Genomic DNA, 56,319 nt, shown 5'->3' on the forward strand with positions numbered 1-56,319 from the left:
CGTCGGGCACTGGATAGACGGAGATGTGGTGCTTCCACGCCGCGAAGTACACAACGTAGTGGCCGGCGAGCGTGATGGTGGGGATGCCGTAGCTGATCCGGTCCCCGCCTCCGGGCACAGCTGCCAGGGCCCGCCGTCGGATCTCCTGAAGGATCGTTTGCACCTCGCCGGGCCGCGACGCGATGTACTCGTCCACCGTTTCGAAATGCTCAGCCATGCGCTTCGCTCCTCAGTACCCGCCGCTCCGCCGCTTTTGGACCAAGCTTGCCTTAGCGCGCGCGCCTTGCCAGAGGGCGTCGAACGGGGCATTGGAGGAAACCCGGGCCGTAATCCCGGCCGTGACAAAAGCCTTCGCCGTCCTGGCCGCCCCAAGCGGCGAGGCGCCCTTGGCGAGCTCGGCCGTGATCGCCGCAGCCAAAGAACAACCCGCACCGGAGACTGCCACTTCGCCCACTTTGGGGGCTGCGAGCACTTCGAGAGTCTCGCCGTCGTAATAGACGTCGACGGCGTCCAGGCCTTCCAGCCGCACCCCGCCCTTGGCGAGCACAGCGGCGCCGCTCAGTTCATGGATGCGGATGGCGGCGGCTTTGAGGCCTTCGACGTCGGCGATCTCCAGTCCGGACAGCGACTCTGCTTCGAAATGGTTCGGCGTGACGAACGTGGCCAGGGGAAGAATCTGGGCCTTGAGTGCTTGGTCGGTGTCCAGTGCGTGGCCGGGCTCCTGGCCCTTGCAGATCAGCACCGGGTCGAGCACGACGTTGGTGAATTGGCCACCCTTGAGTGCCGACTCCACTGTGGAAATCGTGGCCGGGCTGCCCAGCATGCCGATCTTCACCGTGTCCAGGGCCTCGGCGCCATAGGCCGACGTCGTTGCCTCCAACTGCTCGGCGATTACCTTCTGGTCCACGGGCATGAAGCGGTGTTTCCAGTTGTCCTGAGGATCGAAAGAGACGATGCACGTGAGATTCGCAATGCCGAAGACGCCGAGTTCTTGGAAAGTCTTTAGGTCAGCTTGGGCCCCCGCGCCACCGGTGGCTTCGGATCCTGCGATGGTCAGGGCGATGGCTGGGGCCACGGGCTGGGCGGCGAGGGAAGTCATGCGACCATCCTGCCACCGCGTCCGGGGTGTCCGCTTTGTACGAATGACCAATATGACCAAAACCTTCTTGGAGGAAGTTACCCAGCGGTAGGGTGGCGGCGGTGCGGCCGGTGGCTGCGTTATCTCCAGGAAGGTTCGATGATGAGCACCCAGCAAGCAGTGCCCCAGAGTGAGGCCGCCGAGACGCGCAAGGCCGTGGGCAATATCCTCAAAGGCTCCGCAGGCAACCTTGTGGAGTGGTACGACGTGTACATCTACACGGCGTTCTCCGCCTATTTCGCATCCCATTTCTTCAGTTCCAAGGACCCGCTACAGAGCAATTTGGAGGCCACGGCCGTTTTCGCCGTGACGTTCCTGATGCGCCCCATCGGCAGTTGGTTCTTCGGCCGCTATGCCGATCGCAAAGGCCGCAAAGCCGCCCTGACCCTGAGCGTGACCATGATGTCCGCGGGGTCGTTCGCCATTGCCATCCTGCCCACCAAGGACGTGATCGGAGTGTGGGCCCTGGTGCTCCTGATCCTGATCCGGTTGATCCAAGGGTTCTCCGTGGGCGGCGAATACGGCACCAGTGCCACGTATATGTCCGAGGCCGCAACGTCCAAGCGTCGCGGCTTCTTCTCCTCCTTCCAGTACGTCACATTGATCGGTGGGCAGATGCTGGCCCTGCTGGTCCTCGTGGTCTTGGAACAGGCCCTCGGCAAGGAAGCCTTGGGTGGATGGGGTTGGCGTATTCCGTTCGTCATTGGAGGAGTTGCCGCGCTGGTGGTTCTTTGGCTCCGACGCTCCATGGAGGAGACCATTTCCGCCGAGCAGGCGGCCGCTGCCACAGCTCCGGTGGCCGGAGAGGCCCAGCCGGGCACCCTGAAACTGCTGCTCACCAAGCATTGGCGCGCACTGCTGATCTGCATCGGAGTGACCCTCGGTGGCACGGTGGCCTTCTACACCTACACCAACTTCATCCTGTCCTTCATGCAGAACACCAGCGGCATACCCAAGGAAACCAGCAGCCAGATCAACTTCTGGGCCCTCTTGATTTTCATGTGCCTACAGCCCGTCTATGGCATGATCTCGGACAGGGTGGGCCGCAAGCCGCTCCTCCTCTGGTTCGGCATCCTTGGTGCTCTGTGCACGTGGCCGCTGTTGTCTGCGCTGAGCGGAACCAAGGACCCGTTCGTGGCCTTCCTGCTCATGATGGGTGGCCTGTTGATCGTGGGAGGTTACACCTCCATCAACGCCTTGGTGAAGGCCGAGCTCTTCCCATCGTCCATCCGCGCTCTCGGAGTGGGCCTTGGGTATGCGATCGCCAACTCGCTGTTCGGCGGGACGGTTCCGCTGGTTGGCGCGGCCTTCCAAAAGGCCGGCCAAGTGGAGGTCTTCTTCACCTATGTCACCGTGGCCGTCGGCGTCTCTCTGCTGGTCTATATCTTCGCCCTAAAGAACAAGAAGCCAACGCATCTGGACAAGGAGCAAGGGAGTGCCTTCGGCTCGCCCCGCGCCGACAACTCCCCGGTCGACGATCAGGACCCGGTCAACGCCTAATCCCTGGGCTTCGGGCCGACTTCCGCTCCTCCCGACGCTCGCTCACTCTTGTGGGGTTTTGGTGCGACGCTCGCTCACGGTCCCATCGCCGTCGACCGCGACGGGCGGGATGCTCTCATCGATACCGCCGCCGAACACCCAGGGAACACCATGGCCGCACTCGGAAACGAGATCGGATACTTGGTCATCTCTTCCGCTTCTTCTTCGTAGCGCGGGGGATCGCACACATCCTCGCCGATGCCGCCGTGCGCTACTTCGGGTTGAAGGCCAGCGAGTCAGTTCCGCTGGTCCATGTCAGAGAGCCGTTGTTGTATCCCATATCGACGGGCTTCTTAAGGAAGGCCATGACCCACAGCTGCTGGGAGGCGGCGAGTTCCGCGCAGGCGGCGGCACCCACGGCGATGTCTCCGACCGTGAGAACTGTTCCCGTCCTTGTTGCGGGCCCGCTTAAAGGACCACACGTGGTAGTGACGGTCAAATGGAGGGATCCGTCCACGGTTTGCAGTTTCGCGGTAACAGCTCCGGAGGATGCCCACGGAAGATCCTTGCCGTCCGCTTGGCCCGAAACACTTGCGTAGGTGCCGCAGGGAGCGGCCGGTAGGAACGACGCGCAGGTTTCGCTCGGTGCGCCGGAGGTCACGGGAAGGGTGGGCACGGGGACACCATTGGGGTTCGGGGCAGCGGTGCCCGGGCCGGGTACTGTAGCTCCCCCACACGCCGCTAACGCAAGGGAAGCTATCAGAACGGTTAATGCCTTCGGCCACCAGCGAATGTTCGTTGCAGTCACTGGTCAACGTGGATTTGACGAGCGGAAACAGCAATCACCGCCGCAGCCGCACCGTAAACTAGCTGCTTCCTCATGGAATGGGCGCACAAGCCAACCGCCTGGCCAAGCACCGCGGTGGTGTCCGTCCTCGACTTCAGTATTTCCGCCCGGTTCCGGGAGGTGTAGCGGCAGTTCACGGAGCGTCCGGCGAGGTTCACCAGCAGCTCGGCACCGTTATGCGCTTTGGCGATGCCGCCGTCGTCGTCCCAACGCGCGTCATGACCGGTGGCGCGGCCAATGGTCCTGACGGCCCAGCCCTCCGCCTCGAAGCGACGCTTGAAGTGGCTACCGATGAAGCCCGATGCTCCCGCGATCACCACGGATTTGCCTGTCATGTTTCCCCTTTTTGTTGCGTTGTCCGTTCGCTCAGCCGCGGATGCTGTGGGCGAGGCCGAGGACGTCGTCCAGCACTTTACTGACGCCCGGGATCTTGGCCAGGGACAGGCCTCTCGCGATGAGCAGCACGGCCCCGTCAACGAGCCGCCGGGTGCGCATTTGTCCGTCCGATTTGTCGTAGACCCAGAAAAGCGCGATCCCCATGTATCCGAGCCAGAGGAGTTCTGGCAGTTCGGCGCGCAGTTTTTTGGGCGCGGGGGGCGTTGAGCCGTCGACGGCGGCGCGGAAGATCGCGAGCGAGGCCTCGCGGGCGGCGGTGGAGTCCTCGCCGAAAGGGTTGACGGGCGACGTCGGCCGGATCGCCGTCGCGATGAAATCGGCACCGAACTGGTGGTACGGGGCCATGACGTCGAGGCCTGCGTGCAGCACTGCCTTCAGGCGGCCCGACAGGTCGTGAACGCCATCCGTGGCTTGCYGGGCGCGGACCGCATGCTCAGCTTGGACCTGCAAATAGAGCTCCTGGACCAGTTCGTCCTTCGAGGCGAAGTAGTAGTAGGCGTTGCCCACCGAAACCCCTGCTCCTTCGGCGATAGCGCGCATGGTGGTCTTCTCGAAGCCGAGCTCCCGGAACATCTTGAGAGCGACATCGGTCACTAGTTGACGGGTCTGTTCACTCTTGGTGGCCACGTTTGGCTCCCTCTCCCACACATTTTGAACGTGTTCAAGAATCAGCATGCCACCTTTTTGAACACGTTCAAATTGTTTGCGTGCGGAGCGGAATCCTCGATGCGAGAATGGGGGAGGTTCCGCGGTTTGCAGGCGGGTCCATCACCAGTGCTAATACAGCGGGGCGCCGTGCTCACTCCGGCCGCCTGCGCGAACCACTACGAACGGACAAACGATGACGTCAGCTTCAGAATCCCAGACCCTGAGTAAACCCACGCCGCGTTTCGCGTCGATAGGCTCCCCATACTTTGGCATCATGCTGGCATGCATGGCCGTGGTGCTGATCCTCTCCAATATCGGCGCTGCCAAAGGCGTGATCTTCGGCCCGATCATCACTGACGGCGGATTCTTCCTCTTCCCGCTCGCCTACATTCTTGGCGATGTCATGAGCGAAATTTACGGGTTTAAGGTGGCCCGGAAAGCGATCATCACCTCGTTCGCCTTGTCAGCGTTCGCCTCTCTCTGCTACTGGATCATCATCGCGCTGCCCGGCTTCAATGACGACTACGGTACTGCCAAACAGGCTGCCATCGAGGGCGCACTGGGGCCGGTTCCTCAGATCGTCCTGGCTTCGCTCCTCGCGTTCCTTGCTGGCCAGACCATCAACTCCTTGATCCTTGTCAAGATGAAGGCCCGTTCGGGTGAGAGAACCCTGTGGGCTCGGCTCATGGGTTCATCCGGGGTGGGGGAATTCGTGGACACACTGATCTTCTGCAGCATCGCGGCTTCGGTCATCGGTATTACGGACTTCGGAAGCTTCGTCAATTACGTGCTGGTTGGTTTCGTCTACAAGGTCGCCGTCCAATACATCCTCGTGCCTGTGACGTCTTTGGTCATTGGCTGGATCAAGAAGCGCGAGCCTAGCTACTGGGCGTGAGCACAGCGAGCGCCACAGGTGAGCGAGCGTTGGGCCGGAAGGCGGCATAGGTGAGCGAGCGTTGGCTCAGGGGAACCGCAGGGAAGTCCGGTAGTTTCAGAGCATGAAGCTGGGAAACGCCGTGCTGACGGCCGAGAATCTTATCGCGGGCTACGGCGAGCATGCAGTGTGCGGGCCGCTCGACGTCGAGGTCTTCTCCGGGCAGGTGCTCGGGATGGTCGGCGAGAACGGCGCTGGCAAGTCCACCTTGTTGCGCACCATGATTGGCGCGCAGGCGGCTATTGAAGGCGATGCCCACGTGCTTGGCTTGATGCCGGACGACCGCTCGGCCCTCTTTCGCAGCAAGGTCTCGGTGCTGCTGGATGAGGATGCCTACTTCGATTCCCTCACCGTCCGTGAGCACCTGTCCCTGGTGGCCCGCGGGCATGGTCTCGCCAATCCTGATGCTGCCGTGGAGAGCGAGATTGAATTCTTCGAACTCCAAACGGTCGCGGATGCCTTTCCTGATGAGCTTTCCTCGGGACAGCGCCGCAAGTTGCTCCTTGCCTCGGCGTTCATTCGGCCCTTCGAGTTGCTTGTCCTGGACGAACCGGAGCAGCGGCTCGATACCCGCATGCGCGGCCTGCTCGCACAGCGGATTGCCCGGACTGCCAAGAAGAATGCGGCCGTCGTCATGGTCACGCACGATGCGGACGTCGCCCAGGCGGCGTGTACCCGGGCCGTAATAGTTGACGACGGCGGTGCGCGCGTGGTCAGTACGGACGAGGCTGTGGCGAGGATCCGCAGGTGAGCATGTCCACTGCTGCCATAGCGCAGCCGGAGTTCGTGGAGTTCGACCCGGAGCGTGCAACCCGCAGGGTCATTCGCCCGCGCGGCCAGTCCCTGCTTTCGAGGCTCAATGAGCTGTACGTCCAGTTCCTGACGTTCGGCGTCGGCCTGATCTACGCAACGGGCTTGCTCAGCGGGCTCACGGCCGCGGCGGAGCATGGCTTTGGCGGACATCTGCTTTCGGGAAGCTACGGAGTGGTGCCTGTTGAGTATGGCTTGGTCATTGCTTTTGGGCTCTTGGGTCTCGCGGCCTATTGGGTGTCCGGCCGGCTCGGGCCGCTGGCGATCACGGCCAATCAGCGGCACTGGTGGTACTCGCTGGCTATCGACCGCGAACCCCTTTTGGCTCGAGGCTTGCGCCGCGCAGTCTGGGCTGCCGCCGTCGTCGGGGGTCTCACTACCATTCCCGTAGCGATCATCAGGGGCTCGAATGCGGCGGTCTTTGCCGGCCGAATCCTGGCGGGGGCGCTGACGGGTGCGGCGATCCTCGCGCTGGCCGCCTTCGCTCAGACGCGCTCGGCAGCGTCGGCCGGGACACCGGCCCAGCGTCCAGCTCGACAGCAGGGCCAGGCGACCAGATGGATCTTGGCGACTGTCTCGGCAGTACTCGGTGCGATGCTGTTCGGGACACTGCAAGGCAACTGGATCTTCGCCGTCGCCCCTGCCGCGGCTTTGGTGGCTTCGGCTCTTGGCCTGCGAAACAAGCTCTCGAGCGTCCGCACGACCTCGCTGCTCAAGGCCGGGTCCGCGAGGGGACATGTCCAGGCTGCGCTGACATTGATGGACACTGGGGAGCTCAGTGCCTCGCTTTCCAGCGGCGGCAAACGGAGCAGGGTCAAGATCCCGGGTACCCCTCAGACCGCAGCCGGCGCGCTCTTCCACGCGGAGGCAACGGTACTCGCCCGGCAACCCGGCCGGCTGTGGCGCTGGGGCCTGGGCCTCGCCGTCGTTCCCTTGACGGGGCTGATCCGGACGTTCGATTCACCCATCATTCTGCTTCCCGTGCTGCTTGCCGCGGCGATCTTCTCGTCCACTGCGGCGGCCGGGCCGCTCTGGCAGTTGCGCATGGCCCCGAGCCTAGACGCCCTCCTCCCGATTTCCAGAACGGCCTCGCGCTGGGTCCACGTCGCGCTGCCGGTAATGCTGATGTCATTGTGGACGACGGCGGCTGCCGGATTCTTCGTGCTGGCCGGCGGCTTCCGGGTGGAGCTTCTGGTCCTGGGTGCGGCGGCGGGCGGTGGTTTGGGCGCGGGGATGCTGCGACGCGCATTCCGCCAGCAGGAAGACCTGACCAAGCTGGTGTACCTGATGCAGCTTGGACGCAGCGGACCGGCCATGTTGGGAACCCGGATCCGGGGCTACGTGCTGTGCCTCTTCGCCCTGGTGCCCCTGGCTTTGGGCGTGCTGTTCAACGCTCCCGAGGTCCTGGTGACGCCCGCCGTCGTGCTCAATGTGGTGCTCCTGGTGATCGGCGTGACGATGGCGGACCGCCCCTGAAGGGAGGCCTGCGCCCGAGTTCGCCGGAACGGTGCCGGCTCGCCGGAGCTTTTCGGCGACCGGGGCGCGTTCCGGCGAGCTCGACGGCGGCAGGCTGCTAGCGGAGGGCGGTTAGTATCCGGTTCTTGAATTCCTGCTCGCGAAAGAGGTGCTTCCACTCCACACGGACGAAGCGCCAACCGTCCTCGCTCAGGGCCTTCTCCCGGCGCCTCTCCTGGAAAATCACCTCGGCTGTCGGCTTGAAATCGAAGTACTTGATCTCGCCATCGAATTCCAAAGCGACCTTTGCCTCCCGCCAGGCAAAGTCGAGCCGATGCCGACCTGCCCGGCTGTGCACCTCAACCTGCGGTTCAGGCATCGGCAGCTTCAGCCGCGAGATGAGTTCGCGGCATAAGGTTTCGCCGGCCGATTCGGATCGTGGATCGGCGTTGACCAGGGCCTTTCGAAGGTTCCTGACGCCGCGTCGGCCATCCAGTGCGTCGGCCATGGCCTGTAAGAGCGCACGATCCGCGCCAAGCCTGAGTCCGTGGTCCATGAGCACCAGCGCCTGCTTGTAGCTGAGCAGCATGGCGCAATCCACCACGGTCCGCTCCAAGGACGTGACCCTCAAGTTCCCGATCGTCACAATGTCCGTCTCGTCGAAAGGCCTGGTGTGACCGCGGACATCCTTGCCAAGGCGCTCCCTGGAGGGTCGGACCCGCAGCAGGATGTGGATGAGGTCGTCAACATTCCAGAGGAAGAGGTGGTGCAGCCGCGCCGCCGAGGTATGGCTATATACGAAGTCTCCCGCCGACGTCGTGAGCGTTCCATGCGCATGCGCGTAGATCAGTTGCGTGCTTCGGAGCCAAGCGGACTGCTTCTGCCAGAGGGCAGCCCGAATGTAGCAGCCGTACCGTAGCCGGACAAGCTTGCCCCGACGCACCAAGAGTTGGATTGCACGGGAATTGAGCCCATGTGCGTGGAGTTGATCGGTGCGCCAAAGGTTGCCCTTTTCCGGGAGCGAAGGTGGTTGGGAAGGCGTCATTGGTCCAGCCTCGCGGGCCGCCGGGGCCCGCGGAAGCCGCTCGGTCGGCTATGTGGAAAACGTGGGGTCGCCGGAACGGTGCCGGCTCGCCCGTACGCTCCGGCGAACCGGCACCGTTCCGGCGAGCTCGGCGGCGAGCTCGGCGAATTCGACGGAAAAGCTACGAGTAGTACTGCCCCAAGGTCTCCGCCTTGAACTCGAAGAAGTCCCCGGATTCGATGGCCAAGCGGGCGTCGTCCACCATCTTCACCACGAAGCGCTCGTTGTGGATGGAAATGAGCGTGGCCGAGACCATCTCGTGGGCCTTGTACAGGTGATGGATGTACGCCCGCGAATAGTTGGCACAGGCGTAGCAATCGCAGCCGTCCTGCAAAGGTCCGAAATCCGATTTGTAGCGTGCGCCGGACAGGTTGAACCGACCGGACGGAGTGTAGAACGCCGAGTTGCGGGCCACCCGGGTGGGGGAGACGCAATCGAAGGTGTCGGCGCCGTTTTCGATGGCCGTGAAGATGTCGTCCGGCTCGGAGATGCCCAGGAGGTGCCGGGGCTTGTTTTCGGGAAGTTCCTCGTTGCACCAACGCACGATGGTGCCGAGGTTCTCCTTCTCCAACGCCCCGCCGATGCCGAAACCGTCAAAGGGCATGCCGCCAAGGTCCCGGCAGGCCTTGCGGCGGAGGTCCTCGTACTGCGCCCCCTGGATGACGCCGAAAAGGGCTTGATACGGCTTCCCTACCCGGGAGGCAGTCAGCCGCTCATGCTCCACCACGCAGCGCTCGGCCCAGCGACGCGTCCGCTCCAGGGATTCCTCCTGGTAGCCGCGGGAGTTCTGCAGTGTGGTCAGTTCGTCGAAGGCGAACATGATGTCGGCGCCGATCTGGTGCTGCACCCGCATGGAGATCTCCGGCGAGAAGCGGTGCCGGTCCCCGTTCAAGTGCGACTTGAACCAGACCCCGTCCTCGTCCACATGCGCCAGCCGCTCCTTGCCCGGGGCCACGGCGTCGTCAGGCCCGGACGTATCCACGGAGGTCATGTCGATGACCTTCTTGAACCCCGAGCCGAGGCTCATCACCTGGAATCCACCCGAGTCCGTGAAAGTGGGCCCGTCCCAGTTCATGAACGCGCCGAGCCCTCCGGCCGCGTCCAGGATCTCCGGTCCCGGCTGCAGATACAGGTGGTAAGCATTAGCCAGCAACGCCTGGGCCCCGAGCTCCTTCATGGATTCGGGCAGCACGGCTTTGACCGTGGCTTTGGTCCCGACGGCGATGAATGCGGGCGTCTGGATCTGGCCGTGCGGCGTGGTGATGGTTCCGGTGCGGCCTAGGAAGTCTCCGCGCTTGCTGCCACCGTTGCGGCTATCGCCGTTGGCGTTCAAAAGGCCCGACGACGGCGGGCACGTTTCGCTGAGCCGCGCCCCCACCTCGAAGGAGAACGCGGACTGCTGGGCAGCGGCGGGTGCTGAAGGATCGGACCCGGAGCTAGACCCGGAGCTAGACCCGGAATGAGGCAAGGAAGAATCGGCTGGCACCGTTACAGTCTGCCAGCCCTGGAGCGTGGACCGTCAGTGCGAGTGCACCTCTGTGGGGTAGTTCTCAGCCTTCCAGCTGTCCCAGTGGGAGCGGATCGAGTCCAGGTTGGCGGCGCCCAAGTCGTAGGTCGAAGCGATCACGATCGTGCCGCCGTCGGGCCTTTTCTCCGGAATCACCGGTTGGTCAGCCACAATCAGCAGCCCGTCACCGTGCTCCGCATAGCTGTGCACGGTGAGGCCCACCTGGTGGTTGCTCCGGAACCAGACCTTGCCGGAGAGGGCTTCGCCCGTGGGCAAGGTCAGCGAGTATTCCTCCCCAGGAGCTGGAACGCCGGCGAGCCCCAGTTTCTGGATGCCTGATCCGCTACCGCCGGGCAGGGAGACAAAATGCGTGCGCCGGTGTCCGTGCGGATGGCGTTCCAGAGCGAATCGGAGCTGGTGCAGGAACGTCAGCCAGCCCTGGGTGATGTCCTCGTCCCAGGCCGCCCATTCCGAATCGTGGTCTAAGGCGGCCCGCGTTACGCGGACCTCGGTGCCTCCGCTGACCGGAGTGAGTTCGAAGACGTCCCCGCCGTTCACGGTGAGGCTTGTGTGGTCGGGACCCTCGACTACGGCGGTGCTGAAGTAGATTTGGTTGATTTCGTCGCCAAGCTCATCGGCCTCCCAGCCGTGCCATTGAGCGACGAGCGACGGTTCGCGCAGCGAAGTCCAAACTTGCTGCGCGTCGGCATTTACCACAACGCTCAGATTGTTCGTCATGGCCCGAATCTACCGCCGTTGGCGCGAACGCGACAGGTCTTGCGGATTCTTCCGATAGCGCCTACCCGCGCACGGCCTCGAGTTCGTTCGCGATCCGGTGATCGAGCTCGCCTAGGCCGAGAGTGTTCGAGCCGCCGTGCGAACGGAGGAACAGCAGGGTTTCGAGCCGGAGTAGCCGCCATTCGCGTTCGGCATCGCGGTTGCCGTTGTCGATGGAGCGGAAGATTTCCTTGTCGTACAGATTCGGTTCGTTGAGCCCGCGCTGCCGGACTTTGGCGGCGATCCGGGCCTTGAACGGGTCTGTCTCGAGGGTGTCCGGAGCCTGCAGGAGTTGATCGTAAACCTCCGCGCGTTTCGTTTGGCCGAGCTCACGGCAAATGAAGCTTGAGAGGGCGAGGGCGCGCTCCACGGACATCCACCGGTCCCGGTTTCCGTCGTAGGGGAGCACATTGAGGATGTCCGCCACCGCGAGCGCGTGGTCCGGATCTCGTAGTTCGATGAAGAGATCGTGGGCGAGGTCGCTCAGATCCCGCAGGCAGCTTCCCGACTTCGTGTTGATGCCTTTCACGAGCCGTTCGCTCAGCACCGCGACGCCGTTCCTGCCGGGGTGTGCTTCAGCAGCTGCGGCCACCAGGTCCTCGGGGGAGTCCGTCGGTTCCGGGATCAGGGCGAGCTCGGCGGCACTCGGTCCGCTGACGGTCGGTGCCACCGCAGGCAAAGGAGGTACGACGACCGCGGGAACTGCCTCCGCGGGCGCGTCGCCGCCGGCGGAGCTAACGCCGTCGTCGGAGGTACCGCCGTCGGGCGCGTCGCCGGGAACCAGCTCGGCCGACGCACCGCCGTCGTCGAGAGTGCCAGCTGCCCCGCCCACCGGCACGTTGGATCCGATGGCGATCCGCACGCTTCCGCCGTTGAGGGTGGTCACCAGGACGAGGGCGGGCACGCCAAAATCGTCGTGTTCGAACTCGATGTGCGTGATTTCCTCCGCGGGACCATCCCCCGGGAGGAACAGGTAGTCCCCGATTTGGAGGACCCCAGCCTGCTTTTCACGGTACTGCTGGTCGGCTGGGCTGTGAGTCATCGGAAGTCCTTTGGTTCTCTTGGGGTCCGCCCAACAGTCTATAAAACCCCACCGAGCAAATCGGGGAGGTGGCTCCTACCCGCCGTTGCCGCTACTGTCCGACGCCGGCAAAGGCCAAAGCCTGGCGCACCAGATTGCCGCGACCGCCGCTGAATTCCTGCTGGACGTCGTCGCTAAGGATTTCCTGCGGGGTCATCCAGGTCAGCTCGAGGGCGTCCTGGCGCGGTTCGCACTCGCCCGTGACGGGGATGACGTAGACGAGGGACACGGCGTGTTGGCGATCGTCCGTGAAACCGGTTTGCGACGGCGCCGGGAAGTACTCGGCCACCGTAAACGGCACCGGACTGACCGGCAACTGGGGGAACGCCAGCGGGCCAAGGTCCTTTTCCATGTGCCGTAACAGCGCGGCACGGATGGTTTCGCGATAGAGCACACGGCCGGAAACGAAGGAACGGACCATGGTGCCGTCGGCATCGCCCTGAAGGAGGGTGCCTACCTCGTTGACGAAGCCGAGGGGATCCAGACGCACGGGAACCGCCTCCACATAAACCATGGGGAGGCGGCCGCGGGCTTCGAAGAGGTCTTCGTCGGAAAGCCAGCCGGAGTAGGGATCAGGGGTACGAACACTCATGGTTAAGTTCTACCCCATCCCATGCCGTTCCGGGCTTTAGGAATCAGAGAGCCAGGATTGCGTCGAGCGACTCGCCGGAGGCGATGCGTGTCAGGATTGCGGGCTCGGCAGCATCTGAGGCCTCGGCCTGCCCCACGACGGAATTGGCGACCTCCGGGCTGAGCACTAATACGCCGTTGCTGTCCGCGAGCACCACGTCGCCCGGATTGACCGTGATGCTGCCACACCGGACCGGCACATTCACAGCCGAACCCATGCCGTGCACGCGCTTTGTGGTGAGGGGCGACGTGCCGCGAGCGAATACGGGGAGCGCGGTCTGCCGCAGTTCCAGCAAGTCGGTCGCCACCCCATCGACGACGACGCCGGCAGCGCCTTGCGCTTTCGCCGCGGCGGCCGTGACCGCCCCCACCGGAGCGTGACGGTGGTCGCCGGACATGTCCACCACCAGCACGCTTCCCGGGGTTAGGGCGAGCAGCGCGCGGTTCATGGCGATGGCGTCGTTGTCGACGATGCGGACGGTGACGGCGTGCCCGACGATCTTGACGGCGTCGAACCCGTCCTCCGTCAGCGAGCACTCCAGCAACGATTGGATGGCCGGATCGACAAAACCGTCCTCCAGGAAATGCCCGATAGTGGGGTAGCTGACCTCGGCGAGCCGGGCCAGCAGCTCTGGCGAGGACAGAAGCTGCGCCGGCGATGCGCCGGACGCGAGCAGTCCGTGGCTCATGCGAGCACCGCCACGCATTCGATCTCCAGCGAGACGCCCCAGAGGCTCACGCAAACCGAGGTGCGCGCGGGCTTCGCCGGGCCGAAGTACTCCGTGTAGACGCGGTTGTACTCCTCGAGTTGGTCCTGGCTGGTCAAGTACGTGTTGACCTTTACCACGTGCGCCAGGCTGGAACCGGCTGCGTCCAGTACCGTCCGCAGGTTTTCGATGGTCTGCCGGACTTGTCCTTCGAAGGTCTTCGGTTGATCGTCCAGGCCCGTGATGGCCGGGATCTGGCCGGACGTGAACACGAACCCGTTGGCGATGACCGCGTGGGAGAAAGGCCCGACGGTGGCTGCCTGGCCGGGGATCTCGGCGAGCCGGGTGATGGTGGTTGGGTTCGTGGTGATCTCGGCCGGGTTCGTCGGTAGGGATTCGCTCATTTCGCGGCCGACGCTTCCGCCGAATCCACCGGGGCGACGTCGACGGCGTCGATGTTGCCGTGACGGGTTTCCGTCAGGACAAACAGCGCCGCCAAGGAGATCAAGGCCGCGGCTGTGATGTACCAGGCAATAGAGGAGCTCTGGTGCGTCAGGCCCAGGAGCCAGGTGGTGATGAACGGGGTAGCGGCGCTGCCGAGGAGGCCGGAGAGCATGTAGGCCACGGACAATCCGGAGTAGCGCACCTTGGAACCGAAGAGTTCGGCCAGGAACGTGGCGATGGGACCGTAGTTGGCCGCGAAGGCCGTCATCATTCCGAGATACGCGACGAAGAGCAGCGCTACGGACTTGGTGTCCATGAGCCAGAACATCGGGAAGGCGAAGAGTGCCTCGGCGGCTACACCAGCGTAGATGATCGGCTTGCGGCCGTATTTGTCCGAGAGCTTCCCGAAGAAGGGGATGAGCACAAAGCATAGTGCGCAAGAAGCGAGGACAACCCAGAGCATGAGGCTCTCCGAGTGTCCGAGGTCCTTCTTGCCGTAGGAAACCCCGGAGGCAACCAGCAGCGTGAAGGTGCTGCCGGTAGAGAGGGTGGCGATACCGCCGAGTACAACTTGCTTCCAGTACTTGGCCATGAGGGCGGCAAAGGGCATTTTCGCCTTGGCGCCGGCGGTCTTGACGGCCTGGAACGACGGGGTTTCCTCGATGTGGAGGCGGATGTAAATGCCGACAGCCACCAGCAGGCAGGAGGCCAGGAACGGGATGCGCCAACCCCAGCTGAGCAGTGCGTCCGAGCTGACGGTGGAAGCGACAATCAGGAACGCAACATTGGCGATCAAGGTGCCCGCGGGAACGCCCACCTGGACGAGGGAGCCGTAGAAGCCGCGGCGGGACGAAGGAGCATGCTCAACGGTCATGAGTACCGCGCCGCCCCATTCGCCGCCCAAGGCCAAGCCTTGGATGACGCGTAGCAAGAGCAGCAGCAGCGGCGCCATGATGCCGATGCTGTTGTAGTCGGGAAGCAGGCCGATGGCGAAGGTTGCGGCTCCCATGGTGAGCAGGGAGATCAGGAGCATGGATTTGCGGCCGAGCCGGTCACCGAAGTGGCCGAAGATGATGGCGCCCACCATGCGGGCAATGTAGGCGGAAGCGAAGGTGCCGAAGGCCAGCATGGTTCCGACGATCGGATCGAAGCTGGGGAAGAAGATCTTGTTGAACACCAAGGCGGACGCTGTTCCGAACACGAACAGGTCGTACCATTCCACAGTGGTGCCGATGACGCTGGCGAGGGCAATTTTGCGCATCTTGGCCAGGTCAAGCCTGGCTGCGGACGCGGAAGCGGTATCTACCGTTTGGGCCATGAGAAGCTCCAGATGAGTGTGGGGGCGAGTGCCCGGGTGAGGATGCAGATAACTATCCTGTGTTGCGTACCACACTTCAATGGCTGAATTTCCAGCAAAAAACGGCAGAAAATGTGTGTTCACACAACGGCTGCTCTTTCTGTTGCAGCCTCCGGCTTAGGCCCAGGCCACCACCAGCCGGGCCGCCTGCGCCGGCACGGCCAGATCGATGCCCGTCAACTCCTGGAAACGGTTGAGACGGTTGAGGATGGTGTTCCGGTGGCAAAACAATTCCTGGGCTGTGGTGGTGATGTTGCCCGTGTGCAGGAAATGCCGCACCGTCTCGGTCAATCGCTCGCGCTCGCCGTCGCGGCATTCCGCGAGGGCGGACTCAAGGTCGGCCCAAAGGTCCAAGCCCGCGTCCTGAAGTTGCTGCTTGGCGAGCCGGGCCCACGCCGCCGCGGCGGTTAGTGGGCCGCGGTCTGCTGGATGAAGCAGCAACGCGAGGCGTTCTGCCGTCCGTGCTGCGGAGGGCAGGGCTCGCAGGCCGGAAAATCCCTCCACATAACCGCAAGGTATTCCGGTGATGGCCGCGGGAATGTAGGCAGGTCCTTCGTCTTGCCGTGCGGTGCCGCCGGAGCCGGCGCCATGGGCCCGTGCGTTGCCACCGGGCACGGCGCCATGAGTCCGTGGCAACGCCCAGAAGATGTACGTGCTGCCGCCGAATTCGTGGACGTAGAGCCGTTGGGACGGTTGGAGCCAGCCGCCCTGAGTGGCAATAGTCCGCAGTTTGGAAGCCGCGTCCCCACTCGCCGCCACGATGGAGAACTTTGCTTCCGGGTCCGTGACCAAGGCCGCAGCTGCCTGGCTGATGGTGTCTGCCGATAGCTCGGACTTGCTGAACAGTCGTGCGATGAACTCCCGGCGAATGTTCGATTCTTCCTGGGCCATGCGGACCCGCTCGCTCGAATAGCTGGAGTGGGTCTGCGTGGCGAACTCGTCCACCACACGCCACACCTGGTCCACATGGGACGTTAGGAGCACCGCGTCCTCCGCATCGGCGATTTGCAAGAGATCTGCCCAGAGGATGCTGAAATCGAGGCGCACCGCTGAAATCAAGGCCTCGGGCGAAATGCCGGCACGGGCCCGTTTGGCACCCAGTTCCGAAGAGAAGCGCGCCAGGGAATCCTGGCTGCCATGGGAGTTCGAATGGCGGAACCTCTCGTCCCGCAGTCCGTCTATAAGGCGCCGGAAAGTTTCGCGTGCCGTGCTCCGCAACTCCGGCAGGCTCACCCTGTCGTCGGCATATTCGGGGATCTCCTGGACGCGTGCCACGAACAGTTCAACCAATTCTTCAAGCCGCCCGTGCAGCCCTTCCACCAGTTCTCCCCAGCGCGCGGCGTCGCCGGCGTTCTCTCCATTGTGCATTCACACATTATACGGTCAATATTCCGTGGCGCAGAGCTAGTTTTTTTGGGCGGATCTACTGGCACTATGGGAGTAGTCACTGCCGAGTGAGGCCAATCACAACCGGCAGTTCCCCGGTTTTTCACGGCACCGTTCGCATCTTTTGGAGTAATCATGGCCACTAGCGCAGGCAGGGCCCCCACGGATCTGACTCCGGGGACGCCCCGCACAATTGATGAGAGGGTTACCAAGAAGGTCGCCCTTGCCGCCCTCGTAGGCACTGCCTTGGAGTGGTACGACTTCTTCCTCTTCACCACCGCGGCGGCCTTGGTGTTCAACGCCCAGTTCTTCGTCTCGCAGGATCCGTTTGTGGCGGCGATGGGCTCCTTCGCCACCCTCGCCGTCGGGTTCGTCGCCCGCCCCATCGGTGGATTCATCTTCGGCGCCCTCGGCGACAAGGTAGGCCGGAAGAAGATCCTCATGGTCACCATCGTCGGAATCGGCGTCGTCACCGGCCTGATCGGCATGTTGCCCAACTACATGACCATCGGCCTGGCCGCCCCCATCCTCCTGGTGGCCCTGCGGATCGTCCAAGGCCTCGCCGTCGGCGGCGAATGGAGCGGCGCGGTGATCATCGCCGTCGAAAACGCCCCGGTGGCCAAGCGGGCCCGCTACGCGGCGCTGCCGCAGATCGGCTCTCCGATCGGGACCATCCTGTCCTCGGGAGGCTTCTTCGGCATGCTCTTCCTGGTCGGCCAGAACAACTTCGACGCCTGGGGCTGGCGCATCCCGTTCATCGCGGCCATTCCGCTCTTGGCCATTTCCATGTGGATCCGCAGCAGGCTCAGCGAGTCGCCCGAATTCGAGGCACTCATGGAATCCGGCGAGACCGAGCACGCTCCCATCCGTGGCGTGCTGAAGAACAGCTGGCGCCAAATCCTGGTGGGCATGTGCTCGGCACTGCTCGGCATCGGCGGCTTTTACCTCATCACCAGCTTCGTGGTTTTCTACGGCACCAAGGTCTTGAAGCTGCCGTCCGAACTGCTTCTCCTGGGCACCCTCCTCGCCGCCGCACTCGAAATCGGGGCCCTGGTCTGGGCCGGCAGAATGGGCGAAAAGTTCGGTGCCAGCAAGGTCATCTTGTGGGGCGGCGTGGCCTCGGCCATCATTGCGGTCCCTGTTTTCCTAGCCATCGATAGCCGCAACCCCGTCCTGGTGGTCGTCGGCATGATGATCGGCGTCGCCGTCCTGTCCATCCCGTACGCCGTCTCGGGTACGGCGCTGACGGCACTGTTCGCCACCAAAGTCCGGTACACCGGCGTCGCCATCACCTCAAACACGGCAGGCGTCATCTCCGGCTTCGTGCCGCTCATAGCCACGGCCCTGGTGGCTGCCAACGGCAACTCATATTGGCCCGGCGCCATCATCCTCCTGATTGTTTCCGTACTGACCGCACTGTCCGGCATCTTCCTGCCCGGCCTGAGCATCAAAGAAGAAGGAATGAAGCATTGAGCACCACTACAGCAGGCCACCTCATCGTCGAGCAGCTTGAACGCGCAGGCATCAAACGGGTCTACGGCGTCCCCGGCGAGAGCTACTTGGACGTCCTGGACGGACTCCACGACTCGTCGATCGAGACCATCGTGACCCGCCACGAAGGCGGTGCAGGCTTCATGGCGCTGGCCGAGGGCCGCCTCACGGAACTCCCCGGCGTCGCCATGGTGACGCGCGGCCCAGGCGCCGCCAACGCCTTCATCGCCATCCACACTGCGCACCAGGACGCGACACCCATGATCCTGTTCGTTGGCCTCATCCCCGTGGCGGACCGCGGCCGGGAATCCTTCCAGGAATTCGACATCAACGCCTGGTTCGGCAGCACCGCGAAGAAAGTTGTCACGCTCGACGACGCCGCGTCCGCCGCCCGCGTAGTGGATGATGCCATCTTCACGGCACTCAGCGGACGCCCGGGCCCTGTGGTCATCGGGCTGCCGGAAGATGTGCTGGTGCACACTATTGACGAAGGCACGGTGGAACCGCGCAGGGTTTCCCGTCCCGGGCCGACTGGCGCGGACCTGGCCGAGCTGGAAACGCGTCTCGCCGGAGCCGCCAAGCCGCTCGTTGTGGTGGGTGGCGAGGGTTGGACGCAGGAATCCGGGGACGCGCTGGCCGCCTGGGCGGCACGCCACAGCGTCCCGGTCGTGGCCGATTTCCGCGCCTACGACGCCGTGCCGCACAGCAGCGAGTCCTACGCCGGTTTCCTGGGCTACGGTCGCAGCGACGCCACCGCGGCCCTCATGGACGACGCGGATCTCCTCATTTTCCTCGGTTGTGTCCGCGGCGACGTCCTCTCCGATGGCTACACCCGCGGCCTCAAGGCCACCACGGTGGTGATCAACCCGGACCCGGATCTCCTCGGCCACTTCGGCCAAGTTGATCAGCACATGACCGCCGACGTCTCGGCCTTCTCGATTGCCATCGCGGACACGGATTCGGCTGTGCGGCCCGCCGCCGGCTGGTTCCAGGATGCCCGGGCAAATTACCTCAAGTTCTCCTCGGCCCAAGCTGACGGGGTCCGCGGAGTGGACACAAACACAGTGGATCTCGGCGTCGTGATGGAGATCCTCAAACAAGAGATGGACGACGACGCCGTCCTCACCTTCGGCGCGGGCAACCACGCCCTGTGGCCGGCCCGCTACCTGAAGCACAACAGCGCCAACTCTCTGGCCGCTCCCCGCAACGGAGCCATGGGCATGGGAATCCCGGCCGCCGTTGCTGCGTCCCTGGCCTACCCTGGCCGACAGGTCATCTCGGTGGCCGGCGACGGCTGCTTCATGATGAACGGCCAGGAAATCGCGACGGCGATGGGCCACGGCGCGCAGTTCGTCGTACTGGTGGTGGACAACGGCATCTTCGCCACCATCCGCGAGCACCAGGAAGCCCACTACCCGGGCCGCCCGTCCGGCACGCACATGACCAATCCGGACTTCGCGGCCCTGGCCCGCTCCTACGGCGGCTACGGCGAGCGCGTGGACAGGGCGGAGGACTTCGCTGCAGCGTTCCGCCGCGCGGTCGACTCCGGCCTCCCGGCCGTGCTGCACCTCCCGCAGGACCCCACTACCCGTTCACCCAAGAGCAACTGACTGGAGCCCCTCGTGATCACGCTCAAGAACATCATTAACGGCCAAGCGGTGGACGCCCCCGCGAGCCTGCCGTTCTTCGACCCCCGGACGGGAACGCAGATCGGCACGGCCCCGGATAGTGACGCGGCCGCCGTCGACCTCGCCTTCCAGTCCGCTGCCGCCGCTTTCAAGAGCTACAAACGCACGACGCCGGGCGAGCGCCAGGCGCTGCTGTTGCAGCTCGCGGACCTCATCGAAGCCAACGTGGACAGGCTCCTGGACGCCGAAGTGGCGTGCACGGGCAAGCCGCGGGCCGTGACCCGCGAACTGGAGATCCTGCGCGGCGCCGACCAATTGCGCTTCTTCGCCGGAGCTTGCCGCGTCGTGTCGGGCACCGCGTCCACAGAGTACGTGCAGGGCTTCACGTCCACCATCCGACGCGAACCGCTGGGTGTGGTCGCGCAGATTACCCCGTGGAACTACCCGTTCATGATGGCCATCTGGAAGATCGGGCCGGCGCTGGCGGCGGGAAACACCCTGGTTTTGAAGCCCGCGGACACCACCCCGTGGTCCACCGTGATCCTGGGCGAGTTGGCCCAGCAGGTGTACCCGGCCGGCGTCGTGAACATCGTCTGCGGAGGCCGTGAGGCCGGTGCCGCGATGGTGGACCACGAGATCCCGGAGATGGTGTCCATCACTGGTTCCACCCGGGCAGGCGCACAGGTCATGTCCGCCGCGGCCAAGACGTTGAAGGACGTCCACCTTGAGCTGGGCGGCAAGGCGCCCGCGATCGTTTTCGCCGACGTCGATATCCAGCAGACCGCCCGCGAACTCGCCCTGAGCGCGTTCTTCAACGCGGGCCAGGACTGCACCGCCGTGACCCGGGTGCTGGTTCACGCGGATATTCACGCCGAGTTCGCCAAGGCCCTCGGCGCTGCGGCCGCCGCGCTGACCCTCGGGGATGACGCCTCGGACCTTGGGCCGCTGAACAGTGCAGCGCAGCTTGAGCGCGTGGAAGGCTTCATGACCCGGCTTCCGGCCAACGCCACCGTCCTGTCGGGCGGCAAGCGCACCGGCGCGGGATACTACTTCGAACCGACGGTGATCGACGGCGTCTTCCAGACTGACGAGGTGGTGTGCGACGAGATCTTCGGTCCCGTGGTCACAGTGCAGCCTTTCACCACCGAGGACGAGGCCGTGGAGCTCGCTAACGGGACGAAGTACGCGCTCGCCTCGAGTGTCTGGTCCAACAACCACGGGGTCGTCACGCGGGTATCCAACGAGCTTGACTTCGGCGCCGTGTGGATCAATTGCCATCAGGTCATTCCGGCCGAGGCGCCACATGGCGGTTTCAAGCACTCCGGCACGGGCAAGGACCTCTCCGTCTTCGGGCTGGAGGACTACACCCGGATCAAGTCCGTCACCACCTCGCACCGCTAGGTAACCAATGGAACTCGATCTGCTCCTGCGCAACGCGCACATCATCACGATGGACCCGGACCGTCCACGTGCCCACTCGCTGGGCGTCTGGCAGGGACTCGTGGTGGGACTTGATGAGGACCTGGACGGCCTCGCCGCCGCAGAGATCCTCGATCTCGGAGGCGCCACCGTCACGCCCGGCTTCATCGATGCCCACTGCCACACCACGTGGTTCGGGCTGGGCCTGGCCGAACTCGATGTGTCCAAGGCGCGGGGGCTGGAGGAGTTGTACGCGCTGCTGGAGGGTGCCGGCCCGGCTTCCGGCACCGGCACCGACGCCGGCGTTGGCGTTGATGCGGAGGCCTGGCTCATGGTCACGGGCTTCAGCCAGCAGCAGCACGGCGGTCAGTTCCCGGACATCCGGGAACTCGACCGCATCACGGGGGAGCGGCCGCTGTTCATGCGGCACAAATCCGGGCACATGGCCGTGGTCAACACAGCCGCGCTGCGGCTGGCAGGTGCCGCATCGCCGTCGTACGCAGATCCCGACGGCGGCGTGATCGTCCGTGACTCAGCGGGGAGGCCCACTGGACTCGTGCAAGAAACGGCGCAGGAACTGATCCAGCAACTGATCCTGCCGTATTCGATCAGCCAGATCGAAGAAGCGCTGGAGCGGGCGACGCGGCGTTACGCCTCCGAAGGCATCACGAGCTTCACCGAGGCGGGCGTGGGCGGCGGATGGATCGGGCACAGCCCGGTGGAACTCGCGGCCTACCAGCGGGCCGCGGCCAACGGCAGGCTCCATGCCCGCGCCCAGGTGATGCCCGTGTTGGACGTTTTGCACCAGCTTGACGGCCATGGCGACGACGGTCACGGCGACGGTCCCGCCGCGGCAGGCCTGGACTTGGGCATCACGAGCGGCTTCGGCAACGAGTACCTCTCCCTTGGCCCGGCCAAGGTCTTCCTGGACGGCTCGCTCCTGGGCGAAACTGCCGCGGTCAGCCGTCAGTACTGCAGCCACGGGCAGAAGGACAACACAGGCAACGTGGGCTACTTCCAGGCTGAACCTGCCCTCCTGCGGGAACGGATCGAGGCCGCCTACGCTGCCGGATGGTCGATTGCGGCGCACGCTATCGGAGACCGGGCTGTTGACCTCGCGATCGACATTCTTGCGGATTGCGACGCCAAGTACGGCCCGCGCAGCATGCCGAACCGGATCGAACACGCCTCCATGACCAGGCCGGAACAGCTCGGGCGTTTGGCGAAGGCCGGGATCGCCGTGACTCCTCAGGCCAGCTTCTTCCACGACGGCGGCGACGGCATGTCGGCGTCGCTCGGTCCTGAACGGCTGCCCTGGGCCTACCGCGCGTCGTCGTTCCGGTCCGCAGGAGTGACGCTAGCTGGAAGCTCCGATCGTCCCGTTGCGGACGGCAATGTGCTGCGGGGCATGCAGGCCTTCGTAGACCGGAAGACCTCCTCCGGCGCGGTGTTCGGCAACCCGTCAGAGCGGCTCACTCCCTACGAGGCACTAGCCGCCTACACCACCGGAGCGGCCGCGGCCACGGGAATGTCGGCCGTGAAGGGCTCTTTGGCTCCGGGCAAACTTGCCGACTTCACCGTCCTGTCCGGCTCGCCGCTGGACTCGGGAAACTTCACGGAGGTGGACGTCCTGGCCACCGCCGTCGGCGGACGCCTCACCTACAACACTTTGACCGCACTTCAACACAGTTCACAAATTCAGCCCTCTTCTTAGATCCAACACAGTTCATAGGGGAACCAATGACTTCCACCACCAGCTTCACCGCCCAGGACACGGCCTTCGTCCAGGACTTCCTCACCATGAGCGCGTTCGGCGCCACCGCAAACGGCGGCGTGGACCGGCAGGCCGCCAGCCAGCCCGACGGCGAACAGCGGCACTGGCTCGCCACCTTGCTGGAAGCCCGGGGCTTCACTGTCCGCTTCGACCAGGTCGGCAACCAGTGGGGACTCTACGAGGCCGTGCCGGGAGCTCCCTACGTTGTGGTTGGTTCGCACATGGACTCGCAGCCGACGGCGGGACGTTATGACGGCGCCTATGGTGTCCTGGCCGCCGCGCATGCGGCCTTCCGGCTGGTTGACCAGTGGAACGCGCCCGGAGCTGAGGCACCCAAGTTCAACATCGCCGTCGTGAACTGGTTCAACGAAGAGGGTTCACGCTTCAAGCCGTCCATGATGGGTTCCTCCGTTTACACCGGCAAGCTCCCGCTGGACACGGCGCTGGCCACCACTGATGCTGCCGGGATTTCAGTGCAGGACGCCCTCGACGCCATCGCGTGCCGTGGTTCCTATGAAGGACCCGAGGCGGCGTACTGCGCCGAGATCCATATCGAACAAGGCCGCAGCATGGAACGGGAAGGCATCACGATTGGCCTGGTGTCCTCCAACTGGGCAGCCAACAAGTACGAATTCGTGGTCCACGGCGAGCAGGCACACACGGGTTCCACAGTGATCGCGGACCGCAAGGACGCTCTCCTGGGAGCTTCGATGCTGGTGGTTGCCGCGCGGGACATCGCCAACCTCTTCCCCGGAGTGCTCCACACCTCGGTGGGGCAGTTGAACGTCTACCCGAACTCGCCCGTTGTAGTGCCGTCCCGGGTCAGCTTGTTGCTGGACCTGCGCAGTGCCGACGAATCCATACTCGCCCAGGCCGATGCGCTCCTGCACGAGCGCATCGCGGAAATCGAGGTGTTGGCCAACGTTTCCGTGGAACAACACCATTCGCACTCATGGCCGGTCACTCCTTACCAGCCCGAGGGGGTGGAACTCGCCGCCAAGGTGGCCGCGGACCTGGGGCTGTCCAACAAGGAAGTCATGACCTTGGCCGGGCACGATTCCACCAACATGAAGGACATCGTTCCCACGGTGATGCTCTTTGTTCCCAGCGTGGACGGAATCTCCCACAATGAGCACGAATACACCAAGGACGAGGACATCGTAGCCGGCCTGGCGATGCTCACCGAAGTGGTCAACCGCCTCTGCAACGGAGCGCTGGAGGACTAGCCAGACGCACACTCACCTATGGTGCCAAATCGCTCGACGCTCCTTCACCTTTGATGCCTGATCGGGCGACGATGCTCCTTCACCTTTGATGCCTAATCGGGCGACGCTCGCTCACGTTTGTGGCCAACAGAGGGATCCCTCGTACAGATGAGGTGAAGGAGCGTTGGGGGAAAGGCCCGTATAGGTGAAGGAGCGTTGGGGGAAAGGCCCGTATAGGTGAAGGAGCGTTGGGGGAAAGGCCCGTATAGGTGAAGGAGCGTTGGGGGAAAGGCCCGTATCGCCGCGCGGGGTGGCGATGGTGAGCACCTGGCCAGCCAAGGCTGAACCGAGTCCTGCGGCGGCGAGCCGGGCCTCCAGAGCTGAGAGGTCGCCGTCGTACTCGAAAGCGAGGTCTCCAGCGGCAGTCTCGGCAGACGACCGGACCACAAGGATGCCGCCGTTCTTCGTGCTGAAAACCGCGAGGTCTGCGGACCGATGCCGCGGCCGCGCGCCGATATTGCCCAACTCTTGGGCAGCCAGCGGCACCTCCGGGGTGAGCCAGGTCCCGACGACGGCGAGCGCCGGATCCGCTTGAGGGCTGGTCGTGCGGCTAGCGGCTTCGTCCGCCAAGAATGTGAACCCGTCGCGAGCGGTGATGCGGACGGCCTGGCCGTGATCGGCATCGACGAGTTCGGCTCGGGTTCCGTCCGCCAGGGTGCGTCGGGCGAACTCGGCGAGGTCCCCGACCTCGACGCGGAATGCGGTAGTTCCGTCGTCGGGCGAGCCAGGGGAAACACGGTGCAAGGCCACCCGGCCCGAGCCGGCGTCGAACTCCACCCAATCGCCGTGGTCCTCGACACACACGAGTCCTAGCGTCACAAGAAGGTGCTTCCAAGCGGAGACGTCGGACGTGAATTGGATGGGGCGGACGCGCAGCATGGAACCTCCGGGACATGAATCAGGGCAACTCGTGGGCTTTCGCCACAGCCTAACGGGCACCAGAATGGGGCCATGGCTGTTGAACTCGAAGAACTGATCGTCAAAGACGCTGCCGAATGGCGTTCCTGGCTCGAAAAGAACGGCGCCGATAGCCCTGGCGTGTGGCTCGTGCTGCACAAGAAGGGCGGCAACGTCACGGAACTCGATTACGCCGCTGCCTTGGATGAGGCCCTTTGTTTCGGTTGGATCGATGGCCAAGGCAGAAGGCGCGACGACGAAAGCGTCTTTCAGCGCATGACCCGTCGCGGCCCCAAGAGCCCATGGTCCAAACGGAACGTGGGCCACATTGCTCGTCTCGATGCCGAGGGCAAGATGACCGTCGCCGGATGGGCCGCCGTCGACAGCGCCAAGGCGGACGGGCGTTGGGAATCTGCCTACGTGGGCCAAGCGGATGCGGAAGTTCCGGAGGACCTCGCTGCCGCCATCGCCGCCGTTCCCGAAGCGCAGGCGATGTTCGATGTGCTGACGTCGGTCAACCGTTATTCCCTGATCTACCGGACCAACTCCGTGAAGAAGGCGGAGACACGAGCCAGGAAGATCGCTGGCTTCGTCGAGATGCTGGCGCGGCAGGAGACCCCGTATCCGCAGAAGAAAAAGCCTGCACGGGTGGGGGAGTAGCCTTATCCGGGCTTCTCCTGAGACAGTGCGACGATCCAGCCCGGAGTGTCCTCACCGAGCCGCTGGTCGAGCGCGACCCTGGCTTTCGCGGCGGCCATCTGGACCTTACGGTCCTCTGAGCTCACCGAGGCGGGACCTTGCGAAGGGGCGAGGGCGCGGGTTTCAGATGCCTTGGCAGCTGCCAGGAGTGCGTCCTCAGTGCCCACCTTGAGGAGCGCGAGTTCCTCCCGTGACGCAAGTTCGCTTTGGCCTAGCAGGTTGATAGCTTTTTGGCCCATTTCGGCTTCGGAGCGACTGCGGGACCGGGATGCGTCCAGAGCCCATTGAGCGCGGCGCCACCATTCGGACCTATCGTCCGCCCGCGCTTTCTGCCTCAGGGACAGGAGGCCGACCAGCGCGGCGACGATCGCCGCCGCAAGGACAGCGAGCGGGCTGAGCGCACTGAGAATCTGCCACCATTCCGGCGGCGCGGCGACCACGGTGACAGGTATCGGACTCGGGGACGGGTTCACAGCTCCAGACTAGGCCTCGGCACTGACATTTACCGGATGCGGGAGGCGGCTTCCAGCACCATCCACGCCTGCAGTTGGGTGGAGAGTTCGACGGCGGTGTCCGCCGGGTACGTCTCGGCGGCCGGACGCTGTGGTTCCGTCGAGAAGATGAGCCAGCCGTCGTCGTCGTACTTTGCGGAAGTCCCATTGGCAGCGTCGGTTCGGGTAGTCCGACCCGCCCACAGCGCCTCCGCGGTACCGAGCACCAATTGGCCGGCGGTGGCCCGGGTGGCGGCAGGCAAACGTACGTCCTCGGAAGCGAGGGCCAAGTAGCGGGCGAGGATCCCGGTGAAGAGTCCGCCGTCGCCGGTTCCCTCGCTGCGAACAACGAGTTTTCCGCGAGCGTCGGTCCAGCGGACGGTCAGGTGGGCCGCCACGGAATCGACCAAGGCGGCCGCGCGCGCCAGGTTTGCGTCGCCACCCAACTCCAGCAAGGCACCGAGCACAGGGCCCTGGTTGTAGGTGTAGACCTCCTCCGCCAGGACCAACCTGCCTTCTTGGATCCGGGCGCCGTCGAGGTACAGGCCTCTGTTGGGTTCGTAGAGGGTGGCGTCGAGCCAGTCCAGCAGCCGCTGGGCCCGCTCCGGCTTGCCGGTCCGGGCGAAGTGCAGGGCGACCGGCGCCGTGGCGGGTGTGTTCTTGAAATCGCGTTTGGTGCTCCAGAAGGTGCCACCGCCCATGTGTTCTGTGGAGGCCGACTCGAACTGCGGCGACAGGGTTTCCTGCAACTGGGCATTCCGGCGGCGGCCCGGCTTGTGGGCTCTCTCTGCCAAGCTGTCCAAGCGCAGGGTGGCGAGGGCCAGCCATGCCATGTCGTCGTAGTAGCTGTTCGCGTAGCGCAGGCCGTTGCGCAAGCGGATGGTGGTGACCAGGCGTGAAGCGAGGCGGCCCGCGCTTGGCCGGTCTCCGCCGTCGAACCTTGATCCCGTGGCCAGTTCGCGCCGCCCGGTATCCACGAGGCAATCGACGTAGTGCGCCTGCCACCAGTAGTTCCACGGCTGACCCGGGAAACCGTCGGAKGGCCGGATCGACGCCGCGAGGTGGGTTCCGGGAAGGAAGAGGAAGCGCCGTCCGAAGTGCCGGGTGACCGAACGCGCAGCGCGGTCGGCTCGCACGGCCCAATGCGGCGTGCCGGACGTGCCGGACGGGGCATCGGGGGCGGACATGGGGACAGCCTAACGCGACGGCTCGGCTGCGAATCCCTCCGCAGTGCACAATCAACGTGATTCAGTTAACATTCATTAACGGATTTTGGTTCTGCATCGAGGAGGATGGATGGACATCAAGGGCGCAGTTGCGTTGATAACCGGCGGGGCATCGGGACTGGGAGCCGCAACCGCCAGGCGATTGCTCGACGCCGGAGCATCAGTGGTGCTGCTTGATCTCCGCTCTTCTCCCGGTGAGGCTTTCGCCGCCGAACTCAATGCCCTGGGAGCCGAGGGCAAGGCCGTGTTCGTCCCCGCCGACGTCACCAATGAAGCGCAAGTGCAGGCCGCCGTCGACGCCGCCGTCGCACTGGGCCCGCTCCGGATCCTGGTCAATTGCGCTGGCGTCGCGACCCCGGGCAAGGTGCTTGGTAAAGACGGTGTACTGCCGCTGGAGAACTTCAACAGGGTCATCCAGATCAACCTCGTGGGCACCTTCAACGTGATCCGCCTGGCCGCCGCCGCGATGGCCCAGAATGAGCCTGCGTCCAGCGAGCTCGGCGGTGAGGAACGCGGCGTCATCATCAACACGGCCTCCGTGGCAGCGTTCGATGGTCAGATCGGGCAGCCTGCGTATGCCGCGTCCAAGGGTGCTGTGGCCGCGATGACGTTGCCCCTGGCCCGTGAATTTGCGCGCTCGCTGGTACGGGTCATGGCCATTGCGCCGGGCATCTTCGAAACCCCCATGCTGGCCGGACTGCCACAGGACGCGCAGCTTTCCCTGGGCCAGCAGGTACCGCACCCCGCACGTCTCGGCCGTCCCGCCGAGTACGCCAACCTCGTGGCGCACATCGTGGAAAACGCCATGCTCAACGGGGAAACCATCCGACTCGACGGCGCTATCCGGATGGCACCGAAGTGACCCAGACGCCCAAGCTGGCTGCCGCAATCGGGCCCTCAGTTGGTTCCCTCCCTGATTCTTTGCCTGCGGCGGATTTTTTCGATTTCGAATCGCTCCTCAGTGTCCAGGAACAGCGCAAGCTCAACGAGCTCCGGGAATTCCTGGCCACGGAAATCGCACCCTATGCCAAGGATTGGTGGGACAAAGCTGAGTTCCCGGCGCACATCCTGCCAAAACTCGCCGCGCTCCGGCTCAGCACCCCCACGCATCGCGGCTACAGCAACCTGTTCGCCGGGCTCGTGATCGCGGAAATGACCCGCGTGGACACCTCCATCGCCACGTTCTTCATGGTCCACCACGATCTCTTCATCGAGGCGCTCTACGAGTTCGGCTCCAAGGACCAACAGGACCGCTACCTCGACGACGCCTCCAATCTGCGGACCACCGGAGCCTTCGCGCTCACGGAACCGGACCATGGATCCGATGTTGCCGGCGGCATGCAGACGGTGGCCCGGCGGGTCACCGGGGGAGCCGACGACGGCGGCGACTACTGGGTGTTGAACGGTGCCAAGCGCTGGATCGGCAACGGGACGTTCTGCGATCACATGCTCGTGTGGGCCCGGGACGAGGCCGACGGCGCGGTCCGGGGTTTCATTGTGGACGCCGGCCTGCCCGGGGTTACGCGCAGCAAGATCGAGAACAAGATCGCCCTACGCACCGTGCAAAACGCCGACATTATCCTGAAAGACGTCCGGATTGCCGAGGCGGACCGTTTCGCGGGGATCAACAGCTTCGCCGACACCAACCACCTGCTGCGCGGGTCCAGGCTCATGGTGGCCTGGCAGGCCGTGGGACAACAGTTGGCGGCGTTCGACGTCGCCCGGAAGTACGCGCTTGAACGCCAGCAGTTCGGCCGCCCGCTGGCGAAGTTCCAGCTCATCCAGCAGCAACTGGTGGACATGCTCGGAAATGCCGTGGCCAGCATGGGCATGATGGTCAGGATTGCCCAGCTGCAGGAGGATATCTACACGGACAGCAAGGGAGTGCGGCACGGCGGCGCCCAGATGGCCCAGGTGGCATTGGCTAAGTCGTACTGCAGCGCCCGCATGCGCGAAACCGTGGCGATGGGGCGGTCCATCCTCGGCGGGAACGGCATTGTGACCGATTACCGGATGGCCAAGATCTTTGCCGACGCGGAAGCGATCTACACCTACGAAGGCTCGTTCGAGATCAACTCGCTCATTGTGGGCCGGGCCGTGACAGGGGTTTCCGCGATCGTTTGAGTGGTTCGGTTTCCGGCCGTTGGCTTCCGTTTTGGTCCGGGGCTTCTGGGCTCGCCATTCCGGGGCTTGTTTCCCAGGCCGGAGCTTGAAGCGCGGCGATGGGAAACAGCCCCGGTCTGAGTCCGGGGACTCAGACCGGGTTGCTCCTTTTCTCGCTGAATCGTTTCATTCAAAGGGCAAATAAAATAGTTCGCCTCTCGGGTTACCGGGAGCCGCTCCGGAGCCGGCGGTACTCCTCGCGAGCAACCGGCGTCGCGTTCTGGGTGCCCAACTGGTTGAGGGGGATGCGGTACGTTTCCCTGGCCGACCAGGCGGCAACGGCGCCGATGATACAGATTCCGAAGCAGATGGACCCGATGATGAGCGGGACATTCGCCGATCCCGGCGGGGCGATTGCCGTGAAGATGCTCGGAAGGAACGCGGTGATGACCAGGCCGATGTTCTGCGAGATGGCGAATCCCGTGACGCGGGTGCGGGCGGGGAAGAGCTCCTGGAAGAAGCTGGCGAATGTCGCATTCCAGACCTGGTAAAGCGTGCCCCACATGACGATCGAGAGAACGATGGTGAGCAGTACATTGTTCTGGCTGACCGCGTACAGGTAGGCGTAGGCCAGCACACCCGAGCTTAGCGAGCCGAAGATCATCAGCGGCCGGCGGCCGAACCGGTCCGAGAGGTCTCCGAACAAGGGGATGAGAGCCAGTGCGACGACGTTGGCCAGGACCGGGATCCAGAGGTAGACGGTAGTGCTCATGCCGACGCCGTAGCCCGGCTGGGTGGCGTACGCCGCACCGAAGACTGCTACGGTGACGCCTACGACGTTGACCAGGGTCATGCAGACAGCCCGCACCACGTCGAGGCCGCTTTCCCGCAGTACGCGGACGATCGGCATCTTGGGGATCTCCTGGTGAGCCTTTTCTTCAGTGAAGATGGGGGTTTCTTCGACCCGGCGGCGGATCATGTATCCGGCGAACACTACGAGGGCGCTGAGGAGGAACGGAATGCGCCAGCCCCAGGATTTGAATGCTTCGTTGGAGAGCACGGCCGAGAGTGGGAGGAAGACCGCGGCAGCAATGATTTGTCCCGCCTGGGTGCCCTGGAGGGCGAAGCTTGCGTAGAAGCCGCGGCGACCGAAGGGCGCGTGTTCCACGATCATGGCGCTGGCACCGCTTAGTTCGCCGGCCACCGCAAAGCCCTGGATAAGTCGGACGGCAACCAGCAGGATAGGCGCCAGGAGGCCGACTTGGCCGTAGGTGGGCAGCAGGGCGACGGCGAAGGTCGAAACGCCCATCATCAACATGGCGAGGACTAGAACGTTCTTCCGGCCGTGCTTGTCGCCCCATTGCCCGAGGACGAAGGCGCCAATCGGGCGGGCCACGTAACCCACGGCGTAGGTACCCAAGGAAGCGATCAGCGCAACGGTCGGATTTCCCGCGGGGAAGAAGACGCCGGGGAAGACGAGCGCAGCGGCCTGCGCATAGATGAACCAGTCGTAGTACTCAAGGGCACTGCCGATCCAGCCGCTGGCTGCGGCCTTCTTCGTGGTGCTGGACTGCCGAGGTCCGGTTGAACTTCGCTGTGTACTCGCGTCGATCTTCATATTGTCCTCCTTTGGACAAGTCGTGTGGGCCACTGGAGGGCCTTCCCGTCTTTGGGTCTGGTTTCCAGTAGGAGGGCGGCGCCATCGCAAGAATCGGACTCAACTGCCGCTTGGTATGCGCTTTCCCATCTGGTAAGCGCTTTCCATGAGACACCCGCGCGGCCCCGCTGTCAAGGTTAAATTGTTGCGCCGGTCACAACGGTGGGAACTCCGGGGATTATCCTGGGGCCGATGCTGTTTCGGTGCTTCGTCGCAGCACAACTGTGCCCGTGACGGAGGAATGGGCGCTGGCATCCTCGCTTCCGTCTCGATCGTTGGAGCTTCCAAGTGCGGCGAGCCGGCCGATCTCTTCAAGCGGCAGATTCACGGTGGTCAGGGGCGGCCGGAAGTCGCGCAGGGTTTCAATGTCATCGAATCCTGCAATGAGAGCATCCCGGGGAATCCGAAGGCCTTCGGAGCGAAGCGCCGCCACTGCGCCGATTGCCATGACGTCGTTCGCCGCGAAGATGCACAGCCTGGTACCCCCTGATTGTCCGGCTTTGATCCGGGCTGCAAGCTGGAGTCCGGCTTCATAGCCACCCTCGCGGTTGAACCGGCTACGGATCACCTCGGCCTCCGGCAGCCCGGCGTCGCTCAGCCCCCGCTGGAAGCCGCGGATACGGTCATCTGATGTCAGACGTCCTTCGGGGCCGCCGATGATCACGAAGTCCCCTTGCGTGCCGGCGGAAAGTTCGACGGCGAGCTTCGCGGCCAATTCTTCGTTCGGAACGTCAACCACGTGGTACCCATCCGGATGGGAGGCCCCCACGATGGAGTGCCCCACGACGCCGACCTTGCCGCCATTGCGGCAATACCGGTCAAGTTCAGCCGCGAGCTCGGTATTGCTGTCCTTATCGCCCGGCTGGGTAGACCGCGATCCCGCTATGACGATTGAGTCCGCCCTGCGTGCGGCGAAGGCGGCGACGGCGGCCCGTTCGTCGGCAGGAGTGCCCTCGGTGGTGGCCAGCAAGACCATCTTGCCTTGCTCCCGTGCTGCGGCCTGGACTCCGCGGGCTATGGCGGAGAAGTAGGGATCGGTGATGTCGTGCACAATCAGCCCGATCAACCCGGAGCGCGCTTTTGCGAGGCCCTGGGCCTGGGCGTTCGCGATGTAGCCGAGGGTGTCTGCCGCCTGCCGGACGCGCTCGGCGATCTCCGGTGCCGGCGTCCTGGCGGAGCCATTGAGCACCCGGGAGGCGGTGGCCGGGGAGACGCCGGCCAGTTTGGCCACTTCGGACAGCGTGCTTGCAGTCACGGACAACTCCTCTTCAAAACCTTGGTCTTGGGCACCTTCAGCAACATCCGATTATTGCAGTCGGAACTCGCTCCGGGAAAGCGATTGCCAGCCACGCGCTCGCGTGTCATCATGGATGCATTGGGAATGCGCTTTCCCACTTCATTTACTTACCATTGAAGAGGACTCATGGGCACCAATTCTGTTACAGCAACAAAGTCCGTAAGAATCGCCATGAACGGCATCACCGGCCGGATGGGCTACCGCCAGCACTTGCTGCGTTCCATCCTTCCCATCCGGGACGCCGGGGGCTTCACCCTGGCGGACGGCACCCGCATCCAGGTTGAACCGGTCCTGGTGGGCCGCAACGAGGGCAAGATCCGCGAACTCGCCGAAAAGCACAAGGTATCCGAGTGGTCCACGGACCTTGACGCGGTCATCAATGACCCCACGGTGGACGTCGTCTTCGACGCATCGATGACCAGCCTCCGCGCAGCGACGCTGAAGAAGGCCATGCGCGCCGGGAAGCACATTTTTACCGAAAAGCCGACGGCGGAGACGCTGGAGGAAGCCATTGAGCTGGCCCGCATCGGCAAGGAAGCCGGCGTTACGGCAGGCGTGGTGCACGACAAGCTCTACCTGCCGGGCCTGGTCAAGCTGCGCCGCCTGGTGGACGAAGGCTTCTTTGGCCGCATCTTGTCCATCCGCGGCGAATTCGGCTACTGGGTCTTCGAAGGCGATATCCAGGCGGCACAGCGCCCGTCCTGGAACTACCGCAAGGAAGACGGCGGTGGAATGACAACGGACATGTTCTGCCACTGGAACTACGTCCTGGAAGGCATCATCGGCAAGGTCAAGAGCGTTAATGCCAAGACCGCCACCCACATCCCGACCCGCTGGGACGAACAGGGCAAGGAATACAAGGCCACGGCGGATGACGCTTCCTACGGCATCTTCGAGCTAGAGACCCCGGGCGGGGACGACGTCGTCGGCCAGATCAACTCCTCCTGGGCCGTCCGCGTCTACCGGGACGAACTGGTCGAGTTCCAGATCGACGGCACGCACGGCTCGGCCGTCGCGGGCTTGAACAAGTGCGTCGCGCAGCAGCGCGCCCACACTCCCAAGCCCGTCTGGAACCCGGACCTGCCCGTCACCGAATCCTTCCGCAGCCAATGGCTGGAAGTGCCCGCCAACGACGATCTGGACAACGGCTTCAAGCTGCAATGGGAAGAATTCCTACGCGACGTCGTCGCCGGCCGCGAGCATCGCTTCGGCCTGCTTTCCGCTGCCCGCGGCGTGCAGCTCGCCGAGCTCGGCCTGCAGTCCAACGACGAGCGCCGCACCATCGATATCCCGGAGACCGTGCTCTGATGACCTCCCTTCTCCTTCCCACGAACGACGGCGGCACTCGCCCCTACACGCTGCAGCCAGCCACGTCGTGGCCCAAGCCGACGGCCCCGCTGACGTCCCGGCGGGCCTACGCGGCGGCACACGTGATTCCCGAAGCGACAGCCGACAACACTCCGGGCGCCCCGGCCCGGCTAGACTGGGACGCCACCATGGCGTACCGGCACGAGCTGTGGTCCTACGGCCTGGGTGTTGCCGATGCCATGGATACTGCCCAGCGCGGCATGGGCCTGGACTGGGCCGCGACGCAGCAGCTCATCAAGCGCACCGGCGTCGAAGCTGCTTCCGTGGTGGCGTCCGGCAACGCCGCCACCGCCGGCAAGACCGTCCAGGACCTCGTGTCCTGCGGCGCCGGAACCGACCAGCTGGACCTCGCAGCGCTGCCCGAGGGTCCCGCCGGAGTCAAGGCCGTGCTGGACGCGTACCGCGAGCAGATCGCCGTCGTGAGCGAAGCCGGACCAAAAGTCATCATCATGGCGTCCCGGGCACTGGCCAAAGTGGCTGCCAGCCGCGAGGACTACCTGCACGTCTACTCCACGCTCCTAGGGGAAGTGGACCAGCCCGTCATCCTGCACTGGCTCGGAACTATGTTCGATCCGGCACTCGCCGGCTATTGGGGCTCGGACAAAGTCACCGAAGCGACAGAAACCTTCCTTGGCCTGATACGCGATCACGCGGACAGGGTGGACGGCGTGAAGGTCTCGCTGCTCGACGCCAGCCATGAGATTGCGCTGCGGGCCGCGCTTCCCGACGGCGTGCGCCTCTATACCGGGGACGATTTCAACTACCCGGAGTTGATCGACGGCGACGGGATCCACCACTCGGACGCGCTGCTGGGCATCTTCGCCGCGATCTACCCTGCCGCCTCACTCGCGTTGCAGAAGTACGACGCCGGCGACGCTGCGGACGGGCGCGCCATCCTGGACTCCACCCGCGAACTGGGCAAACACATCTTCAGCTCCCCCACGTTCTACTACAAGACCGGGATCGCCTTCATGTCCTGGCTCAACGGAAAGCAGCCCGGATTCCAGATGGTCGGCGGCCTGCATTCCGGCCGTTCGGTGGTCCACCTGGCACGGACCTTCGAACTCGCGGACCAAGCCGGGCTCCTGCGCGATCCCGCGCTGGCCGCGTTCCGGATGTCCGACTTCCTGAGGATCAACGGAGTGGGCGCATGAGCGACTTTTCAAGGTTGTCGGACTTTTCGCGGTTGTCACTGAACAGCGCCACCACGAAGAAATGGACGCTGGCCCAGGCTGTGGACGGTTGTGTCCGGGCCGGAATTCCGGCGATCGGGCCGTGGCGGGACATCGTCGCCGACGCCGGCTTGGACAAGGCCGCCAAGCTGATCAAGGACGGTGGACTCCGGGTTTCGTCCCTTTGCCGCGGCGGCTTCCTCACGGCGGCCGACGCCGAAGGGCAGGCGGCTGCGCTGGCCGACAATCGGGCGGCGGTCCTGGAAGCGGTGGCGCTGGACACGCAGGAGCTGTTCCTGGTGGTCGGCGGCCTGGCGCCGGGGGAGAAGGACGTCGTCGCGGCCCGCCAGCGCGTGGCCGATCGGCTCGAGGACCTGGTTCCTTTCGCCGTCGAGCACGGGGTCCGTTTGGTCCTTGAGCCGCTGCACCCGATGTACGCAGCGGACCGTGCGCTTATTTCCACACTCGGACAGGCACTCGACCTCGCCGCACCCTACGACGCAAAGGCGGTCGGCGTCGCCGTCGACACTTTCCACGTCTGGTGGGATCCGGAACTGAAGCAGCAGATCCAGCGGGCTGGCCGGGAAAGCCGGATCGCCTCGTACCAAGTGTGCGACTTCAACCTCCCCATCGCCGCCGACGCCCTGCTCTCCCGCGGCATGATGGGCGACGGCGTGATCGACTTCGCGACGATCGGTACCTGGGTGCGCGACGCCGGCTACACCGGCGACATCGAGGTGGAGATCTTCAACCAGGACATCTGGGACGCCGACGGCGATTCGGTCCTGGAAACCATGAAGCAGCGGTACGCGGAGCTTGTGCTGCCCTTCGCATAAACACCCCAGCGCAAACAGGCGGGGGCACCATGTGGTGCCCCCGCCTTTCTGCGTACCTATCCTGCGGCGGAGTCCCGGCCGGCCGCCAGCTTGGCAACCTCAGCCGGAGACAACTTGGCGTCGACGATCCACACCGTGAAGGAGCGGACCAAGGATTCGCCTGCCGCAAGCTCAACCGGCCGGTCCCACGCAAGGGCCGAACCCACTGCGGGATAATCCGCCATCCGGACGAACCAGGGATCCTGCGCCTCAGCCGGGGCAGCGAACACCAGGGTGGCGGGGCCTTCAGTAAAGTCCGCCGTCCAGGCCAGCCACGGCGATGCGGAGCCGTGGGCTTCGGGTTCGCCGTGCCTTTCCGCTGTGAAGACTTCCGCGCCGGAGCAGGCGGGCAAACGCCAGAAGAAGCCGCCGTAGCCGCTTCCGAGGGCACCGTTCGAGCCAGGGCTGCCCAAGGAGGAGTCGACGACGGCGGTCAGCTCTGTTGTCAGGTCCAGTTGCCATGTGCGGCGGTCAAGCAGCCTGGAGCGGGTGGTGCGGCGTTCCCGGAGCAGTTCGGTGCCATCTGGTGCTTGCCAGCTCAATTCCTGCTCCAGCAGGCCTGGACGGGACGTTGCGGACACCTCGATGATGCAGCCGTGGTCTTGCCGTTCTTCGTAGCGCCCGGCAGCACGGGTGTACGTTTTGCCGCCCCAGAAATTGCTGCCATTCACGTCCTGCAACGCGAATCCCGCGCCAAGGTGCCAAGAGTGGTCGGCCGGCAGGTGATCGGTGACCTTGACACCGGCGAGTGTTCGGACCGGGTGCAAATAGGGCCTCGGGGAGAGCCTCGTGGCAAGGCCGGCACCGCTCTGCAGGGTTGCCAACACAGCAGCGCCGCGCTGCCCGGCTTCAACAACAGTGGGGCTCGGCAGACCGCCGTCGGGCAGGCTCAAAACAGGCCTTCCGGCGTCGACGGCTGGCCGCGCCCAAGGCAAGCCAAGTCCGCTGAACGTGGCGTGGGCCGCCGTCGCGCGTTCCAATGCATCTTCGATTCCGACGATCACGGCACGGGCAGCGTCACCCTCGCCCTCCCAAGTGACGTACCGCTCCGGGATCAGCGCCGGAGATTCCGCGGTGCGGATCGCCTCCAGCACCTGCATGAAGGCGCCGCTGTCCGCGAGCGGGCTGATCAGCGGTGCGGCGGATGCAGGGCGCTGCGCGGAGCGCTGTTGGTGACGGTGCTCCAGTAGGTCCTCGGTGAGGTCTACCCGGCTGTATGCCGTTTCACGCTCGCCGGACGCAGAGCTGACACTGAGGCGGTCTTCGGTGTAGTAGAGCACCGCCGTGCCTTCGCTGCCTTGCAGGGTGATGTACGGTTCCACGGATTCGGCGGCGCACAGGGTGAGCGCGCACGTGATGGGCAAGCCTTCGGCGGTCCGGATCCGGATCACCGAGGTGTCGTCGGATTCGATGTCATTGGCGCGGTACAGGTCTGTTTCCACGGAGGCAAGATCGTCCACCGTCCGCGCCCCCGCGATCCTCAGCGCGGTGGCGATGGCGTGTGCCAGCGGGTTGGTTGCTACCCCGTCGACGACATCGACGCCGTCCAGGCTGCGTTTGCCCGCCCAGCGGGAGCGCTTGTAATAGGCGCGGTCACGCACCCAACGCCCGGTGGCCGAGATGCCCAGAAGCGTGCCGATCTCTCCCGCCGCAAGCAGTTCCTCAATGGCCAGGAGAGCCCGGGATCCGAGGCTTTGGAAGCCGACCTGAACGCTCCTGCCGGCGGCGGTGGCGGCTTCCTGCAGGCGATTGAAGTCGGCAAGGGAAGCGACTGGAGGCTTCTCGAGGTACAGGTCTGCGTAGGGGAGCGTTGTGAGGGCGAGCTGAGCGTGCGTCTGGATGGGGGTGGCCACAATGACCAGGTCCAGGGCGGGGATTCCCGCCAGGAGTTCGTCCAAGTTGCTGAATACAGCGGTTCCGGGTGGGAGCGCACCGGGAGTAGGCGGATTCGGATCCGCCACGGCGACAAGGCGCACGACGCCGTTGGCCTGGAGCCTTTCGAGGTTCTCCAAGTGGTGCGCGCCGAAGCCGTGGACCCCCACAAGGGCCACGTTGCTGGGCTCATGGCGGGGCTCTTTGTGTTCTGCCGGGACGGGCGCGGACAGGGTGCCCATAGCTCTCCTCATCTGTCCCCCGGGGGCGGGGTTGCTGACGTCAGTGTCGTTTCGGGGCGCTTGGTAAGCGCTTTCCAAGAAGAGTGTACCCTGCCTCGTATGAGATGTAACGCTTTTGGTTTAGACGACTGCGTTTAGCCGACTCGGCTCAGACGATCCGGCCCGCAGGCAGTTTCTCCCCGGCTTCGACCGCCACGTCGATCGAATTTCCGGTCACGGGCATGGGGCACGTGCCATACGGCGTGAAAGCACTCGGGTAGTTGATGGCGCGGTTGAAGTCCAGCACCACTGAGCCATCGTGCCGGGGACGTGAAACCGCCAGCTTGCGCCATTCGTCCGTGGTGTTGCCGTTCGTTTCGTCGTGGAAGGTGACGGTGAGCGCTCCGAGCTTCTCGGCCTCGGCGTGCAGGCGGATCTCGTGGGGAAGGCCAGGCGCCCGGAAAACGACCTCGCCCACGGATCGATGCACCCCGTCCACCAAAGGGTTGGCCGTCCCGATCGGTACATCCACCGGTTCAGGGTACGCCTCGAAACGGCCCTCGAGCACCCAATCCGGGTTGTATTCGTAGGTGGGAACGGCGTCGAACTCCGTCAACACCGGCGAGGAGTCGTCCCTCGTGCGGATGGCGTACTTGTCCGCGCGCATGGCCAGTTCCACCACCACCTCCGTGCCATCCGCGCCGCCGAACTGCACCCAGATGAGCGATTCCTCATCCTGGAGTGTGGCCGAAATCGTGCCATCCACGGGAGCTCCCGTCTCCACGAGCGTGAGTCCATCAGCTGCGCTCGCGGTGAGTGTCGCCGTCGTGCCGTCCGTTGACCAGAGCCCCGGGACGAGTTCGACGGCGGCAGGTGCGGATTCGAGCCACTGGAAGGACGTGAGCGTCAGCCAGCCGTGTTCCGCCGCGAGGGCAGCGTTGCGGCCGTTGCGGAAACGCTGCCAGCGTTCGAGCTGGGCATCAGTTGCGGGGGCTGTTGTGCTCATGGTTCCTCCAGCGGTTCGGGCGGTGTGTCGTTGGCTTAACCATGCACCTCTCGCCGCCATTCCCGGAACCCAACTAACTCGCAGTAGTTGTCGTTCTGAGGGCTGATAACGACAACAACTGCGAGTCAGTTGGGCGGCACGGCAGCCCGGGCGGGCGGCTACGGCGGACTCAGCGACAACATCTGAGACGGATTCCCACAGCCTCAAGAGCTACGGGTAGGATTCCCTAGGAATATTAGTAATCCGGCTCACAGTATCCAGCGCAGTGTACGGGCCACACCCAACGCCAGAAGGTATTTTCATGGTTGACACTGCACATCTCAGCACCGACCTTGCCGCGGAACTGCGGGCCGACGTCCGCCGCGTCTCCACGCTTCTCGGAGAGTCGCTGGTACGTCAGCACGGCCCGGAGCTGCTGCAGCTCGTCGAGCAAGTGCGCCTGCTTACCAAGGAATCCAAGGAAGCCGCCCGCGGTGGGGCTGACGCTACCGGCCCGTGGAGCGCGCACGACGTCGTCGCCCAGGTCCGGGAGCTCCTCGCCTCCCTGCCGCTTGAGGAAGCCACCGAGCTGGTCCGCGCCTTCGCCTTCTATTTCCACCTCGCCAACGCCGCCGAGCAAGTGCACCGCGTCCGCGGACTGCGCACCCGCCAGGAAAAGGACGGCTGGCTAGCCAAAGCCGTGGCCGAGATCGCCGACGAGGCCGGAACCCAGGCCCTGCAGGATGTCGTCAATAAGCTGGACGTTCGCCCTATTTTCACCGCCCACCCCACCGAGGCTTCGCGCCGTTCGGTGCTGGACAAGATCCGCAAGCTCTCGGATGTCCTGGCCGAGTCAACCCTTGAGGGCACGGCAGCGCGCCGCCGCCAGGACCGCCAGCTCGCCGAGATCATCGACCAGATGTGGCAGACAGACGAATTGCGCCAGGTCCGCCCCACCCCAGTGGACGAGGCCCGCAACGCCATCTACTACCTGAGCAGCATCCTGACCGACGCCATGCCGGAAATGCTCACGGACCTCACTGAACTGCTGGGTGAGCACGGCGTCGTCCTCCCCGCGCAGAACGCCCCCATCCGCTTCGGTTCCTGGATCGGCGGAGACCGCGACGGCAACCCGAACGTCACCGCTTCCGTCACCCGAGAAATCCTGCAGCTTCAGAACCAGCATGCCGTGCGGATCAGCATCTCGATGATCGACGAACTGATTTCGATCCTCTCCAACTCGACGGCCCTGGTGGACGCGGAAGAGGACCTCCTGGACTCGATCGCCGTCGACCTCAAGAACCTGCCCGGCTTGGACAAGCGCATCCTGGAGCTGAACGCGCAGGAGCCGTACCGCCTCAAACTGACGTGCATCAAGGCCAAGCTCCTCAACACGGGCCGTCGTGTGGCTGCGTCCAAATACCACGAAGCCGGCCGCGACTACGCCTCAACGTCGGAGCTGCTGGCCGAACTTGAGCTGCTGGAGGCCTCGCTGCGGAAGCACTCGGCCGTGCTCGTGGCCGACGGCGCCCTGGCCCGTGTCCGCCGCGCGATCGCTTCCTTCGGGCTGCACTTGGCGACCCTCGACATCCGTGAACACGCCGACTACCACCACGACGCCGTCGGGCAGTTGGTGGACCGGATCGGCGTCGGAACCCCCTACGGTGAATTGAGCCGCGCCGAGCGCTTTGAGCGACTGAGTGCGGAGCTGGCTTCCCGCCGGCCGTTGTCCGGCCACCCCATCAAGCTCGACGGCGACGGCGACCGCACGTACGACGTCTTCCGCAGCATCCGCCACGCCCTCCAGACGTACGGGCCGGACGTCGTCGAAACCTACATCATTTCCATGACGCGCGGCGCGGACGATGTCCTGGCCGCCGCCGTACTGGCCCGTGAGGCTGGGCTGATCGACCTCTTCGGCGCGGCTCCGTATGCCAAGATCGGCTTCGCCCCGCTCCTGGAAACCGTGGAAGAGCTGCGCGCCTCGGCCGAAATCGTGGACCTGCTGCTTTCCGATCCGTCATATCGTTCGCTGGTGCGGCTGCGCGGGGACGTCCAGGAGATCATGCTGGGCTACTCGGACTCCAACAAGGAATCCGGTGTCATGACCAGCCAGTGGGAGATCCACAAAACCCAGCGAAAGCTGCGCGACGTCGCCGCCAAGCACGGCGTAAACGTTCGGCTTTTCCATGGCCGCGGCGGTTCCGTGGGCCGTGGCGGCGGACCGACCTACGACGCCATCATGGCCCAGCCGAACGGCGTGCTGGAAGGCGCCATCAAGTTCACCGAGCAAGGCGAAGTCATCTCGGACAAGTACTCCCTCCCGGAGCTCGCCCGCGAAAACCTGGAGCTCTCACTGGCCGCCGTGATGCAAGGCTCTGCGCTGCACCGGACCCCGCGCACTTCCGAAGACGAGCGCGAACGCTACGGGCAGGTCATGGAGATCATTTCCGACGCCGCGTTCGCCCAGTACCGTTCGCTGATCGACGATCCGGACTTGCCCGCGTACTTCCTGGCCTCGACACCGGTGGAGCAGCTCGGATCCCTGAACATCGGCTCGCGTCCCTCCAAGCGCCCGGACTCCGGCGCGGGACTGGGTGGGCTGCGGGCCATCCCGTGGGTGTTCGGTTGGACCCAGTCGCGGCAGATCGTTCCGGGCTGGTTCGGAGTGGGCTCAGGCCTGAAGGCCGCCCGCGAGGCTGGCAACACCGCCGAGCTTGCCGAGATGATGAAGCGCTGGCACTTCTTCCAGTCCGTGATTTCCAACGTGGAGATGACCCTGGCCAAGACGGACATGGACATCGCCGGGCATTATGTGTCTTCGCTGGTTCCGGAAGAGCTGCACCACCTCTTCAAAGCGATCCGCACTGAGTACGACCTCACTGTTGCCGAAGTGGAACTCCTGAGCGGCGAAACCGAGCTCCTGGAAGCCCAGCCGACGCTCAAGCGTTCCCTCGAAATCCGTGACCAATACCTCGACCCCATCAGCTACCTGCAGGTGGAGTTGTTGCGCCGCGTCCGCGAAGCTTCCATTTCCGGCGCCGAGATCGACGAGCGACTCCAACGGGCCATGCTCATCACCGTCAACGGTGTGGCCGCCGGCCTCCGCAACACCGGCTAACGCTCACCTTCCCTTCCGACGCTTCCCTTCCCTTCCCTTGCGACGCTCGCTCACTTATGTGGGCATTTTTGGGAACGCTCGCTCATTTCTGAACGAAGAATCGGGCTCCCTCCTGCAGATCATCTGCAGGAGGGAGCCGCCGTTTGGGCTCATGTGTGAGTGAGCGTTCCTGGTTGGGGCGCCATAGGTGAGCGAGCGTTTAGGGTTGATGGATGCCTTCGTTCCAGACCAAGTTGAAGATCACCGGGCTCAAACCGGGCAACCCGCCCGAGTCGGTGATGGCCGCTGCGGTCGAGGCCTTGGAGACGCGGCACCACGTCGAAGCCAATCAGCTGGACATCGCTGGCGGCGTGCCGCAGATCAGTGTTCGCTTCCTGGTGGAGGCCCGCGACTACCCAGGCGAGAACAGCGAGGCCCGCGCGTCGGCAGCCATGATGCGCGACGCCGTCGAACGCGTTGCGCTCACAGGGAACCTTTACGTGTTGCGCCGCATGCGGGGGAAATGGTCGCCGATCTGAGTCCGACGGCGGCGACCGCTCAAAAGGGCAGCGCCTAAAGATGCGGCGGCTCGCCCGGCTCGTCCACCGGCGAGCGGTCGCCCCGGCGACGCGTGACGATCACGCCCACCACGACGCCGATCAGCAACCCCACGCCGACGCCGATCAGTGAGCTCGCCCAGAACGGAAGCTTCGTCGTCGAGCCTGCGAAATAACCCAATCCTGCCTGCCAGGTGGCCCACAGCAGCCCGCCCAAACCAGCGCACAGGCTGAAACCGCGGGAGGAAACCTCGGCGATCCCGGCAGCGGCCGAGGCGGCAAGCCGCCCACCTGGGATGAACCGGGCGCCGATGATCGCACCGTAGGTGGAAGAACGTCCGGCCTTGGCGATGGCCCGATGGATGCCCTGATGGACTTTGCGACCCCACGCCCAGCGGTCCAGGATATGGCTCAAACGGCGTTTGAAGAGCTGGAATACCAGAATGTCGCCCAACCAAGACGCGACGGCGGCAAGCAAACCCACGAGCCAAAAGTTGACCCGGCCCTCGGCCGCCAGCGCGCCACCAGTAATCACCAGCATCTCGGAGGGGATGGGCGGGAAGAAGGCATCGCCCACCACCATGGGGATGATCCAGATATAGATCGCGGCTCCCCAGCCATCGGCGGCGGTGATGTCCATGGGCACAAATTACCCCACTTTGGTGCATCCGACGGAGTGTCGTGCAAGACTGGCGCCATGCGGCTTGAGATCCTGCAAGGCGACATCACGACGCGCGACGTCGATGCGATCGTCAACGCGGCCAACTCTTCTTTGATGGGTGGAGGCGGAGTCGACGGCGCCATCCACCGCGCCGCCGGCCCTGAGCTTGTGGACGCTTGCCGGGAGCTTCGAAGGACCTCCTTGCCAGACGGTCTGCCAGTGGGCCAGGCCGTGGCCACTCCCGGGTTCACATTGCCTGCCCGATGGGTGATCCACACCGTCGGTCCCAACCGGCACGCCGGCCAGAGCGATCCGAAACTGTTGGCTTCGTGTTTCCACGAGAGCCTGAAAGTGGCAGTGTCCCTCGGGGCACGTTCCGTTGCGTTTCCCGCAATCAGCGCGGGGATCTATGGCTGGGACGCGCGGGATGTCGCCACTGTAGCGCTCGACGCCGTCCGTCGCTTTGGCGACGACGGCTCCGGTGAGCTGGAACTCGTGGAATTTGTGCTGTTCAGCGCAGAGACAACCGACGTGTTCCGGAGCGTGTTCTTTCCCGGAACGGCTTGGTAATTCCGGAGTTTTCGCAGCTCATTGTCCCCGCCTAATGCCCGTCCTAAGATCAAAAAACAGGGCCCGGCACCCCCTGCCGGGGCCGAGTTTTAGGGAGGTACATGATGTTGATCGAAGAAGTTCGGCGGCTGGATGATCGTGGCATGGCGGCTTGGGACCACCATGACGCCGCTGACTTTGCTGACCTGTTCGCGGATGTTTTCACGTTATCGGATGTGTCGCTGCCCGAGGCACTGCACTCGACGGATCAGGTGCGGCAGTACATGGAGACATGGTTCACGGCGTTTCCTGACATGCATGTGCGCAGTGTCAATCGGGTGGTCACTGAGGACGCCGTAGCTGCCGAAGTCGAATTCACTGGTACGAACACCGGCCCCCTCGTGGTTGGAGGCATGGAACTGCCCGCGACGGGAAAGAGTGTCACGGGCACCGGTTCCTATTTTGCATCGGTGCGGGATGGCAAGTACACCTCGTTCAGCGCCCACCCCGATGTCGCCGGAATGATGGTCCAGCTCGGCCTGATGCCGGGGGCGTAGTCACTCTTGGACCCCGCACGTCCCGGGGGAGCTTCAGGCGGGGCCCTCTTCAAGCACGGTCTTCAGCTGGCCGAGCTGTCCGACTTCCGACTCCATGGTCTTGGTGATCATCGAGCCCATGAGCTTCATGAAGCCCTTGGGCTGGAGATCCAAGGCAAAGCGCACTGTGGTGCGGCCTTCGTTTTCGTCCAAAGTGAAGGATCCAGTTGGGCGGGCCGGGCCAGCAATGACCTGGAAGTCGAGGCGCTTGCCCGGCTGGGCTTCGGTGATCTCGTAGTCGCCGGCGATCGTGCGACCACCGGGGCCGGCCAGCGTCTGGGAGTACACAGCACCCTGGGCGCCAGCTTCGCCGCTCGCGAGGGCGGCAGTCTTGACGGCCGGACGCCACAGCTTGTTGTTGAGCCCGTCTGCCAAGAAGGCATAGACGTCGTTTGCGGGGCGGTTGATCGAGACTTCGTTTTCAGCGTGGGCCATGTGGTTCCTTTTCGCGAGACCGAATACCGCGCCTGGTCGCCAGGCCGGCAAAACTGAGCATATACGTCCGGTCCGGTTGGAGGCTGGGAGCCCGCCTTCGTTTCGGTGCTGCGAGCGCTCGTCACCCCGACGCTCGTTCACTTATGCTGCCCGTTCGGTCGACCCTCCTGCAGATATGACACAGGGTGGACATGTTCCCCAATTTTGGTGAGCGAGGGTTGGGGGAGGGGCCGGTATTGGTGAGCGAGGGTTTGAGGAAAAGCCGTGATAGGTGAGCGAGGGTTGGGGGAGGGGCCGGTATTGGTGAGCGAGCGTCAGGCGGGGTGGGCTTCGCTCAACTCAAGCTCGCTCCGGTATTCCACGGCTTGCTTGCTGATGGGGTCAACGAATCGGATGCCACGGGCCAGCAATTGCAGGGGCTTGGAATAGTCGTCCGGGGCTTTGTCCAGGAGCTCGGGGTAGAACGCGTCGTTCACGATTCCCAGCCCGAGCGAAGCCATGTGCACGCGAAGCTGGTGGGTCTTGCCCGTGTGGGGCTCAAGCCGGTACAGCGCTCGGCGAGCGGCGCCGCCGTCGTGCCCGCCGCCGTCGAACGTTCTCAGCAGCTCAATGCGCGTCTCCGCGTTGGGTTCGCCGTCGATCACTTCGGCGAGCAGGTAGCTGCGGGATTTGGTCATGCGGTTGCGCACGACGGCGGGGAGCTCGACGGCGGGAAAGCCTGCGGCGGGTGCCGCGGCAGAGACGCACTCGTACTCCTTTTGCACCTGCCGCTTTTCGAAGAGCACCTGGTACTTGCCGCGGGTCTTCGGGTTGGTGGAGAGCAGCAGCACACCGGCGGTCATGCGGTCGAGGCGGTGCATCGGGATGAGGTCTGGCAGGTCCAGCTGGTTCCGGAGCCGGACGAGCGCCGATTCCTGGATGTAGGTGCCGCCCGGGGTGGTGGGCAGGAAGTGGGGCTTGTCGACCACCAAGAGGTGCTGGTCCTGGTGCAGGATGTTGATCTCCACCGGCATCCGGGTTTCCGGCGGCAGGGTTCGGTAGTACCAAATGAAGGTGTGTTCTTCGAGCGGGGTGCCGCGGTCAAGTGGCGCGCCGCCTTCGCCGACGATCTCGCCGGCGTCGAACCTGTCCTCGATGCCCTGGGGATCGATGTGGCCCCAGCGGTGCATCATGTAGTCCATTGCGGTGTCCCAAGGCCCCTCGTCCGGGAGGCGCAGACGGGTGGCGTTGACGCCGTCGCGCACTGGAAGGGGGGATTGCATCACCGGTCCATTCTACCGGGGCTGCAACAAGGGCAGCCCCGGGGGCCGCCTAGTACGTTGTGCCCCCGGGCAAGATGACAGGCTTGATGGGCTGCTGGTTGAAGTTGAAGTCGTTCACCAAGTTGCCAAGCTGGGGGTTGTCCTCACGGACGCCGGGCCGGGGATCTGGCCGTCCGTCCGCGGCTGGGTCGAGGCGTTGGCCGTGGAGGAAGTCGTCTTCGATAAACTTGGCGTAGGCATCGTGGCTGAGGATCTGGTGGTCGATGTTGCCTTGCTTGGCATAGGGGCTGATGACGATTCCCGGGACGCGGAGGCCGTAGCCGTTCTGGTCGACGGTGGGCGGGGTGACGTGGTCGTAAAAACCGCCCCAGTCATCCCACGAGAGGAAAATGGCGGTGCTGTTCCAGTCCGGGCCCGACATGACGGCATTGATCAGGCCCGTGACGTACGCCTGCCCGGTGCTGATCAGTGCCGGGGGGTGTTCGCTGACGGCTCCGGTGGGGTCGATCCAGCTCACGGCAGGCAATGTGCCCTTCTTGGCGGCGGCGTAGAAGTTGGCGAGGGACTGGATGTTGCCGAGCTGGCCGTCCTGCTTCACGGTGTCGAAATAGGGCAGCGGATTCCAGATGCCCGGGGTTTTCGCGTTCTGGGTTACGGGAGCGCAGGTCATGGCTGCGTCGTCTTGGCAGTCGGGCTCGGTGCCGTTGAAGACGTAGTAGGCCCAGGGCACGTTCTGTTTGTGCAGCAGGTAAGTCAGATCGGTCCAGGCGTAGTCAGGGGGAGCAAGCAGCTTGGCGGCCGCCAGCAGCTTTTGCTTGAGCGCTTCGGGGAGGGCTGCTTTGTCGATCGCGGCCCGGCAACTCGTGTAGGAATCCGAGCCGGCGCAGTTTTGCGTGATGAGGGTGTGCAGTTGGGTCGCGATGTCCGGGGTGATCCCCGCTGCGGCGAGCGCGTCCTTGCAGGTCTTGTTCTGCAGGCCGGCCCGGCACTTGCCGATGAGTGTGGACTGGATTGAGGTGGTGAAGTCCGGCGGGCTGCCCGGATTCTGAAGGGCATTGACGCAGGATTGCGGGTCGTCCGCCCGGCTGCATTTGGCCGACCATTCCGAGACCATGTACAGGTGGGCGGGCAAGCTCCAAGAGGCGTTGGGTTCGAACATGTGGTCCTGAAGCGTGAAGTCCTTGGCATATGCCCAATAGTTGGGCAGGTCACGCGCGTCGTGGTAGCCCATCACGTCGCTTTGGTTGCCGCCCGCGCAGGCTGGGGCGTTAGGTGCACAGTTTCCTGACGCCTTCTCGGCCTGGGCAATGAACCCGTCCATCTTTCCACCGTCAATGTCAGCCGTGGCGTTGTTCTGGCTGTGCGGGCCACCGGAGTTCCGGTCAGACGGGTCGTAGTACGGTTTCACGCACAAGCTGTGGGCCGGATCCGGAACGCACACCGTGGGGGAACCGTTTTGCATCGGTATCCCGTCCGCTCCGGGGAACGTGCCGAAGTAGCTGTCGAACGAGCGGTTCTCCTGCATGATGACGATGACGTGTTGGATCTTTGAGATGCCCGTATTCACGGCCCCAGCACCGCCCGCAGCACCGCTTGCGCCCGCCCCTGACGCCACCAATGACCGGGACCAGGAGGCGCCGAAAAAGATTGTAGCGCCCACAAGCGCGATGACCGCGACAATGGACAAGGCAGCGAGGGCAGGGCGCCGTAAAACCCAGGCTCGAATCCGCCCTTTGCGGCGCCTGAGTGGCCAATCGGCTCCGGACCCAGCGGGCGGACTATTGAACCTCATCTTGCACCTCAAGGACAGTGATACACGCAGGGTACTCCTTCGCTAACCGCACGGGTACAGGCCGGCGGGGCTCGTGCATGGCGCCCGCAACCCTCCGACGAGAAAAAAATTCTTGACAATAAAAATTGTCGGTAGGCACAATAGAAGCATGTTGGACATCGAAGTGATCGAGGACCCCGCCGCGGCGGAAGCGTCGCTGGACCCGATCCGCACCCGCATCCTGCAGGAGCTTGTCGAGCCCGGTTCCGCCACCCAGCTGGCGGTCAAGGTCGGCCTGCCCCGGCAGAAGGTCAACTACCATCTCAAAGCCCTTGAGCGGCATGGGCTTGTGGAGCTGGTCGAGGAACGGAAAAAGGGCAATGTCACCGAACGCGTTTTGCGCGCGACGGCGGCGTCGTACCTGATCTCGCCGGTGGCGCTTGCATCCGTGGCGCCGGATCCCCGACGCTTCTCGGACCGCTTTTCCGCCTTCTGGCTGCTGGCCCTCGCGGCCCGGACGGTCCAGGAGATGGGCAAGCTGATAGCGGGCGCGGCCGCGGCCAAGAAGAAGCTTGCGAGCTTCGCGATCGACGGCGAAATCACCTTCCGATCGGCGTCGGACCGTGCCGCTTTTGCCGAGGAACTCGGCGTTGCGGTGACCCGGCTCGTGGACAAATACCACGACGGCGGTGCTTCCGCACTGGCGAGCGGCGCACGCAAGCACCGCCTCGTCGTCGTACTTCATCCCGTACTCAAGACAAACACGCAGCACTCTCCAGAAAAGGAACAGGACAATGACTGACAACCGTGAATTCGAAATCGTGGCCGACACCGAACTGCCCGGCACTCCTGAACGGGTCTGGCAGGCTGTCACCACTGACACCTCGGCGTGGATGTTCCCCACCGATCAATGGCCGGCCGTGAAGACCGTGGACGAATACCCCAGCCACCTCGTGTCGAGAATGGACGGGCCGGACGGCTGGTTCAACCAGTTGGAGCACGTTCTGGAACCGCTCGACGGCGGCCGGGCCAAACTGCACTATGTCCACAGTGGCATCTTCGCGGACAACTGGGAGGAGCAGTACGACGGCGCCAGCAAGCACACGGAGTTCTACCTGCACACCCTGGGTCAGTACTTGCAGTACTTCGACGGCAAGCCCGTAGTCTTCACGGACATCCAGGGCCCGGCGGCCTCGCAGACGCCCGACGGTTTCGTACAACTGAAGAAGGCCCTCGGCGTGGATGACGTTGCGCAGGGTTCAACGGTTGAGGTGGACGTCGACGGCGTGGGGCGGCTGAGCGGGGAACTTGACTTCTCCAACCAGCACTTCCTGGGCCTTCGGACGGCCGATACGCTCTACCGTTTCTTCGGCCGCAACTCCTTCGGAGCCCCAGTGGGTATGACGGTGCACGATTTCAGCGGCAGCGGCGATTCCGAACTGACCGCGAAGGCCTGGGGCGGGTTCCTGGAGAAGGTGTACGCCTAAGTCCTCCGACGGGTAGAACGCTGGCCGACGCGCAAATGGTCTGGCGACAACGGAATTCCGTTGTCGCCGGGTCATCTGCGCGTCGCGTGGAAATTCGAGCGTCATTGCCAGCCGCGCGCCACCGCATCCAACGCCGCGGCATAGATCCCTTCCCAATCGGTTCCGGAGTCATTCATGTTCGCCAGTTCCAGGCTCACCAGTCCGTGGACCTGCCCCCAGATGGACATGGCGATCGTTGCGGCATCATCGCGGCGAATAGCCCCCGCTTCCTGTGCGGCATTCACGGCTTCCACTAGCGGAAGCATGGCTTCCGAGGCGACTGCCGGCGTCGGGCTGCAGTCCACATAGCTGGCAAGCGCGCCGCCAAACATGAGCCGGTACAAAGCCGGATGTTCCAGTGCCCAGGAGCGATAGGCGAGGCCCAGGCTTCGGAGCCCGCCGCTTTCGGCGAGGCGTTGCGAGTCCCCGAACGAGCGGAATCCGTCGTCGACGGCGGCCGTCAGCAACTGTGCCTTGCCGCCGAAAAGTGAGTAGATCGCCGTGGTTGAGGTCTGGGCAGCTGCGGCAACGTCCCGGAGAGTGACTCGCGCGGGGCCATCCCGGTCCACGAGTTCGGCCGTTGCCTGAAGAAGCCGCTCCCGGACGAGCTGGTCATGAACAATGGGTCTTGCCATGCCTTCAAGTGTTTCATAACATTGTTTCATAACAACGTTATGAAACTCGAAGAGCGGAACTTCAGATACGGTTCCCAGACCGAAGGATTCACATGGCACAGGAAGTCTTCCCGGGGCGCTTCACAGCGGACACCGGGCGCGAATCAGTGACCGTATTCCTTATCGGAATGCGGGCCAACCATTGGTGGAAGATCGGCAAAGTTGCGCGTGTAGCCTCGGCCATGCCCACCATGCTGCTCCATCTCGCAGCACATCCCGAGTCTGGAATGCTCGGTTGCGAACAGTGGTTCGGGCGCACCACCATGCTGCTCAGCTACTGGGAGAGTCCAGAGCATCTGAGGCGCTTTGCCGCGGACAGGGATTCGCCGCACTTGGGACCGTGGCGACGTTTCATGAAGGAAGTCGCGGGAAGCGGTGACATTGGCGTGTGGCACGAAACTTATCAGGTGCCGTCGTCCGGAATCGAGGTGGTCTACAACGGCATGCCGCAGTTTGGCCTTGCCAAAGCCACTGCGCATGTTCCGGTCGGGCCGGGCACCAACACCGCAAAGCAGCGCATGGGTTCATCCACGGTACCGCACGAGTAGCCCCCGCATCACCCAACTGGCTCGCACTTAGTGTCGTTCTGAGCCTTCAAAACGACAACAAATGCGAGCTAGTTGGGTGGGCGGGAGGAGGGCTACGCGACCGCGGCGGCTTCCTTGGGTGCCTTCAAAGTCCTCCGGAGCTGCGGAGACGCGTCGATCCTGGCTTGGGCATCTCGCAGTGCCAACACCGCCGTCTCGAGCTGTGCCGGCGGCAAGGTGTACGGGACCCGCATGAAGTGTTCGAACGCCCCGCCGACTCCGAAGCGCGGTCCGGCCGCCAGCCGCACGCCGAAGTCCGGGGCGACGACGGTGAGCGCGGTACTCGACGCCGTCGGCAGCCTGCACCAAGCCGTGAGCCCGCCGCGCGGCCGTTCGACGTGCCAATCGGGCAGGTGCTCGGCGAGTAGTCCGAGGAGCGCTTCCCGGTTCCGTCGCAGTTCCTCAAGCCTGGCGTCCAGCGGTTCGGCGAAGGCCCGGAGCAGCCGTGCCGCGGCCAATTGCTCGACGACGGGCCCGCCCAGATCCATGGTGGTCCGGGTCTGCACGAAGCGGCTGATCAACTCTTCTTCAGCGCGGATCCAACCGGTCCTGAGTCCGGCCCAGTGCGACTTGCTGAGCGAACCGATCGTGACCACCGCCGGACTGAAAGCTGCGAGCGGGGAGGTTTTGACGGCGTCGAGGTTTAGCTCCCGCAGTGTCTCGTCCACCACCAGGACAGTGCCCGTTCCTGCTGCCTCGCGGACAAGGCGTCGGCGCTGGAGATTGGACATGATCCGCCCTGTGGGGTTGTGGAAGTCTGGCACGAGGTAGGCCATGGCGGGGCGTTGGTGGCGCATCGCGGCGACCATGCCGTCGATATCCCAGCCTGCGCCTGCGGCAGGATCGGCGCCAGCGCCTGACATCGGCTCCGCGGCCGGCGGCATCGGCACCGGAACCGTGCGGGAGCCCGAGGCACGGATGGCATCGAGCGCGTTGGGGTAGCTGGGGTGCTCCACAAGGACCTTCTGTTGCCGACCGGCCAGCGTTTTCAGGATGATGTTCAGGGCATGCTGAGCCCCGGAAGTCACCAAGATCTGCGCCGGCGTCGTGGGTATCCCGGCTGCTGTGTAGCGCTCCGCGATGGCTTCCCGAAGGGGCGGGAGGCCGACAGCGTCGTAGCCAAAACCGGGCAAGAGCGCCGGGAGGTCAATCAACGCATCAGCAAAAGCCCGGTGCACCACCTCGCCCGTTGCCGGCAGTGAGGCGTAGGCGAGGTCAAGAATCCCCTCCGGAACAGCGAGGCCCGGTCCGCTGACTGGAATCGTCCGGTGCGGAATGCCCGTCCTGCCCCGGCTGCCTTGCCCGCCGCTGAGGAATCCTTGCTCGCGGAGGCTGGCGTAGGCGGCGGTGACGGTGGTCCGGCTGACGCCCAGGGTGACGGCAAGCGCACGCTCGCTGGGCAGTGCGACGTCGAGCGGGATGCGTCCGTCCATCACCAAAAGGCGTACGACGTCGGCAAGCTCGCGGTAGGCGGGAGCGGCGCCAGTGTTCCATGCGCCAAGGAGACGCGCCATGGCTGCGGGGTTCAGGGATCCGGACATAAGACCAGTATTGCAAACTGGCTATGGAAAGCAATGCCAGTTTTCGGGATCATGGTTTCATGATGACCCGCAGAATCACCCAGCTCCTGATCGGCCTCGCAATGTATGGGATCTCCCTGGCCATGTTCATCCGGGCCGGCCTTGGCCTGGACCCTTGGGATGTGTTCCACCAAGGCGTCGCGGGAAAGATCGGGTGGAGCATCGGAACCGTCGTGGTGGTTGTCAGCTTCCTCGTGCTGCTCCTCTGGATACCGCTAAGGCAGATGCCCGGCTTCGGAACCCTCGCCAACGCCGTGTTGGTGGGTGTCTTCGCGGACATCGGCTTGGCTTTGATCCCTGCTTATTCCCACCTGGGCGGCCAGATCGCCATGCTCGCCGGTGCCGTAGTCCTCAACGGCATCGCCTCCGCTTGCTACATTGGCGCACGCCTCGGCCCCGGTGCCCGAGATGGGCTCATGACGGGGCTTGCGCGCCGCACGGGTTGGTCGGTGCGCTTGTCCCGGACCTTGATCGAGGTTGTGGTGCTCGGTGTGGGCTGGTTGCTTGGTGGCTCCGTCGGCGTCGGAACCGTGGTGTATGCGTTGGCCATCGGGCCAGTGGTTCAGCTGTTGTTGCCTCGTTTCACGGTTCCGGAGAAGGCTTCCAAGAGTGCCCCGGAGGAAGTGCCGGCCGCTGCGTGACACGGATTCGTTCTGCCGACGCGCGAATTTCCCTACGCACCCGGAATTCCGGTGTCACTAGGTAATTCCCGCGTCGGGAGTAAGGGACTGGGCTGGCACTCCGGGCAGAAGTAGATGTTCCGGTCCTCCAAGCCCGACGCCGGTCCCAGCACGCCGCGGCGAATGGGCGTACCGCAACGAAGGCATGGCTTGTGCTCGCGGCCGTACACCCAATAGCCAGGACGCAGGGCTCGCGGGCCACGCGTCGTCCGAGGCCCGGGTCCTAAGTTGGCCTCGAGCAGGCTCTTGGCTTCCTCGAGTATCCCCGCCAGATCCTGGACAGCCGATACCGGCGCGGCCGGATGCACCCCAGCCAGGAAACACGCTTCGCAGCGGTAGATATTGCCGATGCCAGCCACATTCCGTTGGTCGAGGAGTGCCAAGCCAATCGGGGTGTCCGGCGCGGACCGCAGCCGACCAACAGCCTCTTCGGCGTCCCAATCCGGCCCTAGCAGATCCGGGCCAAGGTGCCCCACCACACGGGGTTCGTCCGACGTCGGGATCACTTCGAGGATGCCCAGGGAGAAGCCGACGACGTCGGCGCTCGCCGTGCGGAGAACGCACCTGGCCGTGTGGCCCGGTTTCCTCCACCGGCCGCCGGGGGCATAGACCTGCCAGCTTCCCTCCATTTTCAAGTGCGAATGGATCGTCAGGGCGCGGCGGGCTGTCACGACCTTCGCTGGTCCAATCGCGTCCGGTTCGTCCTCCGCCGATCCAGGCGCGCCGCTCCCGACCTCCGTGCGGCTCCCAGCCTCCACAGGCTCCAGCAGACGCATGAGCAAGTGCTTTCCCCGTGGCACTACCTCGGACACGGTCCATCGGGCCAGGCTGAGGGTGGCGAACCTGGGCACGCGGAAATCCGAGGAGACAAGCACCTGACCCGCTAGTACGCGGTGAAGCTCCGTCGCGGCGCGCCAGATCGAGTCACCCTCAGGCACGGATCCCCATCTCAGGCACGGAACCCATCTCAGGCACGGATCCTCAATCCCTTCGGCGTGGAGTACGCCCCCGCTGCCGCAAGAGCAAAGGCTACGGGGGTGTCCAAGAGGTCGTGGCCGTTCACTTTCTCCATGATCAACTTGTCTACTGCTCCCCGACGCACCACGCCTACCAAGGCTGCAGCGGCAGCCGCCAGGACGGCGTCGTCGTGGCTGAAGGTCAGTAGGGTCTTCCCGCCGCGCTCAACGTACAGGACCAAGGCGCCGTCGACTATCACTACCAAGGCTCCGGCCTTCCGCCCCGGACGGTGACCCGATCCGGCGTCGACCGCCAGCGCGGGCCACGGGAGGGCAGCGCCGTAAGGGTTGGCGGGATCCGTCGCGGCAAGTGCCAAAGCGACAGGCTCGGCTTTGGCGAGTTGGGCGTCTTCCGTGAAGGAGCGCAGGCGGTCAACCGTGGCGGGAACGGCAAACTGGGCGGCGCCGAGGTGCTCGATGAAGTAGCCGCGGCGGCACCGGCCGGCTTCTTCAAGGCGCGCGAGAACCTTATACATCAGGCCGAAGCCGCCCACGATGTTCTCCACCATGACGGATCCGCGGGTCACCACGCCGTACCTGTCGAGGAGCAGTTCGGCGGTGCCGCGGGCATGGATGGTGGGGTCGAGCTCAGGGGCGGGAAGTGCCGACCAGCGGCCCACAGCCAGCGGGGGAGTGGGTGCCGTTCCGGTGACAGATCCATAGCGTCCGCCCGTGAGCCCCGGGGATCCCATCAGGCCCGTGCCATGCGAGCGGCCAAGCCTGCTCATGCGCAGGGACCTGGCACGTGGTGGCCGGGCGGGCTGCTTGTGTGCTGTGCGACCCCCGGAAATCAGCGCGCGGACGGGGGCGAAAGTGTCGCCTGTGATGCGGCCGGCCCACACGAGATCCCACAGCGCGGACACCACGGCGTCGTCGCTGAGCACCGCATCCATGCCGCCCGCAACCTCGGTGAGTTGCCGGAAGAAGTAGGCACCCCCGCCGGTCTGCAGATATTCCAGAAGACGGAGTTGGGCGTCTCCGGGTGCGAATTCAGGGTCCGGGTTGAGGGTCAGCTCGGCGGCTTCGGCCACATGGAGGCTGATCCATCCGTCGTTCCCAGGCAACGAACCGGCCCCGGACCACAAGACCTCACCGGCCGCCATGAGCTCGTCCAACATGGCAGGCTGATAGTCGGGGATCCGGCTGGCCAGCACCAATGGCTCCCATGCCGACGCCGGAACGGGCACGCCGGAGAGCTGATCGATGGCTGTCATGATCCCGTCCAACCCGCGCAATGCCGGGGCGCCACGGGAGCGGCCTGCGGCCGGCACGGATACGTTTTGCCAAGCGGGCAGGAAGCGGCCGTACGCGGCAGCGTCCACTGGTTCCACTTCAGCTCGCAGTGCGGCCAGGGAACGACGCCGGAGCTTGCGTAACACTTCGGCGTCGCACCATTCGCTGCCCGGCAGAACGGTGCCCTGAGGAACGCTGCCCGGCGAAGCATCGGGAACCTCCGGCGCCAGCGCCGGCCCGGGCGAGTCAGGTGCCTCATCGGGAACCGTATCCGGCACGCTGGGGTGCGGGCGGAACTCACCCTCCACCACCCTGCCGTCCGCCGCCAAGCGTTTCAGCGCAGTGCTCACGACGGCGACGCCTAGTCCCAGCCTCGTTGCGGCTTCCTCGGCCGTGAACGGTCCGTGGGTTCGTGCGTAACGGGAGACGAGATCCCCGAGTGGATCATGGACGGGTTCGATGAACGCGAGGGGAACTCCCATGGGCAGCGGAGCGCCGATGGCATCCCGGAGCCGTGCCGCATCCTCGATGGCCGCGAATCGTTCAACGCCGCTGAGGGTCACGGTGAGGGCGCGATTGGCTTTCCGTAATGCGGCCAGATGCAGTCCGGCGGCCAGATGCAACGCGGCCGGATCCGCGGAGGCCACCGCACCTTCCTCAGGCTGCAAACGGGCAGCCACTTCTTCCACGCTCAGTGGGCCCAGCAAGCGCAGCAAGTCCGCGACGCCTTCCATGCCACGGACTCGCCGGTCCGGCGCGAGCCGTTGAAGCTCGAGCTCCGTGGACTCAATGACTTTCGCGTCCAGGAGCTCGCGCAGTTCCACCCTGCCGAGGAGTTCGTTCAGGAGCGTGGAGTCGAGGGCTAACGCAGCGGCCCGGCGCTCGGCGAGCGGGGAATCACCCTCGTACAGGTACTGGGCCACGTAGCCAAAGAGCAGCGACTTGGCGAACGGGGAGGGCTGCTGCGTGGTT

52 protein-coding genes (2 of these 52 only partly in view) are annotated in these 56,319 nt (G+C 64.6%); 23 read left to right on the forward strand and 29 right to left on the reverse strand.

Translation table 11 applies throughout. From position 1 onward, the window contains the following. Together AC1DLO_RS14265 and AC1DLO_RS14270 are read right to left on the reverse strand one after the other, a co-directional pair. Positions 1-217, reverse strand: partial view of an iron chaperone gene (locus tag AC1DLO_RS14265; protein ID WP_476891240.1) — the 5' portion only. It extends 149 nt beyond the left edge of the window; 217 of the gene's 366 nt are visible here — the first part of the coding sequence; its start codon is at positions 215-217; the stop codon falls past the left edge of the window. Between the two features lie 12 nt (positions 218-229). Continuing rightward, positions 230-1,099 carry a hydroxymethylpyrimidine/phosphomethylpyrimidine kinase gene (locus AC1DLO_RS14270; RefSeq protein ID WP_476891241.1) on the reverse strand — a complete coding sequence of 290 codons (870 nt, stop codon included), beginning with the start codon at positions 1,097-1,099 and terminating at the stop codon, positions 230-232. Between the two features lie 141 nt (positions 1,100-1,240). Between AC1DLO_RS14270 and AC1DLO_RS14275 the strand changes: the two genes are divergently transcribed. Then, a complete protein-coding gene (locus AC1DLO_RS14275; RefSeq protein WP_476891242.1) occupies positions 1,241-2,638 on the forward strand; it encodes an MFS transporter in 1,398 nt (465 codons plus the stop codon). A 250-nt stretch (positions 2,639-2,888) separates the two neighbouring features. Here AC1DLO_RS14275 and AC1DLO_RS14280 read toward each other — a convergent pair whose 3' ends face one another. The 3 genes from AC1DLO_RS14280 to AC1DLO_RS14290 all read right to left on the reverse strand — a co-directional run bounded on the left by AC1DLO_RS14280 (position 2,889) and on the right by AC1DLO_RS14290 (position 4,487). Next, entirely contained in the window at positions 2,889-3,293 is a 405-nt protein-coding gene (locus AC1DLO_RS14280) for a hypothetical protein (protein ID WP_476891243.1), read from the reverse strand. Positions 3,294-3,421: 128 nt separating this feature from the next. Continuing rightward, positions 3,422-3,799 carry an NAD-dependent epimerase/dehydratase family protein gene (locus AC1DLO_RS14285; protein ID WP_476891244.1) on the reverse strand — a complete coding sequence of 126 codons (378 nt, stop codon included), beginning with the start codon at positions 3,797-3,799 and terminating at the stop codon, positions 3,422-3,424. A gap of 31 nt (positions 3,800-3,830) precedes the next feature. Continuing rightward, positions 3,831-4,487, reverse strand: a complete 657-nt coding sequence (locus AC1DLO_RS14290) for a TetR/AcrR family transcriptional regulator (protein WP_476914504.1) — start codon at positions 4,485-4,487, stop codon at positions 3,831-3,833. 214 nt (positions 4,488-4,701) lie between these two features. Between AC1DLO_RS14290 and AC1DLO_RS14295 the strand changes: the two genes are divergently transcribed. From AC1DLO_RS14295 to AC1DLO_RS14305, 3 genes are all read left to right on the forward strand, one after another. Then, positions 4,702-5,403 carry a queuosine precursor transporter gene (locus tag AC1DLO_RS14295; RefSeq protein WP_184741749.1) on the forward strand — a complete coding sequence of 234 codons (702 nt, stop codon included), beginning with the start codon at positions 4,702-4,704 and terminating at the stop codon, positions 5,401-5,403. A gap of 103 nt (positions 5,404-5,506) precedes the next feature. Beyond that, positions 5,507-6,193: an ABC transporter ATP-binding protein gene (locus tag AC1DLO_RS14300; protein ID WP_476891246.1), complete on the forward strand. Its 687-nt coding sequence runs from the start codon at positions 5,507-5,509 to the stop codon at positions 6,191-6,193. A gap of 2 nt (positions 6,194-6,195) precedes the next feature. Further along, the gene (locus AC1DLO_RS14305) at positions 6,196-7,728 is read left to right on the forward strand and encodes a DUF6297 family protein (protein WP_476891261.1); all 1,533 of its coding nucleotides are present in this window, start codon (positions 6,196-6,198) and stop codon (positions 7,726-7,728) included. 97 nt (positions 7,729-7,825) lie between these two features. Here the strand turns inward: AC1DLO_RS14305 and AC1DLO_RS14310 are convergent, their stop codons facing one another. The 9 genes from AC1DLO_RS14310 to AC1DLO_RS14350 all read right to left on the reverse strand — a co-directional run bounded on the left by AC1DLO_RS14310 (position 7,826) and on the right by AC1DLO_RS14350 (position 16,662). After that, positions 7,826-8,752 carry a type IV toxin-antitoxin system AbiEi family antitoxin domain-containing protein gene (locus AC1DLO_RS14310; protein ID WP_476891247.1) on the reverse strand — a complete coding sequence of 309 codons (927 nt, stop codon included), beginning with the start codon at positions 8,750-8,752 and terminating at the stop codon, positions 7,826-7,828. A 160-nt stretch (positions 8,753-8,912) separates the two neighbouring features. Then, positions 8,913-10,169: a tRNA guanosine(34) transglycosylase Tgt gene (gene tgt, locus AC1DLO_RS14315; protein WP_476891262.1), complete on the reverse strand. Its 1,257-nt coding sequence runs from the start codon at positions 10,167-10,169 to the stop codon at positions 8,913-8,915. A 141-nt stretch (positions 10,170-10,310) separates the two neighbouring features. Continuing rightward, a complete protein-coding gene (locus tag AC1DLO_RS14320; protein ID WP_476891248.1) occupies positions 10,311-11,036 on the reverse strand; it encodes an SRPBCC family protein in 726 nt (241 codons plus the stop codon). A 61-nt stretch (positions 11,037-11,097) separates the two neighbouring features. Beyond that, positions 11,098-12,117: a DUF6707 family protein gene (locus AC1DLO_RS14325; RefSeq protein WP_476891249.1), complete on the reverse strand. Its 1,020-nt coding sequence runs from the start codon at positions 12,115-12,117 to the stop codon at positions 11,098-11,100. 91 nt (positions 12,118-12,208) lie between these two features. Next, entirely contained in the window at positions 12,209-12,748 is a 540-nt protein-coding gene (locus tag AC1DLO_RS14330; protein ID WP_059388553.1) for an NUDIX hydrolase family protein, read from the reverse strand. Between the two features lie 43 nt (positions 12,749-12,791). Next, positions 12,792-13,475 carry an RraA family protein gene (locus AC1DLO_RS14335; protein ID WP_476891250.1) on the reverse strand — a complete coding sequence of 228 codons (684 nt, stop codon included), beginning with the start codon at positions 13,473-13,475 and terminating at the stop codon, positions 12,792-12,794. Next, a complete protein-coding gene (locus AC1DLO_RS14340) occupies positions 13,472-13,897 on the reverse strand; it encodes a RidA family protein (RefSeq protein WP_476891251.1) in 426 nt (141 codons plus the stop codon). Before AC1DLO_RS14340 ends, AC1DLO_RS14335 begins: the two co-directional genes overlap by 4 nt. Continuing rightward, positions 13,894-15,255 carry an MFS transporter gene (locus AC1DLO_RS14345; RefSeq protein ID WP_476891252.1) on the reverse strand — a complete coding sequence of 454 codons (1,362 nt, stop codon included), beginning with the start codon at positions 15,253-15,255 and terminating at the stop codon, positions 13,894-13,896. Before AC1DLO_RS14345 ends, AC1DLO_RS14340 begins: the two co-directional genes overlap by 4 nt. Before the next feature lie 156 nt (positions 15,256-15,411). Continuing rightward, entirely contained in the window at positions 15,412-16,662 is a 1,251-nt protein-coding gene (locus AC1DLO_RS14350) for an RsbRD N-terminal domain-containing protein (protein WP_476891253.1), read from the reverse strand. Positions 16,663-16,815: 153 nt separating this feature from the next. On the opposite strand from AC1DLO_RS14350, the gene AC1DLO_RS14355 reads away from it, so the two are divergent. The 5 genes from AC1DLO_RS14355 to AC1DLO_RS14375 are packed head-to-tail and all read left to right on the forward strand — an operon-like array spanning position 16,816 to position 24,218. Continuing rightward, entirely contained in the window at positions 16,816-18,153 is a 1,338-nt protein-coding gene (locus AC1DLO_RS14355) for an MFS transporter (RefSeq protein WP_476891254.1), read from the forward strand. Continuing rightward, on the forward strand, positions 18,150-19,781 hold the full coding sequence (locus AC1DLO_RS14360) for a thiamine pyrophosphate-dependent enzyme (protein WP_476891255.1): 1,632 nt from the start codon (positions 18,150-18,152) through the stop codon (positions 19,779-19,781). Before AC1DLO_RS14355 ends, AC1DLO_RS14360 begins: the two co-directional genes overlap by 4 nt. A 12-nt stretch (positions 19,782-19,793) precedes the next feature. Continuing rightward, a complete protein-coding gene (locus tag AC1DLO_RS14365) occupies positions 19,794-21,200 on the forward strand; it encodes a gamma-aminobutyraldehyde dehydrogenase (RefSeq protein ID WP_476891256.1) in 1,407 nt (468 codons plus the stop codon). A gap of 7 nt (positions 21,201-21,207) precedes the next feature. Then, positions 21,208-22,932, forward strand: a complete 1,725-nt coding sequence (locus AC1DLO_RS14370) for an amidohydrolase (RefSeq protein WP_476891257.1) — start codon at positions 21,208-21,210, stop codon at positions 22,930-22,932. Positions 22,933-22,958: 26 nt separating this feature from the next. After that, on the forward strand, positions 22,959-24,218 hold the full coding sequence (locus AC1DLO_RS14375) for a M20 family metallo-hydrolase (RefSeq protein WP_476891258.1): 1,260 nt from the start codon (positions 22,959-22,961) through the stop codon (positions 24,216-24,218). Between the two features lie 111 nt (positions 24,219-24,329). Here the strand turns inward: AC1DLO_RS14375 and AC1DLO_RS14380 are convergent, their stop codons facing one another. Beyond that, a complete protein-coding gene (locus AC1DLO_RS14380; RefSeq protein ID WP_476914505.1) occupies positions 24,330-25,136 on the reverse strand; it encodes a VOC family protein in 807 nt (268 codons plus the stop codon). Between the two features lie 72 nt (positions 25,137-25,208). On the opposite strand from AC1DLO_RS14380, the gene AC1DLO_RS14385 reads away from it, so the two are divergent. Next, positions 25,209-25,814 (forward strand): YdeI/OmpD-associated family protein, encoded by a 606-nt coding sequence (locus AC1DLO_RS14385; protein ID WP_476890365.1) that lies wholly within the window; start codon positions 25,209-25,211, stop codon positions 25,812-25,814. Positions 25,815-25,816: 2 nt separating this feature from the next. Here the strand turns inward: AC1DLO_RS14385 and AC1DLO_RS14390 are convergent, their stop codons facing one another. Together AC1DLO_RS14390 and AC1DLO_RS14395 are read right to left on the reverse strand one after the other, a co-directional pair. Beyond that, positions 25,817-26,326 (reverse strand): hypothetical protein, encoded by a 510-nt coding sequence (locus tag AC1DLO_RS14390; protein ID WP_476890366.1) that lies wholly within the window; start codon positions 26,324-26,326, stop codon positions 25,817-25,819. Positions 26,327-26,355: 29 nt separating this feature from the next. Continuing rightward, a complete protein-coding gene (locus AC1DLO_RS14395; protein ID WP_476890367.1) occupies positions 26,356-27,531 on the reverse strand; it encodes a glycoside hydrolase family 76 protein in 1,176 nt (391 codons plus the stop codon). 109 nt (positions 27,532-27,640) lie between these two features. Between AC1DLO_RS14395 and AC1DLO_RS14400 the strand changes: the two genes are divergently transcribed. Next, entirely contained in the window at positions 27,641-28,432 is a 792-nt protein-coding gene (locus AC1DLO_RS14400; RefSeq protein WP_476890368.1) for an SDR family NAD(P)-dependent oxidoreductase, read from the forward strand. 26 nt (positions 28,433-28,458) lie between these two features. Beyond that, positions 28,459-29,694 carry an acyl-CoA dehydrogenase family protein gene (locus AC1DLO_RS14405; protein WP_476890477.1) on the forward strand — a complete coding sequence of 412 codons (1,236 nt, stop codon included), beginning with the start codon at positions 28,459-28,461 and terminating at the stop codon, positions 29,692-29,694. A 202-nt stretch (positions 29,695-29,896) separates the two neighbouring features. Here AC1DLO_RS14405 and AC1DLO_RS14410 read toward each other — a convergent pair whose 3' ends face one another. Together AC1DLO_RS14410 and AC1DLO_RS14415 are read right to left on the reverse strand one after the other, a co-directional pair. Next, the gene (locus AC1DLO_RS14410; RefSeq protein ID WP_476890369.1) at positions 29,897-31,291 is read right to left on the reverse strand and encodes an MFS transporter; all 1,395 of its coding nucleotides are present in this window, start codon (positions 31,289-31,291) and stop codon (positions 29,897-29,899) included. 217 nt (positions 31,292-31,508) lie between these two features. Next, a complete protein-coding gene (locus AC1DLO_RS14415) occupies positions 31,509-32,585 on the reverse strand; it encodes a LacI family DNA-binding transcriptional regulator (RefSeq protein ID WP_476890370.1) in 1,077 nt (358 codons plus the stop codon). Between the two features lie 213 nt (positions 32,586-32,798). On the opposite strand from AC1DLO_RS14415, the gene AC1DLO_RS14420 reads away from it, so the two are divergent. Genes AC1DLO_RS14420 through AC1DLO_RS14430 form a run of 3 tightly spaced genes read left to right on the forward strand, consistent with a single transcriptional unit; the run spans position 32,799 to position 36,003 of the window. Next, positions 32,799-33,935 (forward strand): Gfo/Idh/MocA family protein, encoded by a 1,137-nt coding sequence (locus tag AC1DLO_RS14420; RefSeq protein ID WP_476914506.1) that lies wholly within the window; start codon positions 32,799-32,801, stop codon positions 33,933-33,935. Further along, complete coding sequence (locus AC1DLO_RS14425; RefSeq protein ID WP_476890372.1) at positions 33,935-35,149, forward strand: dihydrodipicolinate synthase family protein; 1,215 nt, start codon at positions 33,935-33,937, stop codon at positions 35,147-35,149. The genes AC1DLO_RS14420 and AC1DLO_RS14425 overlap by 1 nt, the downstream gene beginning before the upstream one ends. A gap of 14 nt (positions 35,150-35,163) precedes the next feature. Further along, positions 35,164-36,003: a sugar phosphate isomerase/epimerase family protein gene (locus tag AC1DLO_RS14430; protein WP_476890478.1), complete on the forward strand. Its 840-nt coding sequence runs from the start codon at positions 35,164-35,166 to the stop codon at positions 36,001-36,003. A gap of 56 nt (positions 36,004-36,059) precedes the next feature. Here AC1DLO_RS14430 and AC1DLO_RS14435 read toward each other — a convergent pair whose 3' ends face one another. After that, positions 36,060-38,156 (reverse strand): DUF6807 family protein, encoded by a 2,097-nt coding sequence (locus tag AC1DLO_RS14435; protein WP_476890373.1) that lies wholly within the window; start codon positions 38,154-38,156, stop codon positions 36,060-36,062. Between the two features lie 148 nt (positions 38,157-38,304). Beyond that, positions 38,305-39,141: a DUF1684 domain-containing protein gene (locus AC1DLO_RS14440; RefSeq protein ID WP_476890374.1), complete on the reverse strand. Its 837-nt coding sequence runs from the start codon at positions 39,139-39,141 to the stop codon at positions 38,305-38,307. A 301-nt stretch (positions 39,142-39,442) separates the two neighbouring features. Between AC1DLO_RS14440 and ppc the strand changes: the two genes are divergently transcribed. Continuing rightward, positions 39,443-42,241: a phosphoenolpyruvate carboxylase gene (gene ppc / locus AC1DLO_RS14445; RefSeq protein ID WP_476890375.1), complete on the forward strand. Its 2,799-nt coding sequence runs from the start codon at positions 39,443-39,445 to the stop codon at positions 42,239-42,241. Between the two features lie 212 nt (positions 42,242-42,453). Next, positions 42,454-42,759: a hypothetical protein gene (locus tag AC1DLO_RS14450; protein ID WP_476890376.1), complete on the forward strand. Its 306-nt coding sequence runs from the start codon at positions 42,454-42,456 to the stop codon at positions 42,757-42,759. Positions 42,760-42,793: 34 nt separating this feature from the next. Here AC1DLO_RS14450 and AC1DLO_RS14455 read toward each other — a convergent pair whose 3' ends face one another. Continuing rightward, positions 42,794-43,417 carry a DedA family protein gene (locus AC1DLO_RS14455; RefSeq protein WP_476890377.1) on the reverse strand — a complete coding sequence of 208 codons (624 nt, stop codon included), beginning with the start codon at positions 43,415-43,417 and terminating at the stop codon, positions 42,794-42,796. Positions 43,418-43,474: 57 nt separating this feature from the next. Between AC1DLO_RS14455 and AC1DLO_RS14460 the strand changes: the two genes are divergently transcribed. Beyond that, positions 43,475-44,008, forward strand: coding sequence for an O-acetyl-ADP-ribose deacetylase (locus AC1DLO_RS14460; RefSeq protein ID WP_476890378.1), 534 nt, complete (start codon positions 43,475-43,477; stop codon positions 44,006-44,008). Between the two features lie 101 nt (positions 44,009-44,109). Continuing rightward, positions 44,110-44,544, forward strand: coding sequence for an ester cyclase (locus AC1DLO_RS14465; protein WP_476890379.1), 435 nt, complete (start codon positions 44,110-44,112; stop codon positions 44,542-44,544). Between the two features lie 33 nt (positions 44,545-44,577). On the opposite strand, the gene AC1DLO_RS14470 is transcribed toward AC1DLO_RS14465, so the two are convergent. The 3 genes from AC1DLO_RS14470 to AC1DLO_RS14480 form a co-directional block, all read right to left on the reverse strand. After that, a complete protein-coding gene (locus tag AC1DLO_RS14470; RefSeq protein ID WP_476890380.1) occupies positions 44,578-45,018 on the reverse strand; it encodes an SRPBCC family protein in 441 nt (146 codons plus the stop codon). Between the two features lie 314 nt (positions 45,019-45,332). Beyond that, complete coding sequence (locus tag AC1DLO_RS14475) at positions 45,333-46,280, reverse strand: RluA family pseudouridine synthase (protein ID WP_476914515.1); 948 nt, start codon at positions 46,278-46,280, stop codon at positions 45,333-45,335. 49 nt (positions 46,281-46,329) lie between these two features. After that, on the reverse strand, positions 46,330-47,967 hold the full coding sequence (locus tag AC1DLO_RS14480) for an alkaline phosphatase family protein (RefSeq protein ID WP_476890381.1): 1,638 nt from the start codon (positions 47,965-47,967) through the stop codon (positions 46,330-46,332). Between the two features lie 253 nt (positions 47,968-48,220). Between AC1DLO_RS14480 and AC1DLO_RS14485 the strand changes: the two genes are divergently transcribed. Both AC1DLO_RS14485 and AC1DLO_RS14490 read left to right on the forward strand, forming a co-directional pair. Beyond that, positions 48,221-48,853, forward strand: coding sequence for an ArsR/SmtB family transcription factor (locus AC1DLO_RS14485; protein WP_476890382.1), 633 nt, complete (start codon positions 48,221-48,223; stop codon positions 48,851-48,853). Next, complete coding sequence (locus AC1DLO_RS14490; protein ID WP_476890383.1) at positions 48,846-49,538, forward strand: SRPBCC family protein; 693 nt, start codon at positions 48,846-48,848, stop codon at positions 49,536-49,538. Before AC1DLO_RS14485 ends, AC1DLO_RS14490 begins: the two co-directional genes overlap by 8 nt. Before the next feature lie 101 nt (positions 49,539-49,639). Here the strand turns inward: AC1DLO_RS14490 and AC1DLO_RS14495 are convergent, their stop codons facing one another. Continuing rightward, positions 49,640-50,212, reverse strand: a complete 573-nt coding sequence (locus AC1DLO_RS14495; RefSeq protein ID WP_476890384.1) for a TetR-like C-terminal domain-containing protein — start codon at positions 50,210-50,212, stop codon at positions 49,640-49,642. Positions 50,213-50,304: 92 nt separating this feature from the next. Between AC1DLO_RS14495 and AC1DLO_RS14500 the strand changes: the two genes are divergently transcribed. Beyond that, positions 50,305-50,799 (forward strand): DUF4188 domain-containing protein, encoded by a 495-nt coding sequence (locus AC1DLO_RS14500; protein ID WP_476890385.1) that lies wholly within the window; start codon positions 50,305-50,307, stop codon positions 50,797-50,799. A gap of 92 nt (positions 50,800-50,891) precedes the next feature. Here AC1DLO_RS14500 and yczR read toward each other — a convergent pair whose 3' ends face one another. Further along, positions 50,892-52,379: a MocR-like transcription factor YczR gene (yczR, locus tag AC1DLO_RS14505; protein WP_476890386.1), complete on the reverse strand. Its 1,488-nt coding sequence runs from the start codon at positions 52,377-52,379 to the stop codon at positions 50,892-50,894. A 59-nt stretch (positions 52,380-52,438) separates the two neighbouring features. Here yczR and yczE point away from each other — a divergent pair, with 59 nt between their 5' ends. Continuing rightward, entirely contained in the window at positions 52,439-53,059 is a 621-nt protein-coding gene (gene yczE / locus AC1DLO_RS14510; protein WP_476890387.1) for a membrane protein YczE, read from the forward strand. Positions 53,060-53,091: 32 nt separating this feature from the next. Here yczE and AC1DLO_RS14515 read toward each other — a convergent pair whose 3' ends face one another. Then, positions 53,092-54,036: an Fpg/Nei family DNA glycosylase gene (locus AC1DLO_RS14515; RefSeq protein WP_476890388.1), complete on the reverse strand. Its 945-nt coding sequence runs from the start codon at positions 54,034-54,036 to the stop codon at positions 53,092-53,094. A 29-nt stretch (positions 54,037-54,065) separates the two neighbouring features. Next, positions 54,066-56,319, reverse strand: partial view of an ATP-dependent helicase gene (locus tag AC1DLO_RS14520; protein ID WP_476890389.1) — the 3' portion only. Its footprint extends 2,765 nt past the window's final position; 2,254 of the gene's 5,019 nt are visible here — the last part of the coding sequence; its start codon lies beyond the right edge, outside the window; the stop codon is at positions 54,066-54,068.

Source organism: Arthrobacter sp. 01T419, from assembly GCF_056398865.1.

Excerpts from the sequence above, each read along its gene's own strand:
- AC1DLO_RS14420 (WP_476914506.1), top strand. The coding sequence starts at position 32,799 with ATGAACGGCATCACCGGCCGGATGGGCTACCGCCAGCACTTGCTGCGT.
- AC1DLO_RS14270 (WP_476891241.1), bottom strand. The coding sequence starts at position 1,099 with ATGACTTCCCTCGCCGCCCAGCCCGTGGCCCCAGCCATCGCCCTGACC.
- AC1DLO_RS14330 (WP_059388553.1), bottom strand. The coding sequence starts at position 12,748 with ATGAGTGTTCGTACCCCTGATCCCTACTCCGGCTGGCTTTCCGACGAA.
- AC1DLO_RS14345 (WP_476891252.1), bottom strand. The coding sequence starts at position 15,255 with ATGGCCCAAACGGTAGATACCGCTTCCGCGTCCGCAGCCAGGCTTGAC.
- AC1DLO_RS14460 (WP_476890378.1), top strand. The coding sequence starts at position 43,475 with ATGCGGCTTGAGATCCTGCAAGGCGACATCACGACGCGCGACGTCGAT.
- AC1DLO_RS14295 (WP_184741749.1), top strand. The coding sequence starts at position 4,702 with ATGACGTCAGCTTCAGAATCCCAGACCCTGAGTAAACCCACGCCGCGT.
- yczR (WP_476890386.1), bottom strand. The coding sequence starts at position 52,379 with ATGTCCGGATCCCTGAACCCCGCAGCCATGGCGCGTCTCCTTGGCGCA.
- AC1DLO_RS14275 (WP_476891242.1), top strand. The coding sequence starts at position 1,241 with ATGAGCACCCAGCAAGCAGTGCCCCAGAGTGAGGCCGCCGAGACGCGC.
- yczE (WP_476890387.1), top strand. The coding sequence starts at position 52,439 with ATGATGACCCGCAGAATCACCCAGCTCCTGATCGGCCTCGCAATGTAT.
- AC1DLO_RS14475 (WP_476914515.1), bottom strand. The coding sequence starts at position 46,280 with ATGCAATCCCCCCTTCCAGTGCGCGACGGCGTCAACGCCACCCGTCTG.
- AC1DLO_RS14455 (WP_476890377.1), bottom strand. The coding sequence starts at position 43,417 with ATGGACATCACCGCCGCCGATGGCTGGGGAGCCGCGATCTATATCTGG.
- AC1DLO_RS14410 (WP_476890369.1), bottom strand. The coding sequence starts at position 31,291 with ATGAAGATCGACGCGAGTACACAGCGAAGTTCAACCGGACCTCGGCAG.
- AC1DLO_RS14470 (WP_476890380.1), bottom strand. The coding sequence starts at position 45,018 with ATGGCCCACGCTGAAAACGAAGTCTCGATCAACCGCCCCGCAAACGAC.
- AC1DLO_RS14485 (WP_476890382.1), top strand. The coding sequence starts at position 48,221 with ATGTTGGACATCGAAGTGATCGAGGACCCCGCCGCGGCGGAAGCGTCG.
- AC1DLO_RS14450 (WP_476890376.1), top strand. The coding sequence starts at position 42,454 with ATGCCTTCGTTCCAGACCAAGTTGAAGATCACCGGGCTCAAACCGGGC.
- AC1DLO_RS14500 (WP_476890385.1), top strand. The coding sequence starts at position 50,305 with ATGGCACAGGAAGTCTTCCCGGGGCGCTTCACAGCGGACACCGGGCGC.
- AC1DLO_RS14400 (WP_476890368.1), top strand. The coding sequence starts at position 27,641 with ATGGACATCAAGGGCGCAGTTGCGTTGATAACCGGCGGGGCATCGGGA.
- AC1DLO_RS14355 (WP_476891254.1), top strand. The coding sequence starts at position 16,816 with ATGGCCACTAGCGCAGGCAGGGCCCCCACGGATCTGACTCCGGGGACG.
- AC1DLO_RS14285 (WP_476891244.1), bottom strand. The coding sequence starts at position 3,799 with ATGACAGGCAAATCCGTGGTGATCGCGGGAGCATCGGGCTTCATCGGT.
- AC1DLO_RS14370 (WP_476891257.1), top strand. The coding sequence starts at position 21,208 with ATGGAACTCGATCTGCTCCTGCGCAACGCGCACATCATCACGATGGAC.
- AC1DLO_RS14490 (WP_476890383.1), top strand. The coding sequence starts at position 48,846 with ATGACTGACAACCGTGAATTCGAAATCGTGGCCGACACCGAACTGCCC.
- ppc (WP_476890375.1), top strand. The coding sequence starts at position 39,443 with ATGGTTGACACTGCACATCTCAGCACCGACCTTGCCGCGGAACTGCGG.
- AC1DLO_RS14440 (WP_476890374.1), bottom strand. The coding sequence starts at position 39,141 with ATGAGCACAACAGCCCCCGCAACTGATGCCCAGCTCGAACGCTGGCAG.
- AC1DLO_RS14380 (WP_476914505.1), bottom strand. The coding sequence starts at position 25,136 with ATGCTGCGCGTCCGCCCCATCCAATTCACGTCCGACGTCTCCGCTTGG.
- AC1DLO_RS14305 (WP_476891261.1), top strand. The coding sequence starts at position 6,196 with ATGTCCACTGCTGCCATAGCGCAGCCGGAGTTCGTGGAGTTCGACCCG.
- AC1DLO_RS14325 (WP_476891249.1), bottom strand. The coding sequence starts at position 12,117 with ATGACTCACAGCCCAGCCGACCAGCAGTACCGTGAAAAGCAGGCTGGG.
- AC1DLO_RS14435 (WP_476890373.1), bottom strand. The coding sequence starts at position 38,156 with ATGGGCACCCTGTCCGCGCCCGTCCCGGCAGAACACAAAGAGCCCCGC.
- AC1DLO_RS14300 (WP_476891246.1), top strand. The coding sequence starts at position 5,507 with ATGAAGCTGGGAAACGCCGTGCTGACGGCCGAGAATCTTATCGCGGGC.
- AC1DLO_RS14335 (WP_476891250.1), bottom strand. The coding sequence starts at position 13,475 with ATGAGCCACGGACTGCTCGCGTCCGGCGCATCGCCGGCGCAGCTTCTG.
- AC1DLO_RS14425 (WP_476890372.1), top strand. The coding sequence starts at position 33,935 with ATGACCTCCCTTCTCCTTCCCACGAACGACGGCGGCACTCGCCCCTAC.
- AC1DLO_RS14320 (WP_476891248.1), bottom strand. The coding sequence starts at position 11,036 with ATGACGAACAATCTGAGCGTTGTGGTAAATGCCGACGCGCAGCAAGTT.
- AC1DLO_RS14465 (WP_476890379.1), top strand. The coding sequence starts at position 44,110 with ATGATGTTGATCGAAGAAGTTCGGCGGCTGGATGATCGTGGCATGGCG.
- AC1DLO_RS14375 (WP_476891258.1), top strand. The coding sequence starts at position 22,959 with ATGACTTCCACCACCAGCTTCACCGCCCAGGACACGGCCTTCGTCCAG.
- AC1DLO_RS14310 (WP_476891247.1), bottom strand. The coding sequence starts at position 8,752 with ATGACGCCTTCCCAACCACCTTCGCTCCCGGAAAAGGGCAACCTTTGG.
- AC1DLO_RS14495 (WP_476890384.1), bottom strand. The coding sequence starts at position 50,212 with ATGGCAAGACCCATTGTTCATGACCAGCTCGTCCGGGAGCGGCTTCTT.
- AC1DLO_RS14385 (WP_476890365.1), top strand. The coding sequence starts at position 25,209 with ATGGCTGTTGAACTCGAAGAACTGATCGTCAAAGACGCTGCCGAATGG.
- AC1DLO_RS14350 (WP_476891253.1), bottom strand. The coding sequence starts at position 16,662 with ATGCACAATGGAGAGAACGCCGGCGACGCCGCGCGCTGGGGAGAACTG.
- AC1DLO_RS14340 (WP_476891251.1), bottom strand. The coding sequence starts at position 13,897 with ATGAGCGAATCCCTACCGACGAACCCGGCCGAGATCACCACGAACCCA.